Genomic DNA, 57671 nt, shown 5'->3' on the forward strand with positions numbered 1-57671 from the left:
GACGCGGGCTGCTGGGCCGGAGAGGCGGGTGCCAAAGGCGACGAGGCTGTCGCGGCGGCGGCCAAGGCCAAGCGGTTGGCCGATCAGGCCACCCGCGCGGCGGGTGTGGCACAGTCCAACGCCAAGCAGGCCGGCACGGCTGCCCGGCAGTCGCGCGACGCGGCCAACGAGACCGCCGCGCATGCCGAGGCGGCGGCGATCGCGGCGAACAAGGCCGCCGACTCGGCGGGTCAGTCGGTGGACGCCGCCAAGGACTCCACCGAGGCGGCGAACGCGGCCACCGCGGCCGCGAACAACGCGCTGAAGGCGGCCGACCAGGCCTCGACCGTGGTGGAGCTGGCACGCAAGGCGGACGCCGAGCAGCTGGCCCAGCAGCAGGACGAGGCGGTCCTGGCGGCCGAGGAGGCCTCTCAGGCCTACGACGAGAAGGTGGCCGCCTCCCAGTGGGAGATCGGCCGCATCCAGGAACTCAGCGCCCAGACAGAGCAGTTGGTGTCCGAGGCCGCGGCGGCCTCCGACCTGTCGGTCACGGCCGCCAAGGGACGTCAGGCAGCGGTCAACCTGCTTGCTACCGGCGGAACCTGGGTCCGGGACGCCGCCAGGGACGCACTGGCGGGCAGCGACGACGACGTCGCCGAGTTCGTGCGCGCCAGACTGGCGCTGGCCATGGAACAGGACGACCGCGCCAGCGTCGGCCACATCGCCCTGAACAGCGAGGTTCCCGCGCAGCGGCAAGCGGCGCTGGATGTGCTGGACAAGCCGATCGGCCAGGTACGTGAGTGGCTGCGTACGCGCGCCTACCCGGGCAAGGAGGACGACGACCGGGTCGCCGTGGCCAAGATCGCGGCTAAGGGCGGTCCAGGTGTGAAGGCCGCCGCGAGCGAGGCGCTGGACGGTACCGCGGCCGACGTGGCGGAGTTCCTGGAGACCGGGCAGTACCAGGCGCAGGAGGACGACGACCGCGTGGCGGTCGCCGAGGCCCTCGCCACCGGCGGCCCCGAGGTCCAGGCCGCGGTGCAGGCCGTGCTGTCGGGACCGGCGTCCGGGCTGCGTCCCTTCCTGGAGATCGGCCTGTACAAGGCACGCCAGCGGGACGCCAACGCCGCCGCGCACATCGCCGAGGTCAACGTCCTGCTGCAGGCCGCCTACAAGTCGGCGGCGCTCGCGGCGAAGGATGCCAACGAGGCGCAGAAGGCTGCTGCGGAGGCACGTAAGAACGCCGCCGAGGCCACCGCGTGGTCCAACAAGGCAAACGCGTCCGCCGAACAGGCGAACACATACGCCAAGCAGGCCGACAAGTCGGCCGACCAGGCCGCCGAATCCGCCGCCGAGGCGGCCGAGTCCGCTAGGACGGCCCGGAACGCGGCCGCGGCGGCCCAGGCGGACGCACAGTCGGCGGCCCGCTCGGCCGAACGCGCCCAGCACTCCGCCGCCATCGCCTACGGCTACTCCCTCGATGCCAACAACTCCGCCTATCAGGCCGGTCTTTCCGCGCTTGCGGCGGAAGCGGACTCCGCCGCAGCCGCCAAGGCTTCCACCGAGGCCGTAAAGACCGCCGCAGGCCTGCTGGTCGCGGAACTGAAGGCGCAGATCAAGGAGGAGGCCGCCCAGGAGACCAGCAAGCCGCTCAGCGACGAGGAGCTGCGCGCGGTACTGGAGAAGCGGTTGATCGAATTCCGCGGAAACCCCTGGGAGAACGAGGAGCTGAAGCCGGGCGAGACGCTCTTGGTCTGCGGCGGTGACGGCGCCGGCGGTATGGGCTGCATCACCACCACCTATCTCGACCGCCTGATCGCCTGGTACGTCGGTGCCGAGGAGATCGAGGAGTGCCTGGCGACCAAGAAGCTCTCGTGCCTCAAGGGCCTCGCCCTCAGCGCCCTCAAGATCAAGATCTTCAAGAAGATCAACTGCGGGAAGAGTAGCTTCACGCCGGGCACCCGGGTCCTGATGGCCGACGGCCGGGCCAGGGCGATCGAGGACGTCCGGGTCGGCGACCAGGTCATGGCCACCGACTCTGAGTCCGGCCGTACCGAGGCGAAGCGCGTCCAGCTGACCATTGGCAGCAGGGGGCAGAAGAACCTCGTGGACGTCACCGTCACCAGTCCCGACGGGCAGTCCACGGGCACGCTGGTCGCCACCGACAACCACCCCTTCTGGGTGGCGGGTGACCAGAACACCTGGACCGACGCCGGACAGCTCGAACCCGGCGACGCACTGCGGACCGAAGCCGGTACCTCCGCAGAGGTCAGCGAGACCAAGGCGTGGGCCACACCCGAGCAGCGCGTCCACAATCTGACGATCGCCGACTTCCACACTTACTATGTGGTGGCGGGCGAGACCCCTGTTCTGGTGCACAACGCGAGCTGCCCCATCGGCTTTACGAACGACACGGTCGGGGACGCCTTCACCAAGATGAACAAAGAGGGCGGTCACGCCATGCGCCACCTGAAAGAAGACGGGCTGATTCCTAGTAAGGGAAGCGTCAAGTCCCAGCTCGAGTACTTCCAGAAGAATTTCTCGCAGATTCTGACGTCGCCGGACAAGACGTTCGACTGGAGGACCGGGGGCACGGACGCCAAGGGATTCGCCAAGAAGGTCAATGGCAAGGTGATCGTGATCATGGTGGCAAAGGAAGGGCCTTATCAGGGCAAGATCATTACCGCGATGGTGCCCGGCGCCAAGAACATGGCGAAATGGGGTCTCCTGTGACCTCCCTCAAGGACGCCATCACATGGAGCGGCCCGGCGGTCTTCATCCTCTTCACGATCGGGCGAGCCGAATCCCGCCTGGAGGCGGGTGAGTTCGAGCTCTCCGGCACGCGACCGGACGAGGTCGGACTCTATGAGATGGTCTCCGATCCCAAAGAGAGGGAAGCGACCGTCTGGGAGTACGACCTCACCTTCGAGGACGATCGCCTGGACGACCCCGATTTCCCCGGTTATCTGCGAGAGTACCTGCGGAAAGCGGCTGTGCACGCGGAGGGAATCGCGTGGCTGACGTTCGAGGGGACCTTTCACTTCGACCACCTCTTCACCGACGACATCGCGGACCAGATCTACGGTTACTGCGTGGCAGGGGACGAACCTGTGGTCGTCTGGGATCGCGAGATCATGAAGAGTGATCAATGGAAGCGCGAGATCAGGGAAGCGCGATCGGTTCTGGACCGAGCTTTCCCGGCGTAACCGAAAGAGAAAGAGAAGGGCTCCCGGCCGATGCCGGGAGCCCTTCGTCGTAGGCCTGGAAAACGAGTCTTCGAACCTGATAGGGGTACGGCGATGACGGGCGGGCTCGCCGGTCACGTTATGTGAGGCGATTGGGGAGTGAGCACCGTGGACGCAAGGAACCCGCGAGCCTTCGTGATCATGATTGTTCTCTATGCAACCGATCATGATGCCGCGGATGACCTTGTAGTAGGTCTGCTGGGCCTCGGTGAGCTCGCCTCCAGTGGGCTTCTTGTGCGGGTGGCGGAAGCCGGTACCGGCGTTCTCGTAGCCGAGGTCGATCAAGTGGGCATGTCCAGTTGGGCGGTGCTGCGGCGCAGGGCATCGATCAGGCCGTGGCGGCGAGCGCAGATGGTGTCGTGCTCTCGGCCCGGACAGACCGGTGAGACTCAGATGGGCCAGCCGTCCGGGGTGGCAATGACCTGCACGTTCCCGCCGTGGTGCTTGTGTGTTCCGGCCGCCAGAACGGTCAGCCCTCAGGGAGGTAGCGGTAGGAGGTGGGGACCGACAGGCCGTTGCCGCAGGCAAGTTGGGACAGACAGGTACCGTCGATGAACAAGCGCAGGACAAGCACGGCCTGCCGGAAGCAGCCCAGAACACGCCTGCCACTGCGGATCCTGGCCGCGACGCGGTCACCACTCGTCCAAGCGTCGCCTCGCAGACCCGCGCCGACGCCTCACCCCGGATCCACCGGCTTGATGCCTGTGGATCCGGGGTGAACTGAGGTGAGCGGCGGGCAGGCGGATCGCCGGGCCGACACTGGCCCCTCACGCGAGCAAGCTCCTCGTAACAGCGGGACTGCACGGCAACAAGTAGTGGCCTCGAACCCCGACGACCTCGGCGTGTGTGCGGCACGGGTACCCGCGTGATCAAGGTCCGGCAGTGGGGTTACCACTCCTCACCCAAGGCCTGGAGGACGTAGAGGCGTACGACCTCGTCGTACGGCGCACAGTCCAACGGCCGCGGCGAAATGTGCAGAGGTGGTTGCCAGCAGTCCTCCTCGGCCAGGAGCGGGGATGTGCGCTGTGCACGTCGGCGCCGGCGTCGCCAGCGGGCGTCGTGGGGGTTGGGCAGCCTCCACACGTACGGGTCCGGTGTGCGCGGTGGCCGGGTGAGTTCGGGTAGGGCCGGTGGGCTCGGCGTGCGAGGGCGGAGTGCGGCGGCCGGCCTGGTGACCAGTCGTGCCGTCAGCCGGAACATGCGGGGCGACTTCCGGCAGCGGGAAGGTGGCCCACGAGCACTTGGTGAAGCGGCGCAGGTCGCATCCCCATTGGCTGGTGAGCGCCGAGATGACGGCCAACCCGCGCCCGTTCTCGTCCTGTTGGCCGGCGGTACGGGGTACCGGGGTCTTCTGCTTGTCGGGGTCGGAGACCTCCAGGAGCAATTGGGCGCCTTGGAGGGTGAGGGTCACCTCCACGAGGGCGAAGGTCACTTCGCAGTGCCGTACGGAGTTGCTGACGAACTCAGTGGCCACAAGGGCGACGTCGGCGGCGAGTTCGGTGGGCAGGCCCCAGTCGGCGAGGGCCTTTCGGACCTGGGTACGGGTTTTGGGGACGTTTCTGGGGTGCTTGGGGATGCGGAAGGCGGCTGTTTGGCGGGGCTCGGGGTGGGGCTGGGGTGAGGTGGGTTCGGGCATGGCGGAGTACCCCCTGACGCTCGGTCACATGCACGCCGTGCGGCGGTGCACGTGCACCGAGGCTAGACATCAGATCTCAACTCACGCAATGAGAACTGATGCACACGTGCATAAGATGCCCCTATCGAGTGACGCTGGCCTACAAATGCCCGCTGGACGGGCAGACTTGGCAACCCGTGAGGCCAGGAGATGGAGGCGGCGACATGCCCGCAGGTGGGAAGCCGACCGTGCGCAGCAGGCGGTTCGGCCGCAAGATGCAGCAGCACAGGACCAACGCCGGGTTCGATCAGGCGCAGGCGGCTGCCTTCATCTACGGATCACGATCCAAGATCAGCCGCATGGAGGACGGCATCACCACCGCGAAACCGGCGGAGGTCCTGCTGCTCCTGGACAGGTACGGCGTTCCGGAGGAGAAGGAACGCGAGCACCTCGTGTGGCTCGCGAAGAACAGCGGTCACCGTGGCTGGTGGCTCGAACACGCCGCCCACCTGCGGCCGGACTACCTCGACCACATCGCGTTGGAGGACGACGCGACGTACATCCGCGAGTGGCAGCCGGTGCTGTTCCCCGGGCTCCTGCAGACTCCCGCCTATGCGGAAGCGGTCATCACAATGGGGCCCAACTTCGTTGCCCCCGAACGGGTCGTCCACCTGGTGAAAGCTCGCGAGGGGCGCCAGGTGAAGGTCGGTGAGGGTGGGGCGACGTACACCGCCATCCTCTGGGAATCGGTCATCACGCAGCCCTTGGTGAACGTCGAGGTCCACCAAGAGCAGTTGTCCTCGCTTCTTGAGGTAGGGAAGCGGCAGAACGTGACGGTGCAGGTGCTGCCGCTCGCCTCAGGGGTGTTGGCGGGATCGACGTCCGCCTTCTCTTCCTTCAGCTTCGATTCCGAACCGACCGTCGAAGCGGTGACATTGGACAACTTGAGGGGCACGTCAGTCCTGGAGAGCGCCGAAGACCTTGCCGCTTACGCCAATGCGTTCGACCTACTACGATCGGCAGCACTGGCGCCGGACGCGACCGCGCGACTCATCCGGCGCGTACTGCGGACCATCAAGGAAGACACATCGTGACCGAACCGATTGGCCCCTTCCGGAAGTCTTCGTACTCCGGACAGGAGAACAACTGCGTTGAGGTTGCCACCTGCGCCATAGGCGACCGAGCTGTGCGCGACAGCAAGGACCACACCGGCCCGATCCTCACCTTCGCCCCCGGCGGCTGGCAGGCCTTCCTGGCCGGTGCCAAATCCGAGGGGTTCGGCCACGTCGCTCGCGGTTGAGGCTTGTGCCGTAACTGCTGGTCGCAGCAATGGCTTGTGCTGGAAACTCGGTGGCCGCCGAGTTCATCTCGCCGGTAGCGTCCGGTCTTCCGATCGGCCGTACCGGCGGCTCCCAGGTTCAGAGAGCGATTCACATGACCAGTCGACAAGCGACGACAACCCTCTGGCGCCCCACCGGCCCCAAGGAACTGGACCTGGTCCGTGATCTGAACTGGCGCGCATGGCCACCTCGGCTCCCCGAGCAGCCCATCTTCTACCCGGTTCTCAACGAGGACTACGCGATCAGGATCGCCCGGGACTGGAACGTGAAGCACGACGGTGCCGGATTCGTCACCCGATTCGAGGTCGACTCGGAGTTCCTGAGCCGCTATCCCGTCCAGCAGGCCGGCGGGCAGACGATCCTCGAACTCTGGATCCCGGCTGAGGAACTGGACGACCTCAACGCCCACATCGTCGGCGAGATCCAGGTCGTTCACGAGTTCCACTGAGGCAAGGAGCCGTACCGCATGTCGTCCGAACCCGGGAGTCCGCAGGGCCCCGAGTGGCAGACCGTCTGCCGTGTCTGTGGGTACGACGACGGCGTGGAGCCCTTCTGGGAACACGGCTGGCCCAACGAGGGCGCCATCTGCCCGTGCTGCGACAACGAGCCCGATGTCAGCGACGTCAGCGTCATGGGGATCCGCGGCTACCGCGGCTACTGGCTTGGCGACCTCCAGGGCGCCCCCTGGAGGTCGCCGAGCTCCCGCCCGAAGGACTGGGACCTGCTGGAGCAGGTGGCCCACATTCCGACCGAGTGGCGCTGACTGCTGCTGCAGGACCGGCGGGCCCGCGTGACCATACGCGGGCCCGCTTCCGAGTTCTCGAGCCTCGCCCCGGGCCCTGCCGGATGGTTTCCCGTCGAACCAATTTCCCAAATAAATTCTGCAAAAATACCTTTGGAAAGCCTCTGGGTGTTCTAACCTCCCGTCATGGCAAGCGAAGAACAGAGACGCGTGCTCGATCCTGAGCAGGACGCGGCAGCCTTGAAGGCCCTTACGCACCCGTTGCGGATCCGGCTGCTCGGGCTGCTGCGGCAGGACGGCCCGGCCACCGCGAGTGAGCTCGCGGTGGCGACCGGGGAGTCATCCGCTTCCACCAGCTATCACCTGCGAGTCCTGGCGAAGTACGTGTTCGTCACCGAGGCCGAGCACCGTGACGGGCGGGAGCGTCGCTGGCAAGCGGTGCACTCCGTGACCTCCTGGAACAACAAGGCAATGGAAGCCTCGCCGGGCAGCCGCACCTGGCTCAGCTTGTCGCGCAGGGCGCAGATCGAGCACCTGGAGGCTTCGCTCGTCCGGCACGAGGCCGATATCGCCGACGGACGGCTGGGACAGGAGTGGGTGGAGCCTTCGGGGATCAGCGACCTGATGCCCCACCTGACCCCCGAGTCGCTCACGGAACTCAGGGAGGTGATCGACCGGAAACTGGAGGAACTGACCACCCGCGACGCAGGGGATCCACGCGCCGCTCAGGTCGTACTCCTCACCGCCGGGCTGCCCCTGGCCCCGCGCCCCGCAGGGGCGAAGCCGGACCCCTCCGCCCTTGCGGAGACAGATGCCGACAACGCGTCATGACCAGACCGCTGGACATACCCACCGCTAGCCGCCGCTACGTCACGGTCTGCACCCTCTTCTGGCTGCCTCTCGGGCTGACCATCGCCCCTGGCATCCTGCTGTTCACCGAGCGCGGCATGACCATGGCGGCCATCGCGGGCTTCTTCGCCGCGCACTCCCTCACCGCCGCAGCGCTGGAACTGCCCACCGGAGGACTGTCCGACGTACTGGGACGCCGCACTGTCCTGGCCGCCGCCGGCCTGCTGAACCTGGTCGCCTTGGCTCTTCTGGGTCTGGGCACCACTCCCTGGGTGCTCGGCCTGGGCATGGCGCTGATGGGTACGGGCCGTGCCCTGTCCAGCGGACCGGCCGAAGCCTGGTACGTCGACACCGTCCACGCCCATTCCGGCCCCGGCGCCGAACTGCGCACCGGCCTGGCACGCGGCTCCGCTGCGACATCCGCCGCGCTCGCCTCGGGCACCCTGCTCGGCGGCGCCCTGCCCTGGCTGCTCGGACTCGGACCCGACCTCGGTACCCGGCTGAGCCACGCCACCTCCGGGCTGGTGCTGCCCCTTTCCGTCCCGCTGCTGCTGGGTGCGGCGGTCGAGGTCGCCTTCGTGCTGTACGTCCTGACTGCTCTGCCCGAACCGCCCCGGCCGGCAGCCACCCTGCGTGACGTCCTCCGTGGGATCCCGGTCACCGTCGCGGGCGGGCTGCGCCTGGGTCGCCGCGATGTGCTGGTCCGCCGGGTGTTCCTCAGCGCAGGCGCTGTCGGCAGCGCCCTGGCCGCGATCGAACTGCTCACGCCGGGCCGTGCGGCGGCCCTTACGGGCGCATCGGAGTCGGGGGCGGTGCTCTTCGCCGCACTCGCGTGCGCCGGATTCATCTGCGGGGGTCTCGGCAGCCACCTCGCACCGCTGATCGCCCGGCTCGCGGGCAGCGGCGAACGCGCGGTCATGGTGAGCCTCGGCGCCGGCGCGAGCGGCCTGCTTCTGCTCGGCGCCACCGCAGCATCCACAGGAGTGGCCTCCATGATCCTCGCGGCCACCGGCTACGGCCTGGTCTACCTCGGACTCGGCGCGGCGGGACCCAGCGAGAACGACATCCTGCACCGCCGTGTCGACAGCGCGGGCCGGGCCACGGCACTGTCCGTCCAGTCCCTCGCCCTGCAACTGGTAGGAGCCCTTACCGGTTTGGTCGTCGGCGTCCTTCCACCAGGGCCGCTTCCCTGGCTGCTGGGAGGCACCGCGCTCCTGGCAGGAACACTCCTATGGGCCCACCGCAGCGAGCCCACACATCCCACTCCGCCGACAAAACCTCAGCCGCACACCGTGCCCTCTGCCCCGAGCACCGTCGGCTCCGACCCGCATCAAGCGAATGCCGGTCAGTAGCACCCGGGACCAACAACCCGCAGATCGACAAGCACAGAGGCATGCAGCGGGGTCCGCCCGTTGAGCGCGACGGAGTGTCCGAAGCCTCGAAATGAAGGGCACCCGAAGGAACCCTCCGCACCTCCGCGTGCGCCCACCCTCCACCCGTGATCGGATGCTGAAGTGGACCGGCAGCGGGCCGGCGGCGAGAGCGCGGGCGAGAGTGAGGGTGCGGGCGTGGAGGCGCCGGAGGGTGGTCCGGGGTTCTGGCGCGTCTGGTCGGCGCGGGTGCGGGAGCTGCTGGGGCAGATTCTCGACGGGACGCCCGCCGCCATCGCCGTCCTCGACACCGAGCTGCGCTTCCGGTACGTCAACGCCACCCTCGCGCACATGAACGGCGTACCGGCCGCCGAGCACCTCGGCCGTACCGTCGCCGAGGTCGTCCCGGGGGTCGAGGCACGCGAGGACGTGCTGCGGGCCGTCATCGCGGACGGCATCCCGCGCGAGATCATCTCCAGCGGCCATACCCAGGCCGACTCCCCGCTGGAACGGCGCTACTGGCACGGCGCCTACCACCGGCTGAGGCAGGACGGCCGGACGCTGGGGATCGTCGGCATCGTGCTGGAGATCTCGGCCGCCCGGCAGGAGCAGCGGGAGCTGGAGCGGGCCCGCGAGCGCCTCGCCCTGCTCGACGAGGCCGCCACCCGGGTCGGTACCACCCTGGACATGGACACCACCTGCCAGGAGCTGGCCGAGTTCCTGGTGGCGAAGCTCGCCGACGCCGCCACCGTGAAGGTCCTCCCCGAGCACGGCACCAGCCGGGCGCCCCGCGACGGATCCCTGCGGCTCCGCCGGGCGGCGCTGGCCGCGGTGCCGGAGCTGGAAGGGGCGATGCGGCCCCTGGGGCGGCCCGGCGAGTACGTCGATCATCAGCCCGGCTCGTCCGTCGTGCGTTGTCTGGCGGACGGTCGTCCGGTGATCGACAACCTGATGGACGAGCAGGACATCGGCCGCGCCGCCGCCCACACCGGCAACGTCGCCGCCTATCTGGCAGCCGGCATCCACTCCGCCCTGATCGTGCCGCTCACCGCCCGCGGCCACGACGTGGGCACCGTCACCATGGTCCGGGCGGGCGACTCACCCCTGTTCGACGAGACCGACGCCGTGATCGCCCAGGACCTGGCCGGCCGGGCCGCCATCAGCCTCGACAACGCCCGCCGCTACACCACCGAGCACAACGCCGTCGTCCAGTTGCAGCGCGCCCTGCTCGCCGAGCCGGGCCGGCCGCACCCGGACATCGACGTCGCCTACCGCTACCGGCCCGCCGGGCGGGGTGTGCTCGTCGGCGGGGACTGGTACGAGACCGTCGCCCTCGACGACGGACGTACGCTGCTGGCCCTCGGCGACGTGATGGGCCACGGCCTGGAGGCCGCCGTCGCGATGAGCCGCTACCAGGCCATGCTGCGCGTGGTCGCCGCCCGGGAACCCGGCCCCGACCGCATCCTGCTCGAACTCGACCACCTGCTGCACACCACCGCCGCCGACCGTCCCGCGACCTGCCTGATCGCCATCGCCGACCCGCGCCGGGGCATCTGCACCTACGCCAGCGCCGGACACCTTCCCCCCGTCGTCTTCCGCCCCGACGGCCGGGCCACTCTCCTCCCCGTCCCGCCCGGACCGCCCCTGGGCACCGGCCACAGCCGCTACGTCTCCTTCACCGCCCCCTGCGAGCCGGATCACACCCTCCTCCTCTACACCGACGGTCTGATCGAACGCCGCCACGAGGACATCGACGCCTCCCTGCGCCGTCTCACCCGCGTCCGTGGCTGCCCGGCCCCCGAGGATCTCCTCGACCAGGTCCTCGACGAGGTCGCCCCCGCCGACCCGGAGGACGACATCGCCCTGGTCGCCGCCAGGTACAACCCGGCCGGAGGCTAGAATTCCGGCCGGTCGACGACAGGGAGCAGGGAATCATGACAGCGGACCATGCGCAGGCCCAGGATCAGGACCAGGCGGCGGAGAAGGTGGAGCGGTTCGAGGTGAGCCGTGCCATCGCCGCACCGGCGACCCGGATATTCGGCCTGCTGTGCGATCCCGACGGGCATGTGGCGATCGACAGTTCGGGCATGCTCCAGGCCGCCGACGGCGAGGCCGTGCGCGCGGCCGGGGACTCGTTCGTCGTCCACATGGACCGCGAGGCGCTCAACGACCGGCCGATGGGCCGCTACGACGTCACCGTGGAGATCACCCGGTTCGAGCAGGACACGCTCATCGAGTGGACGCCGACGTCCCCCGCCCTCCAGCCCTCCGTCAACCACCACTTCGGCTACCGGCTCCGCCCCACGGCGAACGGCACCGAGGTGACCTCGTACTACGACTGGAGCCGCATCCACGAGCGGTACCGGGCCGCCGGGATCTTCCCCATCCTCCAGGAGTCCGCACTGCGCGCCACCCTCGGCATCCTCGCCCGGACGGTCGAGCGGGGCGCCTGAATCCTGTCCTGGCCCTCCCTCTCCGGCGTACGAACTCTGTACAGTCCAGTCCCACACGGAGATGAGAACCAGATTCTCAGACAGGAGAACATGGTGCGTGCCGACATCGTGAAGGCTGGGTTCATCGGGCTCGGCAGCATGGGACTGCCGATGGCGCGCCGCATCCGGGCCGAGGGGCACGACCTCACCCTCTACGCCCGCCGGCAGGCTTCCCTCGCGCCCTTCGCGGGTGCGGACGGCGTCACGTTCGCGGCGACTCCGGCCGAGTTGGGCGCGGCTGTGGACGTGGTCGGCATCTGCGTCTTCGACGCGGCGGGCGTGGAGGAGGTCGTGTTCGGGCCGGACGGGCTGGCCGGCGCTCTCAAGGCGGGGAGCGTGGTGCTCGTACACAGCACGCTGTCGCCCACGCAGATACGGGGGATCGCGGAGCGGGCAGCGCCGTACGGTCTCCGTGTCCTCGACGCGCCGGTCAGCGGAGGCGCCGAGCGAGCCCTCGCCGGTGAGCTGACGATCATGGTGGGCGGTGACGCGGAGGCGCTCGCCGACGTCTCCGGTCTCCTGTCGTCGCTCTCGCGGCATGTCGTGCATCTGGGCGGGGTCGGGGCCGGGTCGTACGCGAAGCTCGTCAACAACACCCTGTTCGCCGCGCAGATCGCCCTCGCGGACGACGCGATGCGGGCCGGCGAGGCGCTGGGTGTCGACCCGGCGGGCCTCGCCGACATCCTGACGACGAGCAGTTCGGCCTGCGTCGCCTCGGGAGTCCGGCTGCGGGCCGGCTCCCTCGCGGGGATCGCCGGTACGCCCGCCGACGCGGCCCTCACCAAGGACGTCACGCTGACGGCCGACCTGCTCGGTGACGCTCCCGGCAGCGAACTCGTCGACGTGGCAAGGCGGTTCGTCGCCGGGATGCGCGCGAGCGACCGGCCCTGACCCGACGGTGGGTCACCTGGCCGGTCCGCGGTGACCGCCCGGGCCTCTCGGAACCCTGTGCAACGACTGTGTACCGGGAATGCGGCGGAACAGTCGCAAACCCTGGCACAGCAGATCCCGCTGCTACCTTCGCCCGACGATCATCGAGCGGAACGGCCTCACCGCCGCTCCTGGCAGGGGAGGACCCATGGCCGGCGAACGCACGACGAGCCGTCTCAGACCCAGGCATCGCACCGTCCGGGCCGTGGTGCTCCTCACCGCGCTCGGCACGGCCACGCTGACTGGTTGTGGAGGCTCGGGCGAGAACACCGCGGCGCAGGACAAACCGGCCGCCGCCGCCGGCACTCCCTCCGCCGACCACAGCGCGGCGACGACCGCCCCGCCGTCGACGCCGCCACCGACGGCGAAGGGAGCCGCCACGAAACCGGCCGCGCCCGCACCCGTGTCGGCGCCTGCACCGGCGCCCGAACCAGCATCCGTGCCGACACCCGCCGCGGACTCCGGCCCGACACCGGGCTGCGACCACAAGATGCCGATCTCGCCGGACGAGGTCGCGGTGTATGGATACACCCCCGAAGGCGGCAGCCTCAGCCTGATCGTCAAAGCCGGCGCCTGGGGCTGCCCCGACCCCGACACCGACGGCCCGCCGTTCGTGACGACCGGCAAGGAGTACGCCCTGCCGCTGGACCAGGCCGCCTATGTCACCGCCACCAACCCCATCACCGAGAGCAGCGAGAACCAGCACATCGGCGTACAGGAACTCCTCGACTGGCTGGACGCCCACCCCGACTCCGGCCTGGTCTTCAAGTACCACGCCGGAGCGGACGGAACAGTCGACGATCTCCAGCAGGAGTTCACCCCGTGAGTCCACACCCCGTGGTTCCACGCCCGTAGGCGTCGGCAGCCCAACTCGCCGACCGCAGACGGAACATCATGCGCATCGCCGCGTCCAGCGCCGGCCGCCGGCCGCCGGTCCAGAACTGTCGGCGTCGCGACGGAGAACCGGGGGCGATTGCGTTGAAGTCGCGAGCGGCGTGACCGATCTGGTCCCCGTGCGTGACAGCAAGGCGCTTCTCGCCCCTGCGTCGGCGTTCACGCAGGGGCGCCTGGGGCGCGTTCGTCGTCGCGCTCAAGAACGTCACAGCACTGATCGTCTGACGCAGCCGCTCGCGTCCCCGGTCCGCAACGGCCGGAGCGTCGGCCCATTCGGCCTGTTCCCTGAGCCGCCAAGGAACAACGCCGGCGTGTCCATGAACCGCCCTGCCCGACCTCGCCCAGCCGCGCCGCGCTCCAACACCGCCCGATCCAACAGCTCCAGAGCTCTGTCTTCCTTCCGGTCCGCCTCGTCCCGCTTCCGGTGGGTGCCAGGAGAAGCGGGCCCGGACCCGGACGTCCCGGACGGGCCCGCAACGGCCGGCGGCGGAGGATGGCCCCCTATCCCGCAGCGACAGGCTCCGGTACGGGGGACGTGGTGGCCGGTGGGTGGGTGAGGTCGTAGGCGCTCTCCGCGTGCAGGTGGACGTCGACGCCCTCCTGTTCGACCTCGGGGCGCACCCGCAGGCCCATTGTCTTGTCCAGGGCCTTGGCGATCAGCCAGGTCACGGTGAAGGAGTACGCGAGGACGGCGAACGCGCCGACCGCCTGCTTGCCGAGGAGGGAGAAGCCGCCGCCGTAGAGGAGGCCGTCGACGCCGTTCGGGGCGTCCGACGTGGCGAGGACACCGACCAGCAGGGTGCCGGTGAGGCCTCCGACGAGGTGGATGCCGACGACGTCGAGGGAGTCGTCGTAGCCGAATTTGTACTTCAGGCCGACCGCGAGAGCGCACACCGCGCCGCCGACGGCGCCGAGGGCGAGGGCGCCGACCGGGGAGACCGCGCCGCAGGACGGGGTGATCGCCACCAGGCCGGCGATGGCGCCGGAGGCGGCGCCGAGCGTCGTGGAGTGGCCGTCGCGGACCTTCTCGACGAGGAGCCAGCCGAGCATCGCCGAGCAGGTGGCGGTGAAGGTGTTCAGTACGACGACGGAGGCGGCGTTGCCCGAGGACAGCGCGGAGCCGCCGTTGAAGCCGAACCAACCGAACCACAGCAGGCCCGCGCCGAGCATCACCAGGGGCAGGTTGTGCGGGCGTTCCTGGCCGCCCTTCTTCTGCCAGCCGATGCGTCTGCCGAGGACGAGGATCACGGCCAGCGCCGCCGCGCCGGAGTTGATGTGGACGGCCGTACCGCCCGCGTAGTCGATGGCGCCGAGCTTGTTCACGATCCAGCCGCCCGTCACGCCCTTGCCGTCGAAGGCGAACACCCAGTGGGCGACCGGCAGATAGACCAGCGTGACCCAGATGCCGGAGAAGGCCATCCAGGCGCCGAACTTGATACGGTCCGAGATCGCGCCGCAGATCAGGGCGGCGGTGAGGGCCGCGAACAGGGCCTGGAAGGCGGCGAAGACGGAGAGCGGGATGACCGCCTTCGGGTCGTCCGCGATGACGCCGCTCATGCCGAAGAACTCGGAGACGTCACCGAGCAGGCCGGCGCCGCCGATCGAGTCGCCGAAGGCGGCCGAGAAGCCGTAGACGACCCAGATGCAGCCGACCAGGGCGACGGACCCGAAGGTCATCATGATCATGTTCAGGACGCTCTTGGCGGCGACCATGCCGCCGTAGAAGAGCGCCAGGCCCGGCACCATCAGACAGACGAGTGCCGTGCTCGCGAGCATCCAAGCGGTACTTCCGGTGTCCATGCGCACACTCCACGGAGAAGTCCAACTGAGGGAAACGATGTTTCACCGCAGTAGACAGGTGGTGCGTTACAGGACAGCTCCATGGCCGATTAAGGCCGGGTTTCCGTAGCCGTGGCTGGGTTTCGGTGGCCAGGTTTCGGTGGCCAGGTCTCAGCGCCTGAGCCTCAGTGCTGCGGGCTGTCCCCGAAGGCCGTCACCGTCAGGAAGCGGATGGGGAGTTCGACCAGCCGCTCCGGTCCGTGCGGGGCCTCTCCGTCGAACTGGAGGGCGTCACCGGGGCGCAGGGTGTAGCTGGACTTGCCGTGGCCGTAGATCATGACGCCCTCCAGCATGTAGAGGAGCTCGGTGCCGGCGTGCTGGAAGAGCGGGAAGACCTCGCTCTGTTCGGTCAGTGTGACCAGCAGGGCGTCCATGCGCTTGTGGGCGCCCCTGAGCGAGCCGAGCTGGGCGTACTCGTGGCCGACCCTCGTACCCCGCCGCACGATCCGGGCTCCGTGGTCGGCCGGGACGAAGACGGCCTCGCGTTCGTCGTCCATGCCGCGGAACAGCGCGGTGACCGGGACGTCGAGACCGCGCGCGAGCCGGGAGAGCGTGGTGAGACTGCACGCGGTCTGGGCGTTCTCGATCTTCGACAGCATGGCCTTGGAGATACCGACCCGGATCGCCATCTCACCGACCGACAGCCCCGCCGCCTGCCGGTACTCACGCGCCCGGACCGCGATGACGCGCTCCAGCGCCTTGTCGTCGGAGACCTCGGAGGCCTCGGAGTATTCGGGGGCTTTGGAGTCCTCGGGGGCTTCGCCATCTTCGTGGTGCTCGGTCATCGGCGCAGTTTAACCAGCGCGTTCCAGGCGGAAACGGGGATGGGGTTCGGCGCGGCCGGTGGCGAGGTCGGCGGCCATCGCGCCGATGAGCGGGGCGAACTTGGCGCCGTGGCCGGAGCACGGGGAGACGATGACGAACGGGCCGTGGCGGTCGAGGACGAAGTCCTCGTCGGGGGTGGTGGTGTAGAGGCAGGTCGCCTCGGCGACCGGGTCGGGCATGAGGCCGGGAAGCCGGTCGCGGACGAAGCCGCTCACCCGGGCGCGCGACGACGGGTCGACGACTCCGCTGCGGGTACGGGCGGTGGTGGGCGTGCCTCGGTCGTGCTCGGCGACCTTCATCGCCGGGAGCGGGCCGCCGTCGCTGCCCGAGGGCAGGCCGTAGAGGTGCAGCTCCCCGTCCCAGATCAGGGTCGGCCACCTGACGGACGGGTCCCGCTGCCGGAAGTGGAAAACCTGCTGCTGGGTCACCACCAACGGCGGCAGGGGGACGGGCAGTTGGAGCTCGGGCAGCCAGGCGCCGGCCGCGACCACCACCGTGTCGGCGACGATCTCGTCACCGTCGTCGGTGCGCAGGAGCACCTCCCCGCTCCCCCGCACCTCGATGCCGGTGACCCGGTTGCCGATGACCGCCCGCGCCCCGTGCTCGATCGCCCGCCGTACGCAGGCGGCGACTGTCTCGTCGGCGTCGACCGTGCCCGCGTCCGGGTGGTACAGCACCGGTCCGGTGATACGGATGTACGGCCAACGCTCCGACGCGGCTTCCGGGCCGAGGAGTTCATGGGGCACTCCGGCCGCGCCGAGGAGACCGGCGATCACCCCGGGGTCGCGGTCCTCGCCCATGTCGAGCCCACCGGTCTTGCGCAGCAGGGGAGTTGAGCTGTCGTCCTCCAACTCCCGCCACTGCTCGTACGCCTGCCCGGTCAGCCGTACGTAGAAGGGGTCGGCGTACGCCCGCCGGAAGATCCGCGAGCTGCCGTGCGAACTGCCGTGCCGGTGACCGATGTCGTACGCCTCGGTGAGGGTGACCTCGTGTCCCTGCCGGGCCAGTTGCCAGGCGGTGGCCGCACCCATCAGTCCGGCGCCGACGACGGCGATCACAGTCCCTCCCCGGGAATCCAGTTCGTGCCCGCGAGCGGGACGCGCGCCATGGCGGCGGACTCGATCGTAAGGGCCACCAGGTCCTCGGGTTCCAGGTGGAGGAGGTGGGCCTTGCCACAGGCGCGTGCGAGGGTCTGGGCCTCCATGGTCATCACGCGCAGGAAGTTGGCGAGCCGGCGTCCGGCGTCCACCGGGTCGAGGCGGGCGGCGAGTTCCTCGTCCTGGGTGGAGATGCCGGCCGGGTCGCGGCCGTCCTGGTAGTCGTCGAAGTAGCCTGCCGCGGAGCCGAGTCGGCGGTACTCGGCGTCGTACTTCGGATGGTTGTCGCCGAGCGCGATGAGCGCGGCGGTGCCGATGGCGACCGCGTCCGCGCCGAGCGCGAGGGCCTTGGCCATGTCGGCGCCGCCCCGGATCCCGCCGGAGACGATCAGCTGGACCTCGCGATGGACGCCCAACTCCTGGAGTGCGCGCACCGCTTGAGGCAGGGCGGCCAGGGTGGGGATGCCGACGTGCTCGATGAAGACGTCCTGGGTGGCGGCCGTACCACCCTGCATGCCGTCGACGACCACGACGTCGGCGCCCGCGTGGACGGCGAGCTTCACGTCGTAGTACGTCCGGGTCGCGCCGACCTTCACATAGATCGGCTTCTCCCAGTCGGTGATCTCCCGGAGCTCCAGGATCTTGATGGCGAGGTCGTCGGGGCCGGTCCAGTCCGGGTGGCGGCAGGCGCTGCGCTGGTCGATGCCGACGGGCAACGTGCGCATACCGGCGACCCGTTCGGTGATCTTCTGCCCGAGCAGCATGCCCCCGCCGCCGGGCTTGGCACCCTGACCGAGGACGACCTCGATGGCGTCGGCGGCACGCAGGTCGTCGGGGTTCATGCCGTAGCGGGACGGCAGGTACTGATAGACGAGGTGCTTGGAGTGGCCGCGCTCCTCGGGCGTCATCCCGCCGTCCCCGGTGGTCGTCGAGGTCCCCACCTCACTGGCGCCGCGTCCGAGGGCCTCCTTGGCCTGGGCGGACAGGGCCCCGAAGCTCATACCGGCGATGGTGACGGGGGTGGCTAGGCGGAGGGGGTTCTTGGCGTGCCTGGCGCCGAGGACGACGTCGGTGTCACAGCGCTCCCGGTAACCCTCCAGCGGATAGCGGGACATGGAGGCGCCGAGCAGCAACAGGTCGTCGAAGTGCGGCAGTCGACGCTTGGCGCCCCACCCCCGGATGTCGTAGATACCGGTCTCGGCGGCACGCTGAATGGCGTGGATGGTGGCACGGTCGAACGTCGCCGACTCGCGCAGGCCGTGGGATGCGGGTTCCAAGGTCAACTCCTTCATCAGGGCTGAGGTGGAGCGCCCCGATAGGGGCGCGGGGAACTGCGCGACCAGCCACAACGGACCCGCAGCCAGAAAACATCGCTAGTACGCCGTCAAGTTGTCGACCTTGAAGTGATAAAGCGTCCTGGCGGAGCCGTACCGCCGGAAATCCGCAGGGTCTTCGTCCCGCTCGGCCGCCTTGAGCAACTCGGCCAGTTCAGCGAGGTGTTCACCCCGCATCTCCTTCTCGACACAGTCCGCACCGAGCGACTTGACCGTGCCCCTCACATAGATCCGCGCCTCGTACAGCGAATCCCCCAGCGCATCCCCCGCATCCCCGCACACCACCAACCGCCCCGCCTGCCCCATGAACGCACTCATGTGCCCGACATCGCCCCCCACGACGATGTCCACCCCCTTCATGGAGATCCCGCACCGCGCGGACGCGTCCCCGTCGATCACCAGGAGCCCGCCGTGGCCGGTGGCCCCCGCCGACTGGGACGCGTTCCCCCGCACCCGGACCGTCCCGGACATCATGTTCTCGGCGACGCCCGTACCCGCGTTGCCGTGGACGGTGACCGTGGCGCGCTGGTTCATGCCGGCGCAGTAATAGCCGACGTGGCCCTCGATGTCGACGGCGAGATCCTCCCGGATTCCGCAGGCCACGGCGTGTGCGCCGCGTGGATTGAGGATCCGCCAGACATCCGCGCCGCCGGGCGCGTGCAGGGCCTGGTTGAGCTCCCGTACCGGGGAGTTCGCCAGGTCGATCAGCGTCGCCATATGTACACCTCTTCCGGCTCCGGTTCGAAGATGCGGGCGTTCTCGATGCCCGGCAGGACGTCCAGCGCCCGGTACTCGGAGGCCATCGCCACCCACTCGTCGGTCTCGGCGACGAGCGCCGGCTTGCAGGCGATGGCGTCACGGACGACCGCGAAGGAGTCACCGGTCGACACGAGCAGCGTGTAGAAACCGTCGAACCGCTCGCACAGCAGCCGAAGCGCCTTTTCCAGGTCGGCGCCCTGTTCCAACTGACGGGCGACGAACCGCGCACCGACCTCGGAGTCGTTCTCGCTGTCGAACTCGACGCCCTGGGCGCGCAGTTCACGCCGGATGGTGGCGTGGTTGGCGAAGGAGCCGTTGTGCACCAGGCACTGTCCGGGGCCGACCGAGAAGGGATGGGCGCCCTCGGGGGTGACGGCGGACTCCGTGGCCATGCGGGTGTGGCCGACGCCCTGCCAGCCGGTGACGGCGGCGAGCCCGAAGGCGTCCGCCAACTCCACGGGGTTTCCGGTGCCCTTGAGGACGGCCATGTCGGTGCCGGAGCCGATGACGGTGGCGCGGGGCAGCGCGTCCGCGACGGCGGCGAGCAGGTCGGCGACCGGAAGATCCGCGTGTACGACGGTGGTCGCGTCGGCGGCGACGGCCACGGCCCCGGGCAGCGCGGCCTCCGCCTCGGCCGGAGCGACCCCGAGCAGCGAGACGACGGCACGTCCCGGCGGAGACAGGCGGGGGTCGCCGTAGACCGCGACGCCCGCCGAGTCGGGGCCGCGTTCGACGACCTGGCCCAGCATCGCGGTCAGCAGCTCGCCGAGCCGGGGTTCGAGTGCGGGCTCCCGCAGATGGAGCCCGACGATTCCGCACATCTCAAGTCCCTTCAGTGGGCGGCAGAAAGCGGAGGGTGGTCAGAGGAAGGCGAAGGAGATCAGAAGGGGACCGCAAGGGGGTCAAAAGGCGGCCAGAAAGCGGTCAGAAAGCAGTGAGATAGCGGTCCAGTTCCCAGGGGCCGACCGTCGCGTGCCAGTCGAAGAACTCCTCACGCTTGAGGTCGGCGAAGTACCGGCTCACCCCGGCCCCGGCCGCGTCCAGGGCGCCGCTGATCACCTCGTCCGCCTGGAGCGCCTCCACGGCGTGCAGCAGGGTCGGCGGGAGTTCCGGGCCCTTGCCCGCCGCGCCGGGCTCGCCCGGGTCGAGGCCGCGTTCGATGCCGTCGAGGCCGGCGGCGAGGGCGGCGGCTGCGGCGAGGTAGGGGTTGGAGGCACCGTCTCCGCCGCGCAGCTCGATGCGGTTGCCGTCGGGGACGCGGACGAAGTGGGTGCGGTCGTTGCCGCCGTACCCGGCGACGCGTGGGGACCAGGTGGCGCCCGAGCGGGTGTTGACCGCGCCGGTGCGCTTGTAGGAGTTGACGGTGGGCGCGATGACGGCCTGGAGGGCGCGCGCGTGCTCGACGATCCCGGCGACGAAGGAGTAGGCGAGCGGGGAGAGTCCGAGCCCGCGTCCGTCGGTGGCGTCGGGGAAGGCGGGTTCGTCGCCCCGCCACAGCGACATGTGCAGGTGCATGCCGGTGCCGGTGCGGTCGGTGAACGGCTTCGGCATGAACGTGGCGGTCATGCCCCGCTGTTCGGCCAGCATCGACACCATGTACCGCATGGTGATGACCCGGTCGGCGGTGGTGAGGGCGTCGGCGTGCTTGAAGTTCTGCTCGAACTGGCCGTTGCCGTCCTCGTGGTCGTTGGCGTAGTTGCCCCAGCCGAGGGAGTTCATGGCACTGGAGACGGCGGTGAGGTGGTCGTACATCCGGGTCAGCCCGCGTGCGTCGTAACAGGGTTGGGCGGCGGTGTCCCTGGCGTCGGCGACGCTCAGCACACCGTGCTCGTCCCGGTTGACGAGGAAGTACTCGACCTCGGCGCCCACGGACAACGACAGCCCCTGGGCGGCGGCCCGTTCGAGCACCCTGCGCAGGATGACGCGCGGGGCGTAGGGCCAGGGTTCGCCCTCCACGTACGGATCGCAGTGGACGAGGGCGAGGCCGGGCTTGACGAAGGGGACGGGGGTGTACGAGGAGGCGTCGGGGCGGGCGACGACATCGGGGTCGCTGGGCTGCTGGCCGAGCGCGCCGGCCGCGTAACCGGCGAACCCGACGCCCTCGTCGCGGAGTTCCTCGATGGCCTGGACCGGGACGAGCTTGGCGCACGGCTTGCCGGTCAGGTCGACGAAGAGGGCGAGCACGAACTCGATGCCGTCGGCACGGACCAGTTCGGCGAGATCGGGGATGGCGGGGAGAGCGGGGATGGCGGTCGCCATGGGCCCCTCCTTGGGTGTCCACTGTGGTGAATCTTTGTTGCACGTCAGTAGACACTCTTGGGATTACGGCGAGATTTCCGCCGTGGAAGGTCCCCGTAAGCCGAAAGCCGGGTCCCGCCCCGAAGAGGCGGAACCCGGCAGACGAGGACCCGGAAGCGCGGGCTAGCGGAGGCGTCCGCCACGCCGGTCCGCGAGCCGGTGAACCGCCGTGACCAGCGTGTCCACTTCCTCGTGCGTGTTGTAGAAGGCGAACGACGGCCGGACCGTGGCCTCCACGCCGTACCGGCGCAGGATCGGCTGCGCGCAGTGGTGACCCGAACGCACCGCGATGCCCTCCTCGTTGAGCGCCGTGCCCACCTCGGCGGGCTCGTAGCCGTCCAGTACGAACGACACGATGCTCGCCTTGTGCGGGGCCGTGCCGATCAGCCGGAGCCCGGGCACCCCGCGCAGGCCCTCGGTGGCGTGCTCCACCAGGGTGTGTTCGTAGGCGCCGATGTTGGGCAGGCCGATGCGCTCGACGTAGTCGATGGCCGCGCCCAGCCCCACCGCGTCGGCGATGTTGCCGGTGCCCGCCTCGAAGCGGTTCGGCGGCGGTTGGTAGACGGCCCGCTCGAAGGTGACGTCGGCGATCATGTTGCCGCCGCCCTCCCACGGAGGCATGTCCTCCAGGATCTCCCGCTTGGCGTAGAGCACCCCGATCCCGGTCGGCCCGAACAGCTTGTGCCCGGAGAAGACCAGGAAGTCCGCGTCCAGCGCCCTGACATCGATCGGCAGGTGCGGGATGGACTGCGCCGCGTCGACCAGGACACGTGCCCCGGCCCGGTGCCCGAGTTCGATGATCTTCTCGACCGGTACGACGGTGCCGAGCGCGTTGGACATCTGGGTGACCGCGACCAGCTTGGTGCGGTCGGACAGCAGGTCGGTGTACTCGTCGAGCAGCAGCTGCCCGGAGTCGTCGACCGGGATCACCTTGATCACCGCGCCGGTCTGCTGCGCCAGCATCTGCCAGGGCACGATGTTGGCGTGGTGCTCCAGGTAGGAGATGACGATCTCGTCACCCGCGCGGAGGTTCTTGGGCCCCCACGCCTTGGCGACCAGGTTGATCGCCTCGGTGGTGCCCCGGACGAACACGATCTCCTCGGCGGAGCCCGCTCCGATGAACCGGGCGACGGTCTTCCTGGCACCCTCGTAGGCGTCGGTCGCCCGGGCGGCCAGTTCGTGCGCGGCCCGGTGGATGTTGGAGTTCTCCCGCGAGTAGAACTCGACCAGCCGGTCGATCACCGCACGCGGCTTCTGCGTGGTCGCGGCGTTGTCCAGCCAGACCAGCGGACGGCCGTTGACCAGCTCGGACAGGATCGGAAAGTCCCGGCGGACCGCCCGCACGTCGAACGCCGGATGCTGGTCGAGCGGCAGCTCCACCGGTGAGCCGGGTGCGCCCGGTACGCCGGGTACCCCGGGAGAACCGCCTTCCTGTACGAAGTAGTACGGCGCGGTCGTCGCCGTCGGTGCCGCGGGATCGGGCAGGGGCGGCAGCCCCAGGTGCCCGAAGCCGGGAAGCTCCGGCGCCTCGGCGGGGAACCCGGGTGCCTCGTTGAGGAAGTAGAACTGCCCGGGGCCCGAGAGCTGGGCCGGCGCTGACATCGGTGCGGCAGACGGCGACCCGGGCGCCACCGGCATGACGGGCAGGGCCGGCAGCTCCGGGGTGGGTCCGGCGACGCCGGGCGCACTCGCCGCGTAGGTGGCCGGGGCACTGGTCGGTGGCGGCCCGGCCGGCGGGCTCACGCCGGCCTTCGGCGCCGGAGGAGGCGGGTCGGCGGCCGGCAGACCGGCCGGCACCGGCCACGCCGGCGAACCGTCGGGGACCGGAGCCTGAGCGGCCGCCGACGGGGCGTCGAGGGCCGGAGCCCGGGTGCCCGTCGGCGGGACGTCGGGAGCCGAGGGCCGCATGTCCGCCGACGAGCCGTCGGGGACCGGGGTGTCCGTCTCCGCCGGCTGTCCGGGAAGTGCTCGGAAGAACTCCCCGGCCAGCCGGTTCAGCATCGCCTCGTCCGGCAGCCACGCCGGGGCGGCCTGATTACCGGTAGTTGGGGGCGTAGTCATGGAACTTGTCCACCTCGACGTCGTCGAGCACGGCGAGCGCGTCCTCGGTGAGTACCGCGAGCGAGCAGTACAGGGAGACCAGGTAGGAGGCGATGGCGCTGCGGTCGATCTGCATGAAGCGCACCGACAGCCCCATCCCCTGCTCGCCCGCGAGCCCGGGCTGGAACAGTCCGACCACACCCTGGCGGGACTCGCCGGTACGAAGGAGCAGGAACTTGGTCTTCCCGTTCTCCAGCGGGACCTTGTCCGAGGGGATGATCGGCAGCCCGCGCCAGGTCAGGAACTGCGAGCCGAACATGCTGACCGTCGCCGGCGGTACACCGCGCCGCGTGCACTCCCTGCCGAAGGCGGCGATGCCCTCCGGGTGGGTGAGGAAGAAGGCCGGCTGCTTCCACACCTTCGTGATGAGGGCGTCCAGGTCGTCCGGCGTCGGCGGCCCGCCGAGCGTGGAGATCCGCTGCGTGGGCGCCGCGCTGCTCAGCATCCCGTACTCCGGGCTGTTGATCAGCTCGCCCTCCTGGTGCTCCTTCACCGCCTCGATGGTCAGCCGCAGCTGCTGTGCGGTCTGGTCGTGCGGGCTGGAGTAGAGGTCGGCGATCCGGGTGTGCAGGTCAAGGACCGTCTGCACGGCCTTGAGCCGGTACTCCCGGGGCTCCTGCTCGTAGTCGACGAAGGTGTCGGGCAGCGGCGCCTCGTCGTAGTTGTCGCACTCGATACGTACCGACTCGGGATGGACGACCTTGTTCACGCGGTAGATACCGGCCTCGACGGGCACCCAGGACATCAGGTGCACCAGCCAGCGAGGCGTGATGGAGGCCATCTGGGGAACGGTCTTGGTGGCGTTCGCCAGTGTCCGTGCCGCGCGGTCGCCCACCGACACGGATCGCGACGGTGGATTCGCAGCCTTGCCAGCCATACGACATCTCCTTTCCGCGCCCAGGGGGGGGGCGGACGCGCGTAAGACGCAAAAGGGGCAAAATCTCTCGCACGAACTTTCCCACCCACCCTCGCAGCACCACCGTTATCGGACCAATGCGTGTTTTCGAGGCTTTCATCGAACCTGGCTATGATTCGCGAATGATCGACCTGAGTCGCCTGCGTGTGCTGGTGGCCGTCGCCCGTGAAGGTTCGATCACGGCTGCCGCCGAGGCGCTGCACTACGCCCAGCCGTCGGTCAGCCACCAGCTCGCCAAGCTCGAGGCCGAGGTCGGCGTACCGCTGTTGCAGCGGATGGGGCGCGGTATCCGGCTCACCGACGCCGGCCGGCTCCTGGTGGACCGCGCCGAGTCGATCCTCGCGCAGGTCGAGTCGGTGCACGCCGAACTGGACGAGCTGGCCGGGCTGCGCACCGGCCGGGTCCGGCTGGCCGCCTTTCCCTCCGCGCTGGCCACCCTGGTGCCGCTCGCCGCCGCCCGCGTCGCCGCCGAGCATCCCGGCATCGAGCTCATCCTGCGCGAGGCCGAACCGCCGGACGCGCTCAGCGCCCTGCGCAACAACGACGTCGACGTGGCGCTGATCTTCGAGCACGGCGACCCGCCCCAGCGTGATCGCCGGGACACCACCATGATCCCGCTTCTCGACGAACCGCTGTACATGGTCACACCGGCGGACCGCGCCTGGGACGGCCCTCCGGCGGAGCTGACGACGTACGCCGACACACGCTGGATCGCCGGGTGCGAACGCTGCCGCGAGCATCTCATCGCGGCCTGCGGGCGGGCCGGGTTCTCGCCGGTCGTCGAGTTCGAGACCGACGACTACGTCGCCGTACAGGCACTCGTCGCGGCCGGTCTCGGCGTGAGCCTGCTGGCCGGGCTCACCCTCCTCGCCAACAGGCATCCCGGGGTCAGGCTCGACCGGATTCCCGGCATGCGCAGACAGGTCGTGGCCGCCGTGTACGGCAAGCCACCCGCGTCCCAGCCCGCCCAGGTACTCCTCGACGCGATCGAAGCGACCCTGTCGGAGCCGGAGTGGCCGTCCTGAGGACGAGGACACAGTCCGCCCGCCCGCCCCCGATCCACGCCCCCTCCCCCGCCAACCCGGGCGCATCCCGGGCGAGTTCCGGGTGTCGGTCGGGCGTCGGCCGGAAAAGCTCGGTGATCGGGCGTCATGGTGACGGACATCTCGTCATCATGGGGATGGGGACGGACCGTTGATGTCCTCGGGACGTTCGGGACGTGAGGAGTGCCGGTGGGGGAAGAAGAGGAGACCGGTGGCGTTCAGGCGTTGCGGGCCTGGGCAGGCGAGGCCGTCGAGCGGGCGAAGGCGTTGCTACCGGCATCGGACACCGTCGTCGGGGCCTCCCGCGCCCACAACGACTCGATCGCCGAACTCGACTCGCTCTCCCGCCTGTTGGACCACGATCCGGAGCTGCGCAGCTCGGTGACGATGTGGCTCGGCGGTGTCCTCACCCTGCGCCACGCCGCCGGGGGCGGGACGTCCGAGGACCGGGAGCGGGCGCACGGTCTGCTGCGGGATGTACGGGACCCGGCAACGGAGACCGGAGCCGCGACCTCCGTCGAGGACCGGCGGTGGGCCGCGCTGTTCCTGCTGACGCACGCGCTGCCGCTGCAGGAGATGCTGGGCGGGCTCTCGCCGGAGCCGGACCTGACCGCCATGGTCGACATGATCATGCGGGAGGGGACGAGCGGGATGACCGCCTTCGCCGACGAGGTGCAGAAGCTGGTGACCGAGGCGGCCGAACTCCCGCTGCCGCCGGACACCCTGAGCTATCTGCGGCAGGTACGCGACGTCTATGCGCACCCCTCGCCCGACGCGCTCGCCGGCCTGGTCACGAGCCTCGTGCCCGACGACGGTTCGCCGGGCAACCATGAGCTGCGGCAGCTGATGGCGAAGTGGATGGCGACGATGTCCGGTGGGGCGGACCCGGAGCAGGGCCCCGGCACGCCTTCCGGCACCTGCACGCCTCCCGGTACCGGCTCGGACACCGGTGACATGAGGGACACCGGTGGCACGAGCACCGCCCCGGACCCCTCCGCCGCCCCGTTCATGCCCCGTACGTTCGACGAGTTCCGTCGGCTCGTCGCCGCGTTGCAGGCCGTCAACACCACGTCCGTGGACTTCGTGAACCAGACGGGCGGCGGCGACTCCGCCGCCCTCAACCAGCAGCTCGGGCGGCTGCGCGCGGCGTTCGACGCGCTGCCGGAGGGCACGCCGAACGGTGACGCTCTCGAAGGGATGATGGCCCTGCTGCTCAACGTGAGCGAAGGCGCCGGCGGCACCCTTCAGGACCAGGCGCTCGGTCTCGAACACATGCAGATGGTCACCGACTTCCTGCGGCGCCAAGCGGGAAGCTCGATCCCCATGGCCGGCGGCTTCACGGTCATGGCGGACGCGATGGACCTGATGACCGAGATCCGTACCGCCGGGCAGGCCGAGGACCTGGAGCGGCTCCGCGCCCTGCTGCCCAGGGCCGAGGCTCTGGCGGACAGCGTCCCCGAGGACCACGACTTCCGCGCCATGGCCCTCATCACCCGTTCCATGGCCCGGCTCATGCTCGGCCGGCTCACCGCGGACAGGGAACTGCTCCTGCGCAGCCTCGCGGATCTCGACGACAGCAGGACGGCCGCGGGGAACAGCAGCCTCCCGATCGGGACCGAGGAAATGGAGGCCATGATTCCCGACCTCGCGGCCATGCGTTCCCTCCTCACCGGCGACACGACGTACGTCCCGGACCGGGACGTACCCCCACCGGACGCCTCCACCGAACAGCTGTACGTCGGCGCGCAACGTCTGGGCGCGCGCTACAGCCTCACCAGGGATCCGGCGGATCTGGAGGCCACCGTCACCACGCTGGAACGGCTCCGCGAGCACATCCGACGGGGGCAGGCCCCGCGCGTCGCCGCCGAGTCCCTGTGGTCGCTCGCCGATGCCTACCGCGCCCGCTGGCACCAGGAGCCGAACGAGTCCGACGCGGTCGCCGCCACCGACGCGGCGACCGAGGCCCTGGCCACCCTCGCCGCCGACGTCCTCCTCCAGCACGGCGCCGAACACCGTCTGACCACCGCCCGCAAGGGCGCCTCCCTCGGCATACGGACCGCCCTGTGGGCCGCCGCGCACGACAGGGTGGACGACGCGCTCACCGCCCTGGAGCTGGGCCGGACGCTGGTGCTGGAGGCGGCGGCCACCTCCCGGGCCGTACCGGAGCTGCTGGAGGAACGCGGCCATCCCGAACTCGCCGCCGACTGGCGGAAGTCCGGTGCCGCCGACAGCACCGAGCTGCCCGCCCGGCTCCCCAGCGAGCTGCGCCGACAGGCCTTGGAGGCCCTCGGCTACCGGGAGCCGGGAGGCCTGCTCGCCACCCCCACCCTGCGCGAACTGGCCGCCGGCGTCCGCGAGGCGGGCGCGGACGCGCTGATCTATCTGGTCCCCGGCAGCGACGGCGAGGCCCCGGGCATGGTGCTGGCCGTGGGCCCCGAGATCGGCATCGGTGTGGGCCCGCTGCCCGTGCTCTCCGCAGCGGACAGCGCCCCGCTGGAGCGGTACCTGGACGCGGCCGCCGCCCGCTCCGCGGACCACGGCGACGAACAGGCGGAACGGGCCTGGGAGGAGGCCCTGTCCGAGCTGTGCGACTGGGCGTACGAGGTGTTCGTCCACGTCCTCGCCGGGCTGGACGAACACCTCCCGGGCGACGCGGCCGACCGCCGTACACCCAGGGTCGTCCTGGTCCCGTGCGGCCGCCTCGGCATCGTCCCCTGGCACGCGGCCCGCTTCCCCGCGGACGCCCCGCACGACTATCTCTGCGAGGCACTGGTGATCAGCTACGCGGCCTCCGGCAGCCAGTTCCTGCGTACGGTGAGACGCGCGCCCCGCGATCCGGTCTCGGCCCCGGCCATGGTGGCCGACCCCAGCCTCTCGCTGACGTACGCCGAGCTGGAGATCCTGGAACTGCGCAACGCCTTCTATCCGGGGGCGCGGCTGTACGGCGACTTCGCCGCCTTCCCGCCCGACTCGGTGCCGGCGGGCACCCCCGACCAACTGCTGGCCCTGCTCGCCCAGGACCACTCGATGGTCCATCTGGCCACGCACGGCATGGCGGGGGTACGGCCGACGGAGTCGGCCCTGTTCCTCGCCCCCGCCGACCCCGGCGAGGAGATCGGCCGGCTCACCGTGACCCGGCTCCTCGACCGGCCGCAGCCCGCCGAACAGGCGGCACCGGACGGCCCGTTGATCGTCCTGAGCGCCTGCCAGACCGATCTGAGCACCCGCGACCACGACGAGGCCCTGACCCTGACCACGGCATTCGTCGCGGGCGGCGCACGTGATGTCGTGGGGTCTCGGTGGACCGCCCAGGACAGTGCGACGATCCTGCTGATGACGGTGTTCCACCACCATCTGCGGGCCGGGCTCAGCCCCGTGGACGCCCTGCGGGCCGCCCAGTTGTGGATGCTCGACCCGGACCGCAGGGATCCGGGTTGTCTCAGCGACGAGCTGCGGCGGGACATCGGCCGTCCGGACCTCGGGCGGATCGCCGTCTGGGCCGCGTTCATTCATCAGGGCCATCCCGGTCGGGGAGAGGGGACCGTATGACCGCGATCGACGACAACGGGACGAGGGTGCTCGGCCTCATCGACAAACATCTCGACAGCATCCGCACCGACCTGACCGACGAGCAGTACCAGCAGCTGCTCGTCGGCCTGCGCGTGCTCGCCGACACCCCGCCGGACGACCTCAGGGCCGTACGCCGAGCCCTCCAGGGCGTACGCCACTGCCTGGTGCCGGCGCTGGAGTTCGACCATCCGGTGCGGCGGGCACTGGACTCCCTCCGGTACATCGGCACGGTGCCCCTCCGCCCCCTGGACCCCCAACGGGTACGGGATCTCCTGGCCCGGCTCGCGGCCGACCCGCCATCGCCCCCCGACACAGCGACCGTCATCGCCGCCGCCGAGCGCAGACTGCGTCGGGCGCCCTCCCTCTCGGCCGCCGAGGTCCGTGCCCGGTACGGCGGTTCGGCGCCGCCGGCCCAGCTGATCCGGTTCGCCGACCACGAACTCGGTGACCGCTACCCGGAGTTCCAGTTCAGGCCCGGGGGCGGAGCACCGTACGAGGCCGTCCTGGAGGTCAACCGGGTGCTCCTCGCCGACGCGGACCCGTGGGGGGCCGCCGACTGGTGGCTGAGCGGCAACGCGTGGCTGGGCGGCAGGGCGCCCGTCGCCCTCCTCGGCGTCCGGCCGGACCACGAACTGGTGGACGCGGCCGTCGCGTTGGTGGAGGGGGACTGATGCACGAGGAAACCGTGTTGCCCTCCGTGTACCGCTTCCGGCCGCACTGGGAGGTGCTGCCCGCCGGTACCCACCTGTGGCGGATACACCCGTCCCACTACAGGGCCGCGGAGTTCAAACCGTTCATCCCGGACGACCGCTCGACCGGCCGCTTCAACAGCATGCCGGAGGACCCGTACCCCTATCTGTACGCGGCGACGGACGCGGAGACCGCTCTCGCGGAGACCCTGTTGCGCTCGCACGACTTCGACTCTCCTACCGGTATGCGACTGGTCTCCTGGGCGCAGGTGCGGGGCAAGTCGCTGAACGGGGTGCGGACCCGGTGCGAGATGAGACTGGTCTCGCTGTGCTCCGGTGCGGCGCTCGCCGCCGTCCGCCAGGACAACCTCCTGCTGGAGAACGAGGGAGCGGAGCACTACGCGGGCACACGGCGCTGGGCGCGGGAGCTGCGGGCCCAGGTACCCGAAGCCATGGGGATGATCTGGGGTTCGAAACGCAACCCGTCACGGCGGGCCCTGGTGCTCTTCGGAGACCGCTTCGCGGACTGCGCGGACGGACCGCTCGAAACACTGCCGTACCGCAACATCCCCGACCTCGGCTCCCCGGACGGCGTCAAGGAGGCCAACCAGCTGCTGGAACCGCTCTGTTCGGCGATCAAGGAGCCGCTGAACCCCTGATCCCGTCGCCTGCTTGTCCCGTGTGACACGTGGTGTCATCGTTGAACGCATGGCACCACCAACCATTGACCACGCGTCAATTCTCGTGGAGCTACAGGCAGTTCGCCGGGCGGGGCTGCTGCGGCTGCGCGGCCGCGAGCTGCCCGTCCTGGAGTCGGCCGCGGCCTCGCTGGCGACCGCGCGTACCCGCGAGGGTGCCGTGGAGGCGCTGCTGCGCCGCGCGGTGGAGCGGCTCGACGCGGGTACGCTGCGGACCGCCGCCGAGTACACGCTGGGCCTGGCCCAGGGCACCCGGGACTGGGCGGCGGCCTCCCGCCGGGCCCGCGCGGCCGAGGTGTACCGGGTGAGCGAGGAACGCTTCCGCAAGCACCACGAGGTGATGGTGCTCGGGCAAGTGGCCGAGCAGGTAATGGAATTGGTGGCGGGCGGCAGCGGTGAGCCGGGCGAGGACCACCGGGAGGGCGACACCCACCGGACCGTGGACGTCCTGGCAGGTGACCGGGCCGTACGCCTCACCCTGCACATCCACCCCGTCGACCTGCTGCGGGATGTGGACGTGGTGGTCTCCCCGGTCAACACCCACCTCGCGCTGCCCGAGTCGTACAAGTCCTCGGTCTCCGCCTCGTTGCGCCGGGCCGCCTCCGTGCGCGGGGTGACCGGCGACCTGCTGGACGACCCGGTCCTCGATGAGCTGCGCAAGTGGACGGCTCGGCACGGCACTTCGGGGCGTCCGGTGGTCCCGGGCACGGTGGCGGCGACCGGTTCGGGAGCCATGGCCGAGCACGGTGTACGACGGTTCTACCACGCGGCCGTGGCCATACCCCGGGCCGGCACCAACGACTACGACGTGCTGCCCGCCGACATCACCCGCGCCACCTCGCGTGCGCTCGCGCTGCTGGCCGAGGAGCACGACCGGCACACCCCGCCGCTGCGCTCGGTGTGCTTCCCGCTGCTCGGCTCCGGGCGCGGCGGGCTTCCGTACCGGGTGAGCGCGGCCGCCGTATGGAGCGCCGTGGAGGCGGAGTTGGCGCGCGGGGCGTGCTGGGACGTGCACTTCGTCGTCCGTACGCCGGAGGCGGCCCGCGTGGTGGAGCGGATCCCGGCCAGGACCCGCCCGGGACGCGACCGGTCGGCGCCCGGCCGGTCGGCTTGACTGGAGGGGCGGGTCGCCCAGGTGGGATGCCTGGGGGAGCCTTGCCCCTGGGCGGCTCGCACCCCGGACCGCCAATATCGACGGGGTGTCAATTCACGTAAGGACCGGGCATGTTGGTGTCGACTTCACATAACGTGGCCGTATGACCAGGGGGATGGTTGAGTGGGCGCACGGCTGCGCAGGTCGCACGGTGACCTGGCCCGCCCCGGACACGTATGTACTCGTCGACGGTGTCCTGTTGCGGATGGTTCCGGAGCCGCCCGGCCTGCCGCCGGGTACGGCCGTCACCGTGCGCCACGATCCCGCGCGGCAGCGACTGGTGGCCCACGCCGACGGCACCGGAGCGGCGGCCGAATGAGCGTCCACGGCATCGAGTTCGGGACCGGATACGAGGAACGGCAGCCCGTCGTCCTGCTCCTCGACACCTCCGCGTCCATGGGCCGCCCCGCGGAACACCCGCGGATCGACGAGCTGAACGATGCGTTGACCCGCTGGTTCGACGGGGTCCGAGCGCAGGAACGGCTGCGCACCCGGGTGGAGGTCTGCCTCATCACCTTCGACTCGGCGGTGCGCGTCTACGACCCCGGCGCGGGCCGCCTGGTCCCGGTCGGGGAAGCCGACGCCGACCGGCTGTTCGTCCCGGCGGACAGCATGCGCCCGCCCACGCTGCGCGCCGACGGCCTGACCCGGCTGACGGAAGCCGTGGAGACGGCCCTCGAACTGGCCCGCGCCCGCTACCGCACGCTGCAGGAGCAACGGGTACCGGTTCGCCGCCCCTTCCTGTGGGCCCTGACGGACGGCGCACCGAGCGACGCCCAGGGCCACCCCCTGGACGCGAAAGCCCTGGCGGACACAGCGGAACAGGTGCGCCAGGGCGAGGAGAAGGGCGAGTGGGTCTTCCAGGTGATCGGGGTGCGTGGCGCCGACCTGCCGATGCTGCGGGTACTGGCGCCGAAGGCCACGTCACCGCTGGAGAACCTGGACTTCGGCCGGATCCTCGACCTGCTCTTCCAGAGCACGGACGACAGCAGCCCGGACCAGACCGCGGATCTCATCCACCAGCAGGTCAACGACCGCGCCGCCCGGCTCGCGCGCATGGAGAGGGTGGAGAAGAGGGCGGAGAGGGGCCACGGGTGATCATCGCAGGGGCCTCCGTCCAGGGCACCGCTCATCTCGCCGACGGGCAGGGATGCCAGGACGCGTTCAAGGCCGTCGACCTGGGCGACACAGCGGTACTCGCGGTGTCCGACGGCGCGAGCAGCCGCGACCGCAGCGCCCTGGGCGCCCACATCGCGGTCGACACGGCCTGCCGCCTGCTGACGGAGGACATCCCGGACACGGAGGAGACGCCGGAGGCGTGGACCCGGTGGATCGCGGGGCGCGGGAAGCGGGTCGTCGAGGAGTATCTGCGGGCGGTGGCGGGGGTGTTGGGCACGGGTACAGGTGCGGGTACGGGTGCGGGTTCAGAGGACCCCGGCGCCTTGGCGGCCACCATCGCCGCAGCGGTCGTACGTCCACCGTGGGTGGCTCTCATCTCGCTGGGCGACGGCTTCGGCACGCTGCTGACAGACGACGACCACTGTCACCTGGTCCTCCCCCCGCCCACCACCCCACCGCCCTTCCTGTCCTCGCCCGGCGCGGCGCAGCGCATCCGCACCTTCGTCGTCTGGGAACCGGAACTCAGCGGACTGGTCCTGAGCACCGACGGCTGTGCCGCGCTCACCCTCGACCATCCCTCCGTACGCCGACTCCCGCCAGAGGCAGGCCCCTTACCGGCCGACCGCTTCTTCCTCGGCCTTGCCGCCACACTCCGCGAGAACCACGGGGACGCCGAGCCGCTTCGGCGCCGGCTCTCCGGTCCGGAGGCCGGCCGGACCGGTGACGACCTGACCGTCCTGTGCGCTCTCGTCGAAGGGCGGTGACCATGGGACTGACAGTGATGTCCGGGAACGGACACACCTGGCGGCTCACCGAGCAGATCGGCAGCGGCTCGGAAGGATTCGTGTACGGCGTCGACGACGCCCGCCCCCTCGTCGCGAAACTCGTCCCGGACCCGCCCGACCCCGAGGCCTACCGGCGTCGAGTGGTCCGCCTGGTGCGCCAGCGCCGCGAACCCCGTACCGTCGGCCTGCTGTCCGCACCCGTCCGGCTGGCCTGGCCGCTGGTCCCGGTCCGCACGGCGGACGGCGATGACGCGGACCGCGTCGACGGTTACGTGATGACCGACATGCGGCACGCCTACCAGCCGTTCAGCCACCTCCTCAGCACCTCCGCCCGCCGTACCCACCTGCCCCGGGCGACCTGGGCGACCGCCCTGCGCGCCGCCCTCGCCCTCACCGGGCTGTTGGCCGAACTGCACGCCGAGGGCTATGTGGTGGGCGACCTCAAGCCCGACAACCTCTGGGTCGACGAGACCGGCCGGGTCGGTATGGCGGACGTCGACTCGTGGCAGTTCACGGACGGCCGCGAGGTGTTCCCGGGCCGGATGCGCACCCCCGGCTACACGGCACCCGAACGGATCGGCGCCCCCGCCGGCACACCGCCGGACACCGCGTCCGACGATTTCGCCCTGGCCGTCCTGGTCCACCAGCTCCTCATGGCCGGCCTGCACCCCTTCGCCGGCCACCCGGCGGACGGCGGCGACTACCTGTCGTACGACGACAACGTGCTGCACGGCCGCTGCCGGATCACCGACCGTACGTCGGTGCTGCTGCCCCGTTCCGTACCGCCCGCCGACCTGCTGCCGAGAGGACTCGCAGAGCTGTTCCGGAGGGCGTTCGGGGACGCGCACCGACGTCCTGCGGCGGCCGAGTGGGCCGGGGCACTCGCGGCCGAACCGGCCCCCGGCCGACTGAAGGTGTGCCGGGTGAACGCCCGCCACATCCACACCGTGGAACGGCCGTGGTGCCCATGGTGCGACCAGGCCGAACGGGGCGACGACAGCTACCCCGACGATCCGCAGGACGATCCTCAGGAGGAGGCATGACGACCCGCCCTTCAGCGACGACCCACCTCTCCGTCGCCCGCACCCTGGACCACTGCACCGTCCTCGGCCCCGGCAGCCGCGCGGTCGTCTGGGTACAGGGCTGCCCGCTGCGCTGCCAGGGTTGTGTGGCCGCGGAGACCCTGCCCTTCGAGGGCGGCACCAGCCGGTCGGTCGCCGAACTCGCCGACTGGCTGTGCCGGTTGGACGGCATCGAGGGCGTCACGTTCTCCGGCGGTGAGCCGTTCAGCCAGGCCGGGGCACTGGCCGAACTGCTCGACACGGTACGGGAGCGGCGCCCGGACTTCGGCGCAATGGCGTACTCCGGCTTCCGTCACGAGGCGCTTCGGCGCGGCGGCCCGGACCGGCTCGCCCTGCTGGCACGGCTGGACCTGCTGGTCGACGGGCCGTACGTCGCGGCCCGGCACGGCAGTCTGCGCTGGCGCGGCTCGGACAACCAGCGGCTGATCCCGCTCACCGACCGCTACACGCGGGCGCCGGCCGAGCCGGACACGACCGCCGGGGTCGAACTGTCGGTGGACGCCGACGGATCGCTCTCCTGGGCCGGGGTGCCACCGACTCCCGGATTCCGGGAGGGACTTGAGGAACAGCTCGCGGCGCGGGGGTTCGTGCTGCACACCGAGGCACGGAGGGAACGATGAGCGGATCACCGAAGTACAGCAGCGTCCGCGTCGCCGCGGCGTACGCCCAGCAGGAGGCGGCCGAGCGCCTGCGCCGGGAGGAGCAGCGCCGGGCCAGGGAGCGCGAACGGGCCGCCGAGCGGGCCCGGCTGGCCGCCGCCCGGCGGGAACGCGCCCGCGCCGAGGCGGCCCGGCGCCGGGTCGAAGTCGCCCGCAAGGAAGCCGAGTTGGCGGCCCGCCGGACGGCCGAACAGGGCGCCCGGGTGGCCCGGACACAGGCGGAGCAGACCCAGGCCGACGAGCGCGGTCTCGCCGAGGTGCGGGAGCTGATCGCCGAGGCCCAGCGGTCCGGCGCCCGGACCGACATCGGTTCCCTGGAGCGGCAGTTGGCCGGGCTGCGGGAGCGGGCCGCCCGTGGGGAGCGGCTCAGGGACGCGGTGGAGGAACTGCGCGGCCGGGTCGTGAGCCTGCGTGGTACGGCGCCCGGGGACCGTACGGACGACCGCGCCGCTGTACTGGCCGGGCTGGAGCGCCGGTTGTCCGCCACCGGGCCGGACGGCGCCGCTCTCGACGCGGACGGCCACCGGAGCTGCACCGACCTGCTCGACCGGCTGCGCGCGGCCACCGGCCCGGGCCTGGAGGTCCGTTTCGAGGCCCTGATCGGCACGGTCGAACACGCCCTCGCCCGGCATGCGGCGACGGTCACGGAGGCGGTGCGCGCCGCGGAGGAGCAGGACCACGCGGAAGCCGAGCGGCAGTCCCGCGCGGAGCAGGAGCGCGCGGCGGCCGAGGCGGCGGAGCGCGAGCGTGCCGAGGCCCTTGAGGCGGCCCTCGCCGAGGCCGCCGAGCGGCTGGACGTCGTACGCCCGGCGGCCGAGAGCGTGGTGGGCACGGCCGCCGGTCTCGGTGACCCGGGCCTCGCCGACGAGATCGGGGGCGCGCTGCGCGCCGTCACCGAGGCCCTGACCGCGCGCTCGGCGGCCGAGGCTCTGACAGCGGTCACCGAACTGGAGGGGAGACTCCCCGACGCGGAGGCCCGGCTGGACGAACTGGAGCTGGCCTACGACCGGCGCCGGGACCTGGTGGCGGCGCTCCGGGACGCCATGACCGACGAGGGGTTCGCCTTCGAGGGCGGCGAGGACGAGGACGGCAGCTTCCGGCTGCGCTTCGTCCGGCCGACCGGGGCGACGTACGAGACGACGGTCGCCAGCGAGAGCGACGGCACCCCGTTGCTCGTCTACCACGTGCAGGGCGAACCCGATGTGACGCTGAGCGCCCCGCAGGACGAACCGGTGTGCGACACCACGGAGGCGCTGCTGGAGCGCGTGCACGAGGCGTTGGGCGACGACGGCTTCGTGCCGGGTGAGATCACCTGGGACGGCAAGCCGCCGGGCCGACGCGCCGAACCGCTGCCCCGGGAGACGTCCTGGCGGTGGACGAAGCCATGAGCACGGTCGACTTCACCAAGAGCGAGAACAGCGAGAACAGCGAGAACAAGGACGCCGGTACGGGGCCCGTCACCGCCGACGGCATGATGCCCCTGTGGGCGGTGTCGCTCGGCTGGGAGCTGCGACGCGGCCGTCAGGTGATCGTCGACGGGCAGATCCGGGACCGCTGGTGGTTCGAGGACCGACCCGCCTCCTTCCGGGAGCTGGTCGCCGGGGTGCTGGAGGCGCGCGGCGCCGATGTGGTCGGCTGGTGGGACCCGGTGGCCGGGCTCACCTTCCCGCTGCCGGGCCACGCGGAGCGCTTCGCCGAACTGGAGGCGAACCGTACCCGGGGCAACGCCGGCGACCGAAGAGAGCAGCGCCGCCGGGGCGACGGCGGCGACCAAGGGGAGCCGCGCTACCGGGGCAACGGCGAAGACCGAGGAGAGCCGAGCCGCCGAGACGACAGCAACGACCGAGAAGAACCACGCCGCAGAGGCAACGGCGAAGACCGGGGAGAGCCGCGCCCCTGGGAGAGCCGGAGCGCACCCGGGGACGACGGCGGGCGACAGGCCGACCCCCGTACCCGGCGCGGTGTCGAGCGCGACCGCGACCGGTCGGACCTGCTCGCGCCCCGGGCCGCCGGCCGGCCGACCAACTTCGAGGACGTCGTGGCGACCGTGCACCGGCTCGTCTCCTCCCCCGACGCGGCCACCGCCTTCGTCTTCCAGGACGTCGACCACCAACTCCCGTCCGGCCAGCCGGAGTCGAATCGCGGCTACCTCCGGCTGCGCGACGCGATGGCGGCCGCCGTGACGCCCCGCTCGCCCCTGGACGGCCGCCGCCCGCACGCCCGCAACGCCGTCCTGTGCGCGGTCGGTGACGTGGGTCGGCTGCCCGGCTGGTTCCACCTGGAGGACCCCCGGATCGCCACCCTGCACATCGGCCCGCCGGACCCCAGCGAGCGCCGCCTGTGGCTGACCTGGCTGCGCGGCGACTTCAACGGCGCCCCGGACGCCACGCGCCACGACATCGAGGCCCTGGTCGGTGCGACCGACGGCATGTCCGGCTGGGACATCGACGCGCTCGCCCGGACCTCGTGGCTGCGCGACGCGCCCCTGCAGAAACCGGACAAGCTCCTGGAGCTGCACCGGCTCAACGTGAGCGTCGACCCGTGGACCCAGTTGGACCGGGAGACCGTCGCCCGCGCAGGCGGCGTACTGGGCGCCCGGGTGGTCGGCCAGTCCAAGGCCGTCGACGCGGTGGCCGCCGCACTTCAAGCAGCCTTCGTCGGCATCGACTTCGGCGGCTCCGGCACCGCCCGCCCCCGGGGCGCGTTCTTCTTCGTCGGCCCGACCGGCGTCGGCAAGACCGAACTCGCCAAGGCGGTCGCGGAGTTGATGTTCGGCGACCAGAGCGCGTACGCCCGCTTCGACATGAGCGAGTACCAGCAGGAACACGCGGCCGAGCGGCTCGCGGGCGCACCGCCCGGCTACATCGGCCACGAGCAGGGCGGTGAGCTGACCCGCCGGGTCCAGGAACGGCCGTTCAGCGTCCTGCTCTTCGACGAGATCGAGAAGGCGCACCCCCGGGTGCTGGACAAGTTCCTCCAGATCCTTGAGGACGGCCGCCTCACCGACGGCCGCGGCCAGACCGCGTACTTCTCCCAGTGCCTGATCATCTTCACCTCCAACACGGGCGCGGAGGCGGTCCACGGCCTGCTGTCCGAAGGCGGCGAAGAAGTGCCCTACACCACCCTGGAGGCCCACTTCACCCGGGCCGTGGAGGAGAAGTTCCGGACGATCGGCCGGCCGGAGATCTACGGCCGGCTCAAGCCCGGCGTGGTCGTCTTCGACATGCTGCGCCGCGAGCACATCGTGAAGATCGCCGACCGGCTGCTGGGCCAGCTCACCGAGTCCGTCCGCGAACGCCACCAGGTCGAACTGGTCCCCGACCCGGACACCCTGCACCCCTGGATCACCGAGCGGATGAGCGACCCGGAGCACCAGGCGTACGGCGGCCGCCAGATCCGCAACGAGCTGGAGCGGCTGCGGGCGGCCGTGGTCGCCCACTTCCTGGCCCACCGCCCGCCCCCGGGCCGCCGGCTCCGGCTCGGCATCGAAGCCGACGGCACACCGTGGGTCAGGACCGAGGAAGGGAACGGCTGAACACATGCTCGGCATCGCCATCGGCCACCGCACGGCCCGCGTCGGCAAACTCGCCCCGGACGGCCGCACGACCGTGACGGTGACGGACCTGGCCGGCACGGACCCAGGCGCCGACCTCGCCACCGCGCTGGCCACGCTCCTCGCCGGAACCCCGGACGAGGAGGCGGTGCTCGGCCTGCCCGCGTCCGCCGACCGCGAGGCCGAGGCCCGCCTCCGCCGCGCCGCCGAGGACGCCGGCCTCCACGTCAGCAGAGTCGTCCCGGAGCCGGTCGCGGTGGCCCTGCACTACGGCGCGATCATCGAGGGCGTCCACTGCACGGTCCTGGTGGTCGACCAGTCCGGGCCGACAGTGGACCTGACGGTCCTCACCATCACCCCCGACCTGACGGTGCACATAGTCACCACCCGTACCGAAGAGCTGACCGACGCCCTATCGGCAACGGCCCGGGAACTCACCGAGGCAGCCCCGGACGCCGTACTCCTCTCCGGCGACCTGTACTCAACCCCGTCCCACCGCACAGCGATCGAGAACCTCCCGGAGGCCCAGTCCCTGACGGTCCGCTGCACAACCCCGGAACAGGCCGTCGTACACGGCCTCCTACTCCTGGAGGACTTCGGCCTCCTACGCACAGAAAGGGGCCCGGCCCCGACGGGAACCCGCTTCCCCCCACCTCTGGAGGACCCGGAACCCCGCACTTCGCCCACGGCCGAGAAGGACCCCGAGCCAAAAAACACCCCAGCCGACAACGCCCTGAAGGGGCGCGAGGAACTGCGCGACCAGCCCCCACCGCCCCGCACCGAACCCCCCACCGCAACCACCACTAAGGGGCGCGAGGAACTGCGCGACCAGCCCCCACCGCCTCGCACCGAACCCACAACCGCAACCACCCCACCCACCTCCGCACCCGCACCCGCACCCGCACCCGCACCCGCACCCGCACTAGAACCCGAGCCAACTCCCACCCCAATCCCCACCCCATCGGCCACCCTCCACTCCGTCCCCGTGACCCAACTCCAAGCCATCCGCCGAGACGACCACCTCCTCGTCCTCTGGGCCTGGCCCGACACCGCCCTCACCGCCCGCATCCGCTGGCGCCGCGAGGACACGACCGCGACCGGCAACGGCCCCCACGACGGCGACATCCGCTGTCAGCGCAGGGTCTACGAACACGACGGCGGCCTGGACCTCCCCGTAGGCCGAGGCGCAATCACCCTCACCGTCGAGGCCCTGGTCCCCGACGCCACCGTCGACACGGAAGGCGCCGCCTCCCTCCGTATCCCGGCCGAACCCCCCATCGTCGAGTACGAACCCTCCCTGCGCCGCCGCCTCACAGGCACCCGCATCGCGACCGTCACCTTCACCGCCCGGACCGGCTGCGACCTGCCCGCCCTCCGGATAGTCCACGCCCTCGGCCGCTACCGCCCCACCAGCACGGCCGAGGGCACCGTCCTCCACGAGGTCCCCGCCCAGCGCCTCCCCACCGGCGTCCCCCTCGCCGTGGAGTTCCCCTTCCCCAGCACCCGGGGCCCCTCCTGGCTCGTCTGCTTCCCGGCGGACGGCCCGGACTCCGGCCTTGGACCCGGACCCGGCTCCGACCAGGACCGCGACCCCGAGAACGACAACGACATCGACCTCCGCCCCACGGCGCTGCACCGGCTGCGAGTGACCTGAATGGCCAGACGACTCACCTGCCCCTACTGCTACGAGACCTTCGCCCCGCGGGAGATCCGGTTCCGCTGCCACAGCCGGCTCAGCCGCACCCGCAAGCAGTGCGAGCGCCGCCGCGACCCGGTCCTCGACGAACGCTTCGGCAGGCGCCCCAGCCACGACGTGGGCCCGGACTTCGCCGCCGACGGCCGTAAGTCCACGGCGCTGTGCCCGGACTGCGACGGCGACACGACCTACCGCATCTGCCCGGTCTGCCACGTCGAACTGCCGTTGCAGTTCGGGATGGTGGAGAACCGGCTGATCGCGATGGTCGGCGCGCGGTCCTCCGGCAAGACGATCTACATGACCGTGCTGCTGCACGAGATGCGCAACAAGGTCGGTGAGGCCTACGGCGCCTCACTGATGGGCCTGGACGACGTCACCATGCGCCGCTACAGCTCGGAGTACGAGGACCGGCTCTACCGCGACCGGCAGATGTTCCCGCCCACGCAGACCGCGACGACCAACGCCAACCGGGTGGAACCGCTGGTGTTCCGGTTCGGGCTGCGCCGCAGGACGCTGTTCGGGGAGCGGGCGCAGCACAGCGTGCTGTCCTTCTTCGACACGGCGGGCGAGGACTTCAACAGCCGGGAGAGCGTGGAACTCAACACCCGTTATCTGACCAACGCGGACGGCATCATCCTGCTGCTCGACCCGCTGCAGATGACGGGTGCCCGGGACAACGCGGCGCCCGGCACGGCGCTGCCCGCCCTGGACGGCATCGACCCGCCGATCAACGTGCTGAGCCGGGTGAGCCGCCTGCTGCTGGCCGCGCGGGGCGGCAAGGCGGCGAAGGTCGACACCCCGATCGCGGTGGTCTTCTCCAAGATGGACGCCTTCTGGCATCTGATGGAGAACGGCAGCCCGCTGCGCTCACACGCACCCGCGCTCGGCCGTTTCGACGTCGACGACAGCCTCAGCGTCCACGAGGAGGTACGCCAGCGGCTCAGGGCGTGGGACGGCGTGCCCATCGACCAGTCTCTGGAGAACACCTTCGCCCGCTACCGGTACTTCGGCGTCTCCGCGCTGGGCCGCAGCGCCACGCCCGAGGCCCGGGTCGCCGACACCGGCATCCAGCCCTACCGGGTCGCGGATCCGCTGCTGTGGCTGCTGAGCGAGTTCGGTTCGGTGCCGAAGGAGGGCCGCGGATGAGGAGCTTCCAGCAGCTCTACTACACCTCCTGCGAGCACGGGCTCAGCGGGTCCTCCGGCTTCCAGTTCAACGCGGTGAGCGAGCAGGTCTCGGCCGAGACCCGGCACCGGGTGGAGGGCCTGGCCGGGTACGAACCACCGCGCGCCCTGGTCGAGTCGGACGCCCCCGAACTGCTGGCCCGCTGCCCGGTGAACCTCTGCCACACCCCGGGCCGGCCGGGCGGCGCCACCACGCTGTGCGTGCGGTACGTCGGCCGGGACTCGGCGCGCCGCTTCGGCAACTACTTCGCCCACGCCCTGTACACCGGGGGCGAGTTCACGACGGACAGCGGCGGGCTGCTGGCGATCGAGCTGTGGGACTCCCCGGTGTGGACCGCGCGAGTCGCCGGCACGACCGAGATCCCGGAGCTGCCCGCACCCCTGCCACGCGGCCCGCTCTCCCCCCGCTCTGTGCGCGCCTTCCTCCGCGCGCACCCGCACGCCGAGCAGTTGCCGGCCCTGTTGGCGGCGGTGTTCACGGCGCTCTCCGAGGACGGCTCGGTGGTGGTGATCGACGACACGACCGACCGGATCGCCCACTGGTTCGCGGCCGTCTCCTACCTCCTGCCGCCCCCGCTGGCCCACACCCTGTCCTTCGCCACCTATCTCTTCCGCCCCGCCCGCAGCCGACTGCACCTGATCGGCACGGTGCCCGGCGCGCACCCCGGCTTCGGCCCCGACGACGAGGACTCGTACACCGTCTTCGACTTCTCCACGGGCCGCTTCCCCGAGGTGGTGCCCACCCACCACCTGGTACGGCTGCTGATCCGGATCGGGGTCGGGTCGGTCCGTTCGGTGTGGTCCTGGACGGCCGAGTACACGCACGGCCAGGAGCGGGACCTGGGCGACTGGCACGCCCCGGTGGCGGCGGCCGCGGCGGCGGGCGGCACGGAGCTGACCGACGCCGACGTCCGCGCGGTGATCGACTGGCTGCCCGGCGCCGGTCATCTCGGGCCGCGCCGGGCGGCGGTGGCGGCGGACCTCCACCACAAGCACCGGGACCTGGCCGACGACCGGCTCGCGGTGCTGAGCGCGGCCGCCGAGGCGGGCGGCGACACGGCGCTGCACCAGGAGCTGGAGGGCAAGCTCCACCAGTCCCGGATCCGCGCCTACGCGACCGGCGCGGAGAACGCGCCGGGCCCGGTGCCGATCACGCATCCCGCCGAGCGGGAGCGGGCCACCGCCCTGTGGCAACGGCTGCTCGGCGAGGCCGCCACCAGCCGTCAGCGGGTACGGCTGCTGCTGTGGGCGGAGGGCGCGCGGCTCGCCCCGCCGCCGGAACTGCTCGCGGCCCAGGGCCTGGAGCTGGCCCGCGCCCTGCTCGGTTCCTCCGGCGCGGGCCCCGGTCTGCGCGAGGAGGTCGCCCGTCTCGTCCGCATCCTGCCGGAGTTCCGGGCCGGGCTGGTGACGGCCGTGCAGGAGGTGCTGTCCGAGCGGGGCGGTCAGGAGCAGCTGTTCGCCCAGTTCCCGGCCGAGTTGCTGAGCGAGCGGGATCTCGGTGAGCGGCCCCGGCTCCTTGAGCACTACTGGCGGGCGCAGGCCGAGCGGGAGCCCGCCCGCACGGTCGACCTGCTGTTCAGGATCCTTCGGGTGCGCGGTCAGGACTCGCCGGACGCGGAGCTGCTGCGGGGGCTGTGGCGGCAGCCGTCGCCTGCCTGGACGTACGAGGAGGCGACCGAGATCGCACGTCGGCTGCCGTCGGACCGGCAGGTGGACGAGGCGGTCGGCGAGTGGTTCGACCGCGCGGTGAAACAGGAGGTCCGGGACGAACAGGGCCTGCGCGCCTGCCTGGTGCTGTGCGACACGCTCAGCGCGCCCGGCCGCTACGCCTGGCTGCGGCCGGTCACCCAGGAGTGCGTGCAGATCACCCTCCGGCTGGACGAGTCCCTGCGCGGGACCACCGAGGCCACCGCGCTCGCCCGCGCGTTCCGGATCCCGCAGATCGACGCCTGGGCGGCTCCCCGCGCCCTGAAGCACTACCGGCTGCTCCCCGCCATGCTCCGGCTGCCCGCCGACCCGGCCCGGCTGCGCACGGAGATCGAGGAGTTCGGCTTCTCCCTCGCCGACGGCTATCTGCGCGCCGTGCACCGGGACGCGGTGGCCTCGGGCCGGGTCGACGAGGTGCTGTTCAGCCATGTCACCGGGGTGATCGCGGTCAACGGCGAACGGGTCGCCCTGCCGCAGGCACACCTGGAGGTCATCGAGGCGCTGCGCCTGCACACCGCCCACCACTGGCGGTCCGAGGAACTGAACCGCCTGGCCCGCGCGCTCCGCCCCTACGACACCCATCTCGCCGACGCCTACCAGGAGTTCGCCGAGAACCGGCTGGGCCGCATGAAGAAGTGGAGCCGCAGACTCGCCCCGCGGCGGTCCTCGGACGGCCCCCGACCGGAAGAGGGGTGAGCCCGAGATGGACGAGATCATGACCTTCATCCTCGCACCGGCGGCCTACCTGGCCCTGCTCCTGCTCTATCTGCTCGTCGTCCCGGTGATCGCGGGCCTGCGCGGTGCCGCCCTGGTCAGTGAACTGCTGGGCCGCTACTGCCTGTTGCTGAACGGCGTGCTGCGCCTGCGCACCCCCGAGTTCGTGACCGTCCCTCCGTACCGCCCCGCCGACGAACTGGCCCACCGCAACTACTTCTTCGGCCCCGCCACCCGCGATCTGCGCCAACTGCTCACCCAGGGACGCCGGTTGTACGTCGGCACGGTCACCGACGCCTACCGCCGGGTGACCAACCGCCAGTTCACCGCACCCACCACGCACCGGGCCGTCTCGGTCCCGTACGGCCTGACCCTCTACCTGGGCCTCGGCGTCGGCGCCGCCGTCGCGATACCCACGCTGGGCGCGCTCCTCGGCGTACAGGCGCTCGGGGTGGCCCTGCTGGCGGGCGGCGCCCGGCTGACCGCGCTCACCCTGCGGGCCACCGACCGCACGGTGATGATCCTGCGCGGGCTGCCCCGGGGCATGCTGTGCCCGAGCTGCTTCGAACGCGTTCCCCATCCGGCGTACGACTGCCCCCGCGCGCACTGCCGACGCCGGCACGCCGACATCCGCCCGGGCACCTTCGGCCTCTTCCGGCGCCGGTGCGCCTGCGGGGAGCAGGTGCCGACCCTGCTGCTACTGATGAGCAGGGACGCCCGGCTGAGCGGCCACTGCGTGCACGAACACTGCGGCAAGCCGATGAACCTTGACGCCGGGCACATGCCCGAGCTGATCCTGCCGCTGATCGGCGGCCGGGCCGCGGGCAAGACACAGCTGATGGCGGCGATGGTGAAGTCGCTGGAGAACACGGCGTTGGACGGCGGGCCGGCGATCCGGCTCGCGGACCCCGAGTCGACCGCCAACCAGCGGGTGCTGAACGAGGTCCTGGAGATCCAGGGCCACACCCGCCCCACCCAGAAGACGCTGCCCCGGGCCCATTCGTTCGTGCGGGGCAGCGGCCGCGCCGAGCGGCTGGTGCATGTCTTCGACACGGCCGGTGAGCGGTTCGTCAACCGGGAGGAGACCGACGCGCTGCGCTACGTCCGGGCGGCCCGCACCTTCGTCTTCGTCCTCGACCCGATGGCCGTCGACGTGTTCTGGACCCGCCTCGACCCGGCGGGCGTGAAGCTGGACCGCACGCTCGCCTCGACGGTCGATCCGGAGGACGTGTTCTCGCGCTCGGTGCAGACCGTACGCACGATGGGCACCAGCCTCGACAAGGCCCGGCTCGCCGTCGCCGTCAGCAAGAGGGACCTGCTGGCCGGGCAGCCCGCCCTGCTGCCCGACCGCCCGGACGACAGCGACGCGGTCCGGAAGTGGCTGGGCGAGAGGCTGGGGCTGCGGAATCTGGTGAGCACGATGGATCTGGAGTTCGGCGAGGTCCGGTTCTTCTGCACGGCGGCGGTGGCGGACGAGACCGGGCAGGTGGACCCCAGCATCGGGGTTTTCGTCAACTGGTGTCTGCGCGAGTGAGAATGCCACGACGTGCAGTGCGGAGGGGGCGTGGCGCCATCACCGGACGTCCCGGTTTCGGAGAGGTGTTGCGCGGCCGTCGGCGCGCGGCACGGCTGACGTCGGAGCAGTTGGCCGAGGCCTCGGGGGTCAGTGCCCGGACCGGACCCTGTCCGGCCTGGAGCGGGACCGCAGCAAAGGGTCGCGGCGCTCACCTGCATCGCCGCGTTCGCGCCGGACAAGGGCGAGTCGGTCAGCTCCCTGATCGCCGACCCGCCGCCCGGGGCGCCGCATGCCGCACGGTTCTTCGGGGGCCGCGACCGCCAGTAGTTCCTCCAGCGACTCAGCCGACCTCGGCAAAGCACTGGCGGTCCACGACGGCCGCGTAGGTGTCGGCGGTGTTGGTGATGTTGCCCGACAGGTCATAGGCGTAGGTACGGGCGTTGACCTGGTGACCGGTCAGCCCCGACGTCGCGTCCGAGGTCGACTCGCGGTCCACCAGGGTCGTCTCGGCCTGCCCGGTCGCCTCGTCGAACAGGTTGGTCGTCCACACCCGCGAGCCCTGCTCGCCGGTGGTGGTGCGCAGGACCTCCCCGTACACGCTGTAAGAGGTCTGCGAGGTGTACCAGTCGGTACCCGAGGTGGAGACGGGCAGCCCGTCCGCGTTGTAACGGACGATCACCTTCTCCTCAGGCAGGCCACCCATCGCAGGGGTGGTGTAGGAGGCCAACTGCCCGGACTCGGTGTACGCGTAGGTGGTCTTGTAGGTGGTGGCGAAACCCTCCGCCGTCGAGAGCAGCCCCGACGCCACCGCAGGCAGGGTCAGCGTCTTGGACGCCGGGTTGCCATCCAAGATGTGGCCGCCGGAGTTTCCGACCGATTACTCGAATTCCTCATACTATGGTTCGCTTGAGTATGTTCAACGCGAGTAAGTCGAGGTAACCCATGTCAGGCTTCGTAGGCCGCACATCCGAGCTGGCCACCCTGAACCGGCACCTCGCCTGGGTACGCGCCGGCCGCGGCGACCAGCGCGGTCGTGCCCTCCTGCTCCGCGGCCGGCGTCGGGTCGGGAAGTCGCGGCTCGTGGACCTCTTCTGTGAGCGCGCCCAGGTGCCGTACGTCGTCCACCAAGCCACCCGCGGTGAGGACGCCCACCGGGAACGGACCCGCTTCCTCACCGAGGTCCGGCACTCCTCGCTGCCCGACACCGCCCTCCTGGCCGGCGTCACGACTGTCACCGAATGGGACACCGCTCTGCGCCAGCTCGCGGCGGTACTCCCGGACGACGCTCCCAGCATCGTCGTACTCGACGAGCTGCCCTGGATGCTCGAAGGCGACCCGGTGCTGGAGGGCACTCTGCAGACCGTGTGGGACAGGGTGCTGAGCCACAAGCCCGTACTGCTCATCCTCATCGGCAGCGATCTGGCGATGATGGAGCAACTCTCCGCCTACGGCCGCCCCTTCCACCAGCGAGGGGCCGAGATGGTACTCGCGCCACTCTCCCCCTCCGAAGTGATGGCAATGACCGGACTCCCCGCCGCGGATGCCTTCGACGCCCATCTGATCACCGGCGGTCTGCCTCTCATCTGCCAGGAGTGGCAAGAAGGCGAGAGCCGCATCGACTTCCTCTCCCGCGCCCTCGACGACCCCACCTCCCCCCTCCTGGTATCCGCCGAGCGGGCACTGGCCGCCGAGTTCCCCACCGCCCTTCAGGCCAGGCATGTGCTCTCCGTGATCGGCAGCGGTGAGCGGACGTTCGGGACGATCGCCGCGAAGGCCGGAGCGGCTGATCGGCCGCTTCCGCCCGGCTCCCTCAACCCCGCCCTGCACACCCTCGTCGCCAAGCGACTCGTCGCCGCCGACACTCCCCTCTCCACCCGGCCCGGAGACCGCGACCGTCGCTACCGGGTCGCCGATCCCTACCTCCGTTTCTGGCTCGCCTTCCTGGAGCAGGGGATCCCGGAGATCGAGCGCGGGCGCGGGCGGATCGTGGCCGAGGCGGTCGAACGCGGGTGGACCTCGTGGCGCGGGCGGGTGATCGAACCCGTGGTGAGGGAGTCGTTGGCCAGGCTGCTCCCCGACAACACGTGGCCGCAGGTGCGGGAAGTGGGCGGCTGGTGGCCTCGTACGAACAATCCCGAGGTCGACCTGGTGGGGGCGGACCGGTCGCCCGCCCGCGAGATCGGCTTCGTCGGCTCGATCAAGTGGCACGAGCGCGGCTCCTTCGACCACCGCGCCCTGGCCGCGCTGGCCCGGGACGCCCTGGCCGTACCCGGTGCCGACGAGGACACTCCGCTGATGGCGGTGTCCCGCTCCGGGTTCACGGTGGACGGGCTGACAGCGACGTACGGGCCCGAACAGCTGATGGAGGCCTGGGCTTCCGCGGCGTGAGCGCCCTACCCAGGCCACAGCCACAGCCACAGGAGTGCCGGTCCAGGAGGGTGCCCGGAGCGCTTCCACCGGGGCCATCCGTGCCGCCCGGCCCACGGCGGAGCGGCCTGACGGACGCGTGGTCCTCACTCTCACACCCGACGCGTACGAGGACGCCGGCGTGATCGCCGTGCACCCGGACGGCACGGCCTGACAACAGATACGGCACGGCATCACCGCGCCCGCTCGCACTCCACCCACTCCGCCCACACCGTCTTGCCCGGCCCGTCCGCGCGCGGGTGCCAGTCCCAGCGGGTGGCCAGACGCGATACGAGGAACAGGCCACGGCCGGTCTCCTCGGCGCCGTCGGTCTCCGGTACGGCGGCGGGGCGCCGGGGCAGCCGTTCGGCGCGGGTGTCGGTGACCTCGACGCGGACGGTACGGCCGTCGGCCGACGTGTGCACGCGCAGGTGGAAGTCCCGGCCGGGAACGTGGCCATGGAGTACGGCGTTCGCGGTGAGCTCGCCGACGATCAGCACGAGGGTGTCGTGCGCGTCGGTGCCGTACGGGATGCCCCACGCGTCGAGGCGCAGGGCGGTCAGGCGGCGGGCGAGGCGGGCTCCTCGGGGCGTGGAGGTGAAGCGCATCTCGAAAGTGCGGATGGTGGACGGCGCGTCAGGGGCGGGTGTGGGGGTCAAGTGGCGGGTGGGGGTGGCGGGTTGGGTGGCGCCCGTGGGGCCCGCGGATTTGGTCGTCATACCGACAACGGTGTCGCCCGTCGCATAGCGTGACCAGTGGTGACACACCGACGCGGCCCGGTTGTACGCGCGGTGCCGGTACGGGTACGAGGCGCGCGGCGTTACGGCGTCCGGTGGGCGGGCGTTGGGCCGGGAAGGCGGTGGGCGATGACCGAGGCTACGGCGGCGGCAGGGCCGGAGGCGAGGGGCGGGGTGCTTCCGAATACTGGTGGCGAAATCTCCGAAGTCTCCGGGGGCGGTGGGGTCGTGAGCCTCGGGGACGGATGGGAGAACGACGACGAGGGCGGGCGGCAGCCTGAGGACGGGGCCGGGAAGGGGTTCGTCGTCGTGTTCGGGCAGACCATGAAGACGTGGCGGGTGCGGGCGGGCATGGACCGCGAGGAGTTCGGGCGCCGGATCGGGTACTCGGCGGCGACGGTGGCCTCGTACGAACAGGGGCGGAGGATTCCGTCGCCGAAGACGATCGACCGGGCGGACGAGGCGGTGGGGGCGGGCGGGTTGCTGAGCGTGTGGAAGGAGGAGGTGGAGAAGGCTCAGTATCCGGTCTTCTTCCAGGGGATGGCGGCGCTGGAGAAGGAGGCTATGGAGTTGCTCTCCTACGACACGCTCGTGGTCAAGGGCCTGCTCCAGACGGAGGATTACATGCGGGCGCTGCTGGCCATGCGACGCCCGGTTCTGGATCAGGAGACCATCGAGCAGCGCGTGACGGCCCGGCTGATCAGGCAGGGGATCCTAGATCGCTGGCCTGCACCACTGCTGAGTTTCGTGCTGGACGAGTCGGTGCTACGACGTCCGTACGGCGGGAAAGACGTACTGCGGGGGCAGTTGGAACACCTCATTCTGGTCGGACAGAAACGGAACGTCGAGATGCAGATCATGCCGCTCGACCGCGAGGAAAACGCTGGCGTGGACGGGCCGTTCACGATCGTCATCCGCAAGGACGGCAAGAAGTTCGTGTACGCGGAGGCTCAGGGAACGAGCGCTCTCCAGACGGACGCGGAACAGACGACTCTCTCCGCCGCGCGCTATGGGATCATCCGATCACAGGCTCTCCCTCCGCGAGAGTCACTGGAGTTCATCGAAGGATTGCTGGGAGCGCTATGAACAACGCTGAGTCCTCGACCGTCGCCTCTGGCCTCGCCTGGTTCAAGAGCAGCTACAGCGGAGCAGAGGGCGGCGATTGTGTAGAGGTCGCGGCCGGTACGGCAGTTGTGCACGTCCGGGACTCCAAGGCCGTGGCTGGGCCCGTGTTCACGGTGTCGCGTGAGGCTTGGGCGGGGTTCGTCGGGCGGAGCGTCTGACAACCGTACGACCGTGAGAGCCCTGCCGGTTCCAGTCGGACGGCAGGGCTCTCGCGCGAGTCCGACTCGGCGTGATCAGGAGCTCCACACCCACGCCCGCATCACCGGTTCGCTCAGCCGACGCTGGCAAGCTTGGCGAGCTGGGCCTGGACCAGGGCGGCGGGGAGGGTGAAGTCGTCCCCAGTGGCCTGGGAAGCCAGGTTCGTGGCGGGGAAGTAGCCGACCGTTCCGCCCTCCCGAACCACGACCACCCGCACCGGTCCGCTCACACCATCGACCGAGACGGTCAGGTTCGCCGCGATCACCTCGTCCGCGCCGCCGGTACCGGCCGGCACTCCCGCCTTCTGAACCTTGACCGTCTTGACCCAGTCCTTGCCGGCCACCGTGTACACGAACCCGCCCGCCGCGCACTCCCGCACCGCCCGGCCGATCCCGGCCATCACGGCCTTCGCCGCCGCCTCCTGCCCGTACGAGGCCAGCGAAACGAAGGAGGTCGTCGCATCCAGCGCCGCAGCCGCCAACTCCTCGTCCGACGGGTCCGCCCCCAGATCCGCCCCGGACGTCTCCTGCGGCCCGATCCACATCCGCCGCACCACCGACACCGGCGCCCCCAACACCGACCCCGCCTGCACCGTCGCCAACGGCGTGCACACCGCCTTCTTCGCGACCACCGTCCCCGCATTGGGGAAGTCCCGGTCCGACACCTGCGCCGTCACCGTCCCCCCGGCGACCACGTCCCCGTCCGCCAGCGCGACCGCCTCCAGCCCCTCCGCCGACAGAGCAACCGCACCCGCACCTTCACTCGCCGCGGCGGACGCCGACGCCTCCGCCTCAGCGGAAACAGCCGCCGCCACATCGTCACCGTCCGGCTCACTCCCGGACCCCGAACACCCGGCCAGCAACGCCACCGCGAACACCCCGGCCCCGGCCAGCGCAACTCCACGACGCCGCACAGCACTTCTCCTCATGATCCCTCGCCTCACTCCCGCCACATCCCTCCCGACACCTACGAGCACCCCCGCACACGGCCGACAGGTACGCCGACCGCATGCGGGGGTGTGGTGAGCGGGTCAGGCCAGCTTGTCGGCCTGGGCGGTCACGAGATCCGCGGGGAAGGTGAAGTCCTTGCCCGAGGTCGTGGCACCCACGTTGAACACCGTGAAGTGGGCGAGGGTGGCCCCGTCGCGGAAGACGACCACCTTCCACGGGGCGTCCACGCCGTCGAGGGGAGTGACGGCGGTGAACGCGACCGCCTCGTCGCCCGCCTTCGGCGCGGTGCCCACGGTGACCTTGCCCACGTCCAACTGCTCGCCTCCGGCAGTCCACTGGAAGCCGCCCGCGCACGCGGTGACCGCGTCGGCGACGGACTTCAACGCGGCGGTGGCCTCTGCGGCGCTCGCGTAGGAGGCGAGGGTCACCGTGCCGGTGTTGATGTCCAACGCGGCCTCCCCGGAGGCGGCGGCACCGGTCACCCGCCGGTACGTCGCCGCCGCCGGCTTCCCCACCGCGGTCCCAGCCACCGCACGCCCCAACGGCACGCACTCCTCCCCGCTCACCTCCACCCCGTCCGCGGCAACGATCTCGGCCTTGGCCGGGGTGCTCACCTCGTACCCGGTCAGATCCGCCTTCACCAACGCCGCCGACTCCAACTCGCCGCTCGTCAGCGGCTTGACGGCCGAAGCGGCAGCAGAGGTCTCCGCCGCGGACGCCGACGGGGAGGCACCGGTGGCGGAGTCAGCGCTGCCGGAGCCGCCGCAGCCGGTGAGCACCGCGAGCGACACCAGAGCGCAAGCAGCAACAGCACCCGTACGGGCACGGGCACGGGCACGGGCACGGGCACGGACGATGGAACGAGAGTGACGTATACCGGAGTTGTTCACGATGTGCTTAGTTCACTTTCCCTGTCGTACTGCCCATGACTGACACACCGCCAGCCAAACCTGTTACCACCCCACGCCGCCTTGACAACAGCCTGGCCAACCGCGCCTCGCCAACAGAGGCCGGCGCGACGAAACCCTTCGTCGCACCGCCCTCCGGTACGACGCCGAAATACCCGACCGCGATCCCCTCGCCGAAGACCACGACCCTCACCGACCGGCAACCGCGCTACCGCACGTCGACGTAGTCTCCGGCCGACGTCTGCGAGCCCGTCGTCGAGTTCCCCCAGTACGACCACCGCCACGACCCGTCCACCGACGCCGTGGCCGTCGCCTTCAACGCCCCCGTGCTGCTGGACGTCACCGTCTTCACCGTCCTGTACGAACTCGCACCGGCGGCCTTGAACTGCAGCTTCACCGAGCTCCGCGCATACCCGTCATACCGGTGCTTCGACCAGTTCGCCCGCGTGATCTTCCCCGTCACCGTGACCGTCTTCCCCGCCACCACCGGCTCCGGCGTCGCGTCCACCGTCAGCTTCGCGTGCCGCTTCAGGCTGACCGTCGCGGAGTTTTTGTCGGTGTCGGAGCCACCCGCTGTCGTGCGCGCCTTCCCATACGTCTTCCACGCCTTGGCATCGGAGTTCACCAGATTTCTCAGGCTGCCCTGAATCCCCCGAGGGTCGACGGAGATGATCCGCTCACAGGTACGGGTCGTCACCCCACCACTGGTCGACTTCTTGCACTCGGACTCCTGCTCCCAGAGCCCCCCGATCTCCCCGTAATCGACTCCATCGGTCCCTCGATAGGCGAATACCTGAAGGGAGTCTTCCTTGATCGCCACGCTGCTCTTCACCGTGAACGTCAACGACACATCCACATAATTCGTCGTCCCCACCACGATCGGCTTCCCGCCATTGAAAACAATCTTCGAGAATGTGATATCGGACTCCGCAGCTCCCGCCGGCAAAGCAAACACCCCCAACACCACAAACCCCAGCACACCAGCGCCGACCGAAAACCCTATACTCCTGCGCACAAAAAATCCCCTCACCATAGAAATCCATACACCCCAGATATCTCACATCGAAATGCCGCGCGCACAGCCCGGCCGACAGCGGGAACTCCCAAGCCAGGACTGCGGATGCATCAGGCACCCCCTCCGCCGACCGTGCTGCGACGGGCACATCGGCGCCGAATTCCCCACCCACGACGACGCGATTTGCCCCGTTCTGCCGGGGTGGACTTTCTTGACCCGACGACGCCGACCCACCAGCCTCAGCAGTGTCCGCCGACTCTGTCGTCAGTGCTGCCATCAAAATGCCATGAAATCCCCCCTGGTACGCTCCGGGAAGGATTTCATGCACGTTTACCTTCGATCCAAGGCAAGCACCCTGGATTCAGTCTTCATCGAGAAGGCCGATAGCCTCTGGAAGCCCCAGAATCGCCCTTTTACGCTCCGGGTTCTCTTCTAGTTCGGCACACTCGAGAATCAGGGAAATAACTTCCCGACGCCCTTCTTCGGAGAGATCCAGGAATAGAGCAGCTGCAGGCTCAAGGATGTCCGTTGCGATATCCGGATCAATTTCTTCGTCGTCCGTCAAGTCGATCGATACGACGACGCTTACAAATGCCCGAACCAGGACTTTTTTAACGTCCATCAAGGTACGACCCTCACTCGAATATTGGTGATCAGGAGGTTGCCGAGGACCTTTCGGGCCCGCGCAGCCTGGGCTTCGGTAGGAACCTCCCACCGCCCCGTGAAACCATTCTGCTCAAGCGCCAGAGATTGATTCATGGCCTGCCGGTATGTCTTGTTGAAAGTAGTGACGCTTACCTTTCGGTCAATCATCACCCCATTGGCCGCATCAAACCCATCAAACTTGATCTGAGAAAGGCTATTCCCGCCAGCCTTGTAGTACTGGAGCGCCGGAGCTACACCAGCCCTGGAGCCTGCTGCCCCAGCATCATAAGCGCGCGCCGCAGAACTCATGTTGGCGTTCTCGTTGACCCAACTAACGTCGCCGTCGCAGTTATGGACCAGGACCGGCGCAGCCCCCGCCAGCACATAGTAGGTGTGGACGTTGCTGACGGTCAGGTCGTGTGTGACCTGGGTCTTGGTGTACCGGCTGATCGCGGTGATCTGGACGTGGGTGCCGGCGCTGGTCTGGAGCCACTGGCCGGAGGTCAGGTGGCCGCCTTCCACCCAGGTGCCGTCGGTGGGGGCGGCGGCGGGGTCGGTGACCCAGAAGGGGTGGGTGTCGGTGGTCGTCAGCTTTGACGTCGTGCCGTCGGCCGCCTTGACGGTCAGGACGGTGAAGTCCTTGTCGTCGTAGGTGGTCATCGTCGCTGCGGCGGTCTCGGTGCCCGAGGTCGTCGACGTCTCGGGGTCGTTGGCGGCCAGTTGGTCGCCGTTCTCGACGTCCTCGATGTTCTTGGTGGTGCCGTCGGCCAGAAGGACCTGGGTGCCGGGCAGGAAGCTGTGGGGCGTGGGGCAGGACCCGCCCGATCCGCTGTCACCGCTGCTGCCACTGTCGTCGGCGTCCGTGCTGTCGCCGCCGTCCGCGTGGTTGTCCTTGGCCTTCTTCGCGTCGTTGGACTTGGCGGCGGCGGATGCCTTGGTGTGTTCGGCCTTGCCGGCCGTGCCCTTGGAGCCGGTGCCGGTCTTCTTCTTCGCGGCGGCTTTGGCCGCCAGGGCTTTCTCCTTGGCCTTCTTCAGGGCCTCGGCGGCCTTGCGTTTCGCCTCGGCCTTGGCCCGCTTGATGGCCGCCTTCGCCGCCTTCAGGCTGGCGATGGTCTTACGGGCGACATCCTTGGCCTTGTTCAGGGCCTTGATGCCGCTGATGATCCGGCCGACGACCTTGGCGACCTTGTAGGCCAGCTTGAAGACCTTCGTCCACGGGATCGCGTCCACCAGGAGAGAGCCGCACGCCCACAGGTCACCCTGGGTGAAGCAGCCCATGACGTCGTCCCAGCCGATGAACTCCTTGAACAGAGCCCATCCGTAGGTCCGCACGATGTCCGCGACCGACCCGGACAGGATCTTCTCCTGCGCGGCGATCTGCGCGTCCAAAGCCGCCTCGGCCGCGTCGAACGTGGAGGCGGTCGAGGTCAGGCCGGTGGGGTCCGCGTGGGTGACGGGATTGTTGTTGGCGTAGTTGTAGCCGTTGGCCTGGAGCGGATCGGTGAGGTCAAGGACCGGGTCCGCGGACAGGAACCGGCCGGTGGACGGGTCGTACTCGCGGGCTCCCAGGTGGGTCAGGCCCGTGGTGTTGTCGTCGGTGCCGCCCACATAACCGGTGTGGGCACGGAAGTTGGAACTCTCCGTACGCTCGTTGCCGTACGGGTCGAGCCTGGAGAAGTTGGTCTGGTTGCCGGTGGTGAGCTTGATCTCGGCCATCGGTGTGCCGTGATGGTCGGTGACCAGGGCGTACAGGTTCGTCTCACCCGTGCCCCGGCGCATCACCGTGGGCGCGCCCGGCTGGGCGTAGGACCGCTCGACGTAGTTCACCGCACCCGTGGAGCGCAGCGAGAGGGTCGTGTCGTCCAGGTAGAGGGTGCGGTCGTTGGCGGTGGTGGAGATGATCCGGCTGCCGAACGCGTCGTACACGTAGGACGTCTTGTCCGCCGGGTTCCAGGCCTGGGACGTGCTGCCGTCACAGGTGCCCAGCACCAGATCGACGCCCGAGGTGGTGGAGTTGGACGGAGAGACCAGGCACATCGAGGTGGCCGCGTACTTCAGGCCCCCGGCCGAGGTGACCGTCCACTGCTGGGCAGCCGTGTCGTCGCAGGCCGCGACCACGACCGCGGTACCGGCCACGACAGCCTTGCCCGCAGGCTGCACACACACCCCGGCCACCTGCAACGCACCCTTGGCGGTGGTATCGGTGGTGACCGCGTCCTCGACACGGAACTGCTCGGCCTTGCTGCTGTTGCACGGCCACATCTGGATCGCGGTACCGGCCGTGGTCGACGCCGACGACAGGTCCATGCACAGGCCCGAGTTCAGCCCCGAGGTATAGGCGCCCTTGCCTGTCGCCCCGAAGCCCGTGACCGTCTGCGCCTTGCCGTCCCAGGTCCAGGTGATGCCCTGCGCGTCCCCGCCGATCGTCCGAGTGGTGGTCTGCCCCAGCTCGTCGTACTTCAGGGTGGAGGCCGCGGTCACCTTCGTGTTGGCCGCGTTGGTGTAGACGGACTCCATCGAGGTCAGGGTGTGCGGCTGGGCCAGCCCCGAGCCCTTCGTGGTGTCCTTGATGCCGTAGACGTAGGACGTGGTGGAGTCGGCGGCGGTGTTCACCGACCCGTCCAGAAGGAACGACACCTTGGCGTTGTGGGTGTTCAGGGTCTTGCGGTTGCCCAGCTCGTCGTAGCGGTACGACTGCCAGTAGCCGGCGTTGTCCGCGGTCACGTTCACCGTGCCGTCGGTGGCGACCGGCACCGTGCACTCGGTGCGCTGGGTGGTCCAGGCCTCGGTGAGCTGGCCGATCCCGTCGTAGGTGAAGCACTGGCGGTCCACGACGGCCGCGTAGGTGTCGGCGGTGTTGGTGATGTTGCCCGACAGGTCATAGGCGTAGGTCCGGGCGTTGACCCGGTGACCGGTCAGCCCCGACGTCGCGTCCGAGGTCGACTCGCGGTCCACCAGAGTCGTCTCGGCCTGCCCGGTCGCCTCGTCGAACAGGTTGGTCGTCCACACCCGCGAGCCCTGCTCACCGGTGGTGGTGCGCAGGACCTCCCCGTACACGCTGTAAGAGGTCTGCGAGGTGTACCAGTCGGTACCCGAAGTGGAGACGGGCAGACCGTCCGCGTTGTAACGGACGATCACCTTCTCCTCGGGCAGGCCACCCATCGCAGGGGTGGTGTAGGAGGCCAGCTGCCCGGACTCGGTGTACGCGTACTTGGTGGTGTAGGTGGTGGCGAAACCCTCCGCCGTCGAGAGCAGCCCCGACGCCACCGCGGGCAGGGTCAGCGTCTTGGACGTCGGGTTGCCATCCAGGGTGTAGCCGCCGACCGAGGTGGTGTACGCCTTGCCGTCGGTGTAGCGGGTGGCCCTGGCCAGCTGGCCCACCCCGTTGGCGACCGTCGTGTCGTCGTAGGTGTACGACAGCAGGTCGGTGCCGGTGCTGTTGTCCTCGATCAGGAGAGGGCGGTCCAGGACGTCGTAGCTGGTCTTGGTGGTGAACCCGGCCTGGTTCTTCGAGGTCGCGACCCGGCCCAGGGTGTCGTAGGTGAGGGTGGTGGTGCCGGTGTCGGGGTCGGTGGAGGTGACCGGCTGACCGATCGCGTTGTAGGTGGTCGTCCAGACGTTCCCGGCGCTGTCGGTGACGCCTGTCTGGTCGCCGCGCGCGTCGTAGGTGTAGCGGGTGGACGTGAAGTCGGACGCGGTGAAGGAGTTGGACGCGGCGGCGGACTTCGAGGAGAAGGTGTCCATCCGGCTGGTGCGGCCCAGGGTGTCCACCCAGGTGCGGGAGGAGGCCGAACCGGTCGGCTGCACGACGGTGGTGTAGTCCAGGCCGTAGAGGTAGGTGGTGGTGCGGTTCTGGGTCTTCGTGCCGTCGTCGGGGTCGGGGGTGCCGTCCTGGACG

General features: G+C 70.4%; 49 protein-coding genes and 2 pseudogenes (1 of these 51 running past the window's edge). 33 read left to right on the top strand and 18 right to left on the bottom strand.

Annotated elements, in window-relative coordinates:
• The coding region (locus G3I71_RS19185; protein WP_275409228.1) for a polymorphic toxin-type HINT domain-containing protein at positions 1-2709 on the top strand (2709 nt) is incomplete at its 5' end.
• Positions 2706-3182, top strand: coding sequence for a hypothetical protein (locus tag G3I71_RS19190; protein ID WP_164316038.1), 477 nt, complete (start codon positions 2706-2708; stop codon positions 3180-3182). The genes G3I71_RS19185 and G3I71_RS19190, both read left to right, overlap by 4 nt.
• Before the next feature lie 303 nt (positions 3183-3485).
• On the opposite strand, the pseudogene G3I71_RS19195 reads toward G3I71_RS19190, so the two are convergent.
• A pseudogene (locus G3I71_RS19195) lies at positions 3486-3825 on the bottom strand (transposase family protein); the annotation flags it as partial.
• A 294-nt stretch (positions 3826-4119) separates the two neighbouring features.
• Positions 4120-4857, bottom strand: coding sequence for an ATP-binding protein (locus tag G3I71_RS19200; RefSeq protein ID WP_164316039.1), 738 nt, complete (start codon positions 4855-4857; stop codon positions 4120-4122).
• Positions 4858-5060: 203 nt separating this feature from the next.
• On the opposite strand from G3I71_RS19200, the gene G3I71_RS19205 reads away from it, so the two are divergent.
• The 10 genes from G3I71_RS19205 (at position 5061) to G3I71_RS19250 (ending at position 13385) form a co-directional block, all read left to right on the top strand.
• A complete protein-coding gene (locus G3I71_RS19205; protein WP_164316194.1) occupies positions 5061-5930 on the top strand; it encodes a helix-turn-helix transcriptional regulator in 870 nt (289 codons plus the stop codon).
• Positions 5927-6136, top strand: coding sequence for a DUF397 domain-containing protein (locus G3I71_RS19210; protein ID WP_164316040.1), 210 nt, complete (start codon positions 5927-5929; stop codon positions 6134-6136). Before G3I71_RS19205 ends, G3I71_RS19210 begins: the two co-directional genes overlap by 4 nt.
• Before the next feature lie 134 nt (positions 6137-6270).
• Positions 6271-6624: a hypothetical protein gene (locus tag G3I71_RS19215; RefSeq protein ID WP_164316041.1), complete on the top strand. Its 354-nt coding sequence runs from the start codon at positions 6271-6273 to the stop codon at positions 6622-6624.
• 18 nt (positions 6625-6642) lie between these two features.
• Positions 6643-6939 (top strand): hypothetical protein, encoded by a 297-nt coding sequence (locus G3I71_RS19220; protein ID WP_164316042.1) that lies wholly within the window; start codon positions 6643-6645, stop codon positions 6937-6939.
• Between the two features lie 165 nt (positions 6940-7104).
• Positions 7105-7749, top strand: a complete 645-nt coding sequence (locus G3I71_RS19225; RefSeq protein WP_164316043.1) for a helix-turn-helix domain-containing protein — start codon at positions 7105-7107, stop codon at positions 7747-7749.
• Positions 7746-9119: an MFS transporter gene (locus tag G3I71_RS19230; RefSeq protein ID WP_164316044.1), complete on the top strand. Its 1374-nt coding sequence runs from the start codon at positions 7746-7748 to the stop codon at positions 9117-9119. Before G3I71_RS19225 ends, G3I71_RS19230 begins: the two co-directional genes overlap by 4 nt.
• Before the next feature lie 162 nt (positions 9120-9281).
• Positions 9282-11036, top strand: coding sequence for a SpoIIE family protein phosphatase (locus G3I71_RS19235; RefSeq protein ID WP_343242998.1), 1755 nt, complete (start codon positions 9282-9284; stop codon positions 11034-11036).
• Between the two features lie 35 nt (positions 11037-11071).
• Positions 11072-11590 carry an SRPBCC family protein gene (locus G3I71_RS19240; protein ID WP_164316045.1) on the top strand — a complete coding sequence of 173 codons (519 nt, stop codon included), beginning with the start codon at positions 11072-11074 and terminating at the stop codon, positions 11588-11590.
• A 90-nt stretch (positions 11591-11680) separates the two neighbouring features.
• Entirely contained in the window at positions 11681-12520 is an 840-nt protein-coding gene (locus G3I71_RS19245; protein WP_203730803.1) for an NAD(P)-dependent oxidoreductase, read from the top strand.
• A gap of 187 nt (positions 12521-12707) precedes the next feature.
• Positions 12708-13385 (top strand): hypothetical protein, encoded by a 678-nt coding sequence (locus G3I71_RS19250; RefSeq protein ID WP_164316046.1) that lies wholly within the window; start codon positions 12708-12710, stop codon positions 13383-13385.
• A gap of 569 nt (positions 13386-13954) precedes the next feature.
• Here the strand turns inward: G3I71_RS19250 and G3I71_RS19260 are convergent.
• The 9 genes from G3I71_RS19260 to G3I71_RS19300 form a co-directional block, all read right to left on the bottom strand.
• Positions 13955-15253, bottom strand: coding sequence for an ammonium transporter (locus G3I71_RS19260; RefSeq protein WP_164316048.1), 1299 nt, complete (start codon positions 15251-15253; stop codon positions 13955-13957).
• A 164-nt stretch (positions 15254-15417) separates the two neighbouring features.
• Positions 15418-16077 (bottom strand): XRE family transcriptional regulator, encoded by a 660-nt coding sequence (locus G3I71_RS19265; protein WP_239149227.1) that lies wholly within the window; start codon positions 16075-16077, stop codon positions 15418-15420.
• Positions 16078-16086: 9 nt separating this feature from the next.
• On the bottom strand, positions 16087-17175 hold the full coding sequence (locus tag G3I71_RS19270) for an FAD-dependent oxidoreductase (protein ID WP_164316049.1): 1089 nt from the start codon (positions 17173-17175) through the stop codon (positions 16087-16089).
• Entirely contained in the window at positions 17172-18491 is a 1320-nt protein-coding gene (locus tag G3I71_RS19275; RefSeq protein WP_203730805.1) for an FMN-binding glutamate synthase family protein, read from the bottom strand. The genes G3I71_RS19270 and G3I71_RS19275 overlap by 4 nt, the downstream gene beginning before the upstream one ends.
• Before the next feature lie 96 nt (positions 18492-18587).
• Positions 18588-19265: a glutamate synthase gene (locus G3I71_RS19280; RefSeq protein ID WP_164316050.1), complete on the bottom strand. Its 678-nt coding sequence runs from the start codon at positions 19263-19265 to the stop codon at positions 18588-18590.
• Positions 19253-20128, bottom strand: coding sequence for a glutamine amidotransferase family protein (locus G3I71_RS19285; RefSeq protein WP_164316051.1), 876 nt, complete (start codon positions 20126-20128; stop codon positions 19253-19255). The genes G3I71_RS19280 and G3I71_RS19285 overlap by 13 nt, the downstream gene beginning before the upstream one ends.
• Positions 20129-20231: 103 nt before the next feature.
• Complete coding sequence (glnT, locus tag G3I71_RS19290) at positions 20232-21566, bottom strand: type III glutamate--ammonia ligase (RefSeq protein WP_164316052.1); 1335 nt, start codon at positions 21564-21566, stop codon at positions 20232-20234.
• A gap of 162 nt (positions 21567-21728) precedes the next feature.
• The gene (locus tag G3I71_RS19295; protein ID WP_164316053.1) at positions 21729-23666 is read right to left on the bottom strand and encodes a family 2A encapsulin nanocompartment cargo protein cysteine desulfurase; all 1938 of its coding nucleotides are present in this window, start codon (positions 23664-23666) and stop codon (positions 21729-21731) included.
• Positions 23641-24582 (bottom strand): family 2A encapsulin nanocompartment shell protein, encoded by a 942-nt coding sequence (locus tag G3I71_RS19300; protein ID WP_164316054.1) that lies wholly within the window; start codon positions 24580-24582, stop codon positions 23641-23643. The genes G3I71_RS19295 and G3I71_RS19300 overlap by 26 nt, the downstream gene beginning before the upstream one ends.
• A 161-nt stretch (positions 24583-24743) precedes the next feature.
• Here G3I71_RS19300 and G3I71_RS19305 point away from each other — a divergent pair, with 161 nt between their 5' ends.
• The 17 genes and pseudogenes from G3I71_RS19305 to G3I71_RS51170 form a co-directional block, all read left to right on the top strand.
• On the top strand, positions 24744-25646 hold the full coding sequence (locus G3I71_RS19305; RefSeq protein WP_164316055.1) for a LysR family transcriptional regulator: 903 nt from the start codon (positions 24744-24746) through the stop codon (positions 25644-25646).
• A 207-nt stretch (positions 25647-25853) separates the two neighbouring features.
• Complete coding sequence (locus G3I71_RS19310) at positions 25854-29213, top strand: CHAT domain-containing protein (protein WP_164316056.1); 3360 nt, start codon at positions 25854-25856, stop codon at positions 29211-29213.
• Positions 29210-29905, top strand: coding sequence for a hypothetical protein (locus tag G3I71_RS19315; protein ID WP_164316057.1), 696 nt, complete (start codon positions 29210-29212; stop codon positions 29903-29905). Before G3I71_RS19310 ends, G3I71_RS19315 begins: the two co-directional genes overlap by 4 nt.
• Positions 29905-30582, top strand: a complete 678-nt coding sequence (locus tag G3I71_RS19320; RefSeq protein ID WP_164316058.1) for an RES family NAD+ phosphorylase — start codon at positions 29905-29907, stop codon at positions 30580-30582. The genes G3I71_RS19315 and G3I71_RS19320 overlap by 1 nt, the downstream gene beginning before the upstream one ends.
• Positions 30583-30631: 49 nt before the next feature.
• Entirely contained in the window at positions 30632-31735 is a 1104-nt protein-coding gene (locus tag G3I71_RS19325) for a macro domain-containing protein (RefSeq protein WP_164316059.1), read from the top strand.
• A gap of 142 nt (positions 31736-31877) precedes the next feature.
• Entirely contained in the window at positions 31878-32093 is a 216-nt protein-coding gene (locus G3I71_RS19330) for a hypothetical protein (RefSeq protein WP_239149228.1), read from the top strand.
• On the top strand, positions 32090-32872 hold the full coding sequence (locus G3I71_RS19335; protein ID WP_164316060.1) for a hypothetical protein: 783 nt from the start codon (positions 32090-32092) through the stop codon (positions 32870-32872). The genes G3I71_RS19330 and G3I71_RS19335 overlap by 4 nt, the downstream gene beginning before the upstream one ends.
• A complete protein-coding gene (locus G3I71_RS19340; RefSeq protein WP_164316061.1) occupies positions 32869-33657 on the top strand; it encodes a protein phosphatase 2C domain-containing protein in 789 nt (262 codons plus the stop codon). Before G3I71_RS19335 ends, G3I71_RS19340 begins: the two co-directional genes overlap by 4 nt.
• 2 nt (positions 33658-33659) lie before the next feature.
• Complete coding sequence (locus G3I71_RS19345; RefSeq protein WP_203730807.1) at positions 33660-34721, top strand: hypothetical protein; 1062 nt, start codon at positions 33660-33662, stop codon at positions 34719-34721.
• Positions 34718-35380, top strand: coding sequence for a 4Fe-4S single cluster domain-containing protein (locus G3I71_RS19350; RefSeq protein ID WP_164316063.1), 663 nt, complete (start codon positions 34718-34720; stop codon positions 35378-35380). Before G3I71_RS19345 ends, G3I71_RS19350 begins: the two co-directional genes overlap by 4 nt.
• The gene (locus G3I71_RS19355) at positions 35377-36807 is read left to right on the top strand and encodes a hypothetical protein (RefSeq protein ID WP_164316064.1); all 1431 of its coding nucleotides are present in this window, start codon (positions 35377-35379) and stop codon (positions 36805-36807) included. Before G3I71_RS19350 ends, G3I71_RS19355 begins: the two co-directional genes overlap by 4 nt.
• Positions 36804-38954, top strand: a complete 2151-nt coding sequence (locus G3I71_RS19360) for an AAA family ATPase (RefSeq protein WP_164316065.1) — start codon at positions 36804-36806, stop codon at positions 38952-38954. The genes G3I71_RS19355 and G3I71_RS19360 overlap by 4 nt, the downstream gene beginning before the upstream one ends.
• 4 nt (positions 38955-38958) lie before the next feature.
• On the top strand, positions 38959-40626 hold the full coding sequence (locus G3I71_RS19365; RefSeq protein WP_164316066.1) for an Hsp70 family protein: 1668 nt from the start codon (positions 38959-38961) through the stop codon (positions 40624-40626).
• On the top strand, positions 40627-41814 hold the full coding sequence (locus tag G3I71_RS19370; protein ID WP_164316067.1) for a hypothetical protein: 1188 nt from the start codon (positions 40627-40629) through the stop codon (positions 41812-41814).
• Positions 41811-44255 (top strand): GTPase-associated protein 1-related protein, encoded by a 2445-nt coding sequence (locus G3I71_RS19375; protein ID WP_164316068.1) that lies wholly within the window; start codon positions 41811-41813, stop codon positions 44253-44255. The genes G3I71_RS19370 and G3I71_RS19375 overlap by 4 nt, the downstream gene beginning before the upstream one ends.
• Before the next feature lie 7 nt (positions 44256-44262).
• The gene (locus G3I71_RS19380; protein ID WP_164316069.1) at positions 44263-45807 is read left to right on the top strand and encodes a hypothetical protein; all 1545 of its coding nucleotides are present in this window, start codon (positions 44263-44265) and stop codon (positions 45805-45807) included.
• A gap of 177 nt (positions 45808-45984) precedes the next feature.
• Positions 45985-46077, top strand: a pseudogene (locus G3I71_RS51170) (alpha/beta hydrolase); the annotation flags it as partial.
• Positions 46078-46129: 52 nt separating this feature from the next.
• On the opposite strand, the gene G3I71_RS19385 reads toward G3I71_RS51170, so the two are convergent.
• A complete protein-coding gene (locus G3I71_RS19385) occupies positions 46130-46639 on the bottom strand; it encodes a hypothetical protein (protein ID WP_164316070.1) in 510 nt (169 codons plus the stop codon).
• A gap of 92 nt (positions 46640-46731) precedes the next feature.
• Between G3I71_RS19385 and G3I71_RS19390 the strand changes: the two genes are divergently transcribed.
• Together G3I71_RS19390 and G3I71_RS19395 are read left to right on the top strand one after the other, a co-directional pair.
• Positions 46732-48177 carry a DUF234 domain-containing protein gene (locus G3I71_RS19390; RefSeq protein WP_164316071.1) on the top strand — a complete coding sequence of 482 codons (1446 nt, stop codon included), beginning with the start codon at positions 46732-46734 and terminating at the stop codon, positions 48175-48177.
• A gap of 34 nt (positions 48178-48211) precedes the next feature.
• Complete coding sequence (locus tag G3I71_RS19395; RefSeq protein WP_164316072.1) at positions 48212-48370, top strand: hypothetical protein; 159 nt, start codon at positions 48212-48214, stop codon at positions 48368-48370.
• Positions 48371-48389: 19 nt separating this feature from the next.
• On the opposite strand, the gene G3I71_RS19400 is transcribed toward G3I71_RS19395, so the two are convergent.
• Positions 48390-48914 (bottom strand): ATP-binding protein, encoded by a 525-nt coding sequence (locus G3I71_RS19400; RefSeq protein WP_164316073.1) that lies wholly within the window; start codon positions 48912-48914, stop codon positions 48390-48392.
• A gap of 147 nt (positions 48915-49061) precedes the next feature.
• On the opposite strand from G3I71_RS19400, the gene G3I71_RS19405 reads away from it, so the two are divergent.
• Positions 49062-50018, top strand: coding sequence for a helix-turn-helix transcriptional regulator (locus G3I71_RS19405; protein ID WP_164316074.1), 957 nt, complete (start codon positions 49062-49064; stop codon positions 50016-50018).
• Complete coding sequence (locus G3I71_RS19410; RefSeq protein ID WP_164316075.1) at positions 50015-50215, top strand: DUF397 domain-containing protein; 201 nt, start codon at positions 50015-50017, stop codon at positions 50213-50215. Before G3I71_RS19405 ends, G3I71_RS19410 begins: the two co-directional genes overlap by 4 nt.
• A 113-nt stretch (positions 50216-50328) precedes the next feature.
• Here the strand turns inward: G3I71_RS19410 and G3I71_RS19415 are convergent, their stop codons facing one another.
• The 5 genes from G3I71_RS19415 to G3I71_RS19435 form a co-directional block, all read right to left on the bottom strand.
• Positions 50329-51168 (bottom strand): hypothetical protein, encoded by an 840-nt coding sequence (locus G3I71_RS19415; protein ID WP_164316076.1) that lies wholly within the window; start codon positions 51166-51168, stop codon positions 50329-50331.
• 117 nt (positions 51169-51285) lie between these two features.
• On the bottom strand, positions 51286-52095 hold the full coding sequence (locus G3I71_RS19420) for a hypothetical protein (RefSeq protein WP_164316077.1): 810 nt from the start codon (positions 52093-52095) through the stop codon (positions 51286-51288).
• Positions 52096-52321: 226 nt separating this feature from the next.
• Positions 52322-53128, bottom strand: a complete 807-nt coding sequence (locus G3I71_RS19425) for a hypothetical protein (protein WP_343242999.1) — start codon at positions 53126-53128, stop codon at positions 52322-52324.
• Between the two features lie 361 nt (positions 53129-53489).
• Entirely contained in the window at positions 53490-53750 is a 261-nt protein-coding gene (locus G3I71_RS19430; protein WP_164316200.1) for a hypothetical protein, read from the bottom strand.
• On the bottom strand, positions 53750-57671 hold the 3' end of the coding sequence (locus G3I71_RS19435) for a ricin-type beta-trefoil lectin domain protein (RefSeq protein ID WP_164316079.1). Its footprint extends 4148 nt past the window's final position; the window shows 3922 of its 8070 coding nt (coding positions 4149-8070); its start codon lies off the right edge, out of view; it ends in the stop codon at positions 53750-53752. Before G3I71_RS19435 ends, G3I71_RS19430 begins: the two co-directional genes overlap by 1 nt.

The organism is Streptomyces sp. SID12501 (genome assembly GCF_010550245.1).
GTDB lineage: Bacteria > Actinomycetota > Actinomycetes > Streptomycetales > Streptomycetaceae > Streptomyces.

Excerpts from the sequence above, each read along its gene's own strand:
- G3I71_RS19285 (WP_164316051.1), bottom strand. The coding sequence starts at position 20,128 with ATGTGCGGAATCGTCGGGCTCCATCTGCGGGAGCCCGCACTCGAACCC.
- G3I71_RS19390 (WP_164316071.1), top strand. The coding sequence starts at position 46,732 with ATGTCAGGCTTCGTAGGCCGCACATCCGAGCTGGCCACCCTGAACCGG.
- G3I71_RS19380 (WP_164316069.1), top strand. The coding sequence starts at position 44,263 with ATGGACGAGATCATGACCTTCATCCTCGCACCGGCGGCCTACCTGGCC.
- G3I71_RS19320 (WP_164316058.1), top strand. The coding sequence starts at position 29,905 with ATGCACGAGGAAACCGTGTTGCCCTCCGTGTACCGCTTCCGGCCGCAC.
- G3I71_RS19250 (WP_164316046.1), top strand. The coding sequence starts at position 12,708 with ATGGCCGGCGAACGCACGACGAGCCGTCTCAGACCCAGGCATCGCACC.
- G3I71_RS19360 (WP_164316065.1), top strand. The coding sequence starts at position 36,804 with ATGAGCACGGTCGACTTCACCAAGAGCGAGAACAGCGAGAACAGCGAG.
- G3I71_RS19430 (WP_164316200.1), bottom strand. The coding sequence starts at position 53,750 with ATGGACGTTAAAAAAGTCCTGGTTCGGGCATTTGTAAGCGTCGTCGTA.
- G3I71_RS19305 (WP_164316055.1), top strand. The coding sequence starts at position 24,744 with ATGATCGACCTGAGTCGCCTGCGTGTGCTGGTGGCCGTCGCCCGTGAA.
- G3I71_RS19230 (WP_164316044.1), top strand. The coding sequence starts at position 7,746 with ATGACCAGACCGCTGGACATACCCACCGCTAGCCGCCGCTACGTCACG.
- G3I71_RS19335 (WP_164316060.1), top strand. The coding sequence starts at position 32,090 with ATGAGCGTCCACGGCATCGAGTTCGGGACCGGATACGAGGAACGGCAG.
- G3I71_RS19295 (WP_164316053.1), bottom strand. The coding sequence starts at position 23,666 with ATGACTACGCCCCCAACTACCGGTAATCAGGCCGCCCCGGCGTGGCTG.
- G3I71_RS19410 (WP_164316075.1), top strand. The coding sequence starts at position 50,015 with ATGAACAACGCTGAGTCCTCGACCGTCGCCTCTGGCCTCGCCTGGTTC.
- G3I71_RS19240 (WP_164316045.1), top strand. The coding sequence starts at position 11,072 with ATGACAGCGGACCATGCGCAGGCCCAGGATCAGGACCAGGCGGCGGAG.
- G3I71_RS19325 (WP_164316059.1), top strand. The coding sequence starts at position 30,632 with ATGGCACCACCAACCATTGACCACGCGTCAATTCTCGTGGAGCTACAG.
- glnT (WP_164316052.1), bottom strand. The coding sequence starts at position 21,566 with ATGGCGACCGCCATCCCCGCTCTCCCCGCCATCCCCGATCTCGCCGAA.
- G3I71_RS19280 (WP_164316050.1), bottom strand. The coding sequence starts at position 19,265 with ATGGCGACGCTGATCGACCTGGCGAACTCCCCGGTACGGGAGCTCAAC.
- G3I71_RS19330 (WP_239149228.1), top strand. The coding sequence starts at position 31,878 with ATGACCAGGGGGATGGTTGAGTGGGCGCACGGCTGCGCAGGTCGCACG.
- G3I71_RS19225 (WP_164316043.1), top strand. The coding sequence starts at position 7,105 with ATGGCAAGCGAAGAACAGAGACGCGTGCTCGATCCTGAGCAGGACGCG.
- G3I71_RS19220 (WP_164316042.1), top strand. The coding sequence starts at position 6,643 with ATGTCGTCCGAACCCGGGAGTCCGCAGGGCCCCGAGTGGCAGACCGTC.
- G3I71_RS19265 (WP_239149227.1), bottom strand. The coding sequence starts at position 16,077 with ATGACCGAGCACCACGAAGATGGCGAAGCCCCCGAGGACTCCAAAGCC.
- G3I71_RS19405 (WP_164316074.1), top strand. The coding sequence starts at position 49,062 with ATGACCGAGGCTACGGCGGCGGCAGGGCCGGAGGCGAGGGGCGGGGTG.
- G3I71_RS19370 (WP_164316067.1), top strand. The coding sequence starts at position 40,627 with ATGGCCAGACGACTCACCTGCCCCTACTGCTACGAGACCTTCGCCCCG.
- G3I71_RS19260 (WP_164316048.1), bottom strand. The coding sequence starts at position 15,253 with ATGGACACCGGAAGTACCGCTTGGATGCTCGCGAGCACGGCACTCGTC.
- G3I71_RS19215 (WP_164316041.1), top strand. The coding sequence starts at position 6,271 with ATGACCAGTCGACAAGCGACGACAACCCTCTGGCGCCCCACCGGCCCC.
- G3I71_RS19350 (WP_164316063.1), top strand. The coding sequence starts at position 34,718 with ATGACGACCCGCCCTTCAGCGACGACCCACCTCTCCGTCGCCCGCACC.
- G3I71_RS19205 (WP_164316194.1), top strand. The coding sequence starts at position 5,061 with ATGCCCGCAGGTGGGAAGCCGACCGTGCGCAGCAGGCGGTTCGGCCGC.
- G3I71_RS19345 (WP_203730807.1), top strand. The coding sequence starts at position 33,660 with ATGGGACTGACAGTGATGTCCGGGAACGGACACACCTGGCGGCTCACC.
- G3I71_RS19315 (WP_164316057.1), top strand. The coding sequence starts at position 29,210 with ATGACCGCGATCGACGACAACGGGACGAGGGTGCTCGGCCTCATCGAC.
- G3I71_RS19375 (WP_164316068.1), top strand. The coding sequence starts at position 41,811 with ATGAGGAGCTTCCAGCAGCTCTACTACACCTCCTGCGAGCACGGGCTC.
- G3I71_RS19245 (WP_203730803.1), top strand. The coding sequence starts at position 11,681 with ATGGTGCGTGCCGACATCGTGAAGGCTGGGTTCATCGGGCTCGGCAGC.
- G3I71_RS19400 (WP_164316073.1), bottom strand. The coding sequence starts at position 48,914 with ATGACGACCAAATCCGCGGGCCCCACGGGCGCCACCCAACCCGCCACC.
- G3I71_RS19300 (WP_164316054.1), bottom strand. The coding sequence starts at position 24,582 with ATGGCTGGCAAGGCTGCGAATCCACCGTCGCGATCCGTGTCGGTGGGC.
- G3I71_RS19365 (WP_164316066.1), top strand. The coding sequence starts at position 38,959 with ATGCTCGGCATCGCCATCGGCCACCGCACGGCCCGCGTCGGCAAACTC.
- G3I71_RS19355 (WP_164316064.1), top strand. The coding sequence starts at position 35,377 with ATGAGCGGATCACCGAAGTACAGCAGCGTCCGCGTCGCCGCGGCGTAC.
- G3I71_RS19200 (WP_164316039.1), bottom strand. The coding sequence starts at position 4,857 with ATGCCCGAACCCACCTCACCCCAGCCCCACCCCGAGCCCCGCCAAACA.